Below are 57,671 nucleotides of genomic sequence, written 5' to 3' on the forward strand. Positions count from 1 at the left end.
AAGAACGGCGAACGGAAGAACGGCGAACGGAAGAACGGCGAACGGAAGAACGGCGAACGGAAGAACGGCGAACGGAAGAACGGCGAACGGAAGAGCCTCAGAGGCTCGCCCACACCGTCGTGTCCGGCGGCACCGTTCCGCCCGGCCCGATCGGTCCGCTCGACAGCAGCGGCCATGCCCCGTCCGGTAGCCGCACCGCGTCCGCGCCGGTGTTCGCCATGATCAGTGTCGACCCGTTGCGCGCCACGAGCACCGGCCCCACCAGCGGGTCCACGATGGTCAGGGAACCGAGACCCAGACCCCGGTCGCGGCGCACGTGCAGCGCGGTCCGATAAAGCTCGAGCGTCGAGCCGTCGACGCCGCGTTGGCGGTCGGGTGCCAGGTCGCCGTACTCGGCGGGCTGCGGAAGCCAGCTGGCACCGGTCGGCGAGAAGCCGTACGCGGGCGCGTCGGAGCGCCACGGGACCGGCACCCGGCAGCCGTCCCGGCCGCGCGCCGTGAACGACGACCGGGACCAGGTCGGGTCCTGACGGACGTCGTCGGGCAGGGTCGTGTGCTCGGGCAGGCCCAGCTCCTCGCCCTGGTACAGGTAGGCGGCGCCGGGCAGCGCCAGCATCAGCAGCGTCGCGGCCCGGGCGCGCCGGAGCCCGAGCTCCGCGTCGGGTTGCGGGTCGTCGACCCCGATCCCCGTCCGCGGCTCCTCGCCCGGGGGAAAGGCCAACCGGGACGCGTGGCGCACGACGTCGTGGTTCGACAGCACCCACGTCGTGGGCGCGCCGACCGCGCCGGCAGCGGCGAGCGACCGTTCGATCAGCGGGCGCAGGGCGTCGGCGTTCCACGGCGCCAGGAGGTACTCGAAGTTGAAGGCCTGGTGCATCTCGTCCGGACGCACGTAGCGAGCCAGCCGCTCCGGCGGCTCGACCCATGCCTCAGCCACCAGGATGCGGTCGGGGCCGTACGAGTCGACCACCGAACGCCACTCGCGGTAGATGTCGTGGACGCTCTCCTGGTCCCACATCGGCGGCGCCTCGGCATCCGGCTTGTATACAACCGGTCCACTGCTGCCGTGCGCCCAGTCGACATCGAGCTGCTTCACCAGGCCGTGCGCCACGTCGACGCGGAACCCGTCGACGCCGCGGTCGAGCCAGAACCGCAGGACGTCGTCGAACTCGGCCCGCACCGCCGGGTGATCCCAGTTGAAGTCGGGCTGCCGGACGTCGAACAGATGCAGGTACCACTGGCCGGGGCTGCCGTCGGGCTCGGTGATCCGCGTCCAGGCCGAGCCGCCGAAGACGCTCTCCCACCCGGTGGGCGGCTCGCCGGAGGCGAGGCCGTCGCGGAAAACGTACCGGTCGCGCATGGGATGGCCGGGACCGCCGGCGACGGCCGCACGGAACCACGAGTGCTCGTCGGAGCTGTGGTTCGGCACCAGGTCGACGATGACCCGCAGGCCCAGTTCCTTCGCGCGCGCCACCAGCGTGTCGAAGTCGGCCAGGGTGCCGAAGAGCGGATCGACCGACCGGTAGTCGGCGACGTCGTACCCGGCGTCGGCCTGCGGCGACGGGTAGAACGGCGACAGCCACAGCGCGTCGACGCCGAGGTCGGCCAGGTGGTCGAGGCGCGCGGCGATGCCGGGCAGGTCACCGAACCCGTCACCGTCGGAGTCGGCGAACGACCGCGGATACACCTGGTAGATGACGGCGGTGCGCCACCAGTCGTCGGTTGAGCCCATCCGACCAACTGTAGGCGGCGGCCTGTCGCCGACGAGCGCGCCTCGGTAAATTGAGAGCCCACCCAATCTGCGCTGTCAAGGGATGGTCGACATGGACGTCGACATGAAAGATGACATGGACGACGACCGTCACCTCGAAGTCAGCACCGTGGCCGTGACGGTCTGGACGCCCGAGCCCACCGAGCACGAACCCGTGCCCGAGGTGCCGCCGAAGTCCGACACCGACCGCACCGTGCTGCGGCTGAAGATCGGGCTGGCCGCCGCGATCGCGGTCGCCGTGGCGCTGGCCGGCGCGCTGTTCGTCGTGCGGCACCAGTCCAGCGAGGAGCAACTGGTCACGGAGGCCGTCGCCGCCTACACCAAGGCCTGGAACGCCCACGACGCCAAGGCGGTCCGCGCGGCGATGGCGCTCAACGGCACGTTCTCGGCCAGCGACAGCCTCCAGCAGATGCCGATGTTCACCGCGTACAGCGGTCCGGAACTGGAGCGGGTGCTCAACAAGCTGTTCGACGCGGGCGTCACCTTGGAGACCACCAGCCGGGTGCTCATCGCCGGCGATCACACGTCGCGCGCCACGGTCGCGCAGAAGTTCACGTACACCGTCTACGGCCTACCGGTGGCGGAGGACGGCCTCTCCCAGTTCACGCTCCAGGCCGGCGAGGGTGCCGACCGGGGCAAGCTGGTCATCGCGCAGCACCTGTGGTGGCGCCCCCGCCCACCCAGCTCCCCGTCGATGCTCTGGATCCTCGAGTCCTGATCCGGCGGGCCGCTTCCGGACTCTGAGCGGGGTGGGACGGGGTACCTCGGCGTCGATCTTGCAGTTGTGGTGGGCCGCAAACAGCAGCAAATACCGGCGAACCAGGCACCACAACTGCAAGATCGACGCCTGGGGGCGGTCGAGACGTGGAACGGCGGGCCGGATGATCCGGCCCGCCGTTTGTACTGCGAAATCGGGGGCTAGCCCTTCAGGCCACCGGCCAGCAGGCCGCGGACGAAGTAGCGCTGGAGCGCCAGGAAGACCACGACCGGCACGATGATCGACACGAACGCGCCGGCGGACAGCAGATGCCAGGCGTTACCCCGGGTGCCGCTGAGGTTGGCCAGCGCCACCGTGATGGGTGCGGTGTCGGGACCACCACCGGCGAACGTCAGGGCGACCAGCAGGTCGTTCCACGTCCACAGGAACTGGAAGATGCCGAACGCCGCCAGCGCCGGGGTGAGGAGCGGCAGCAGCACCCGGAAGAAGATCGCCACGTGACCGGCACCGTCGACCCGGGCCGCCTCCAGCAGCCCCGGCGGGATCTCCTTCATGAAGTTGTGCAGCAGGAAGATCGCCAACGGCAGTGCGAACGTCGAGTGTGACAGCCACACCGGCCAGAACGAACCGCTCAGGTCGAGGTCGACGAACAGCGTCAGCAGCGGGAGCAGCGTGACCTGGATCGGCACGATCTGCAGGGCGAAGACCACGACGAAGAGGAAGTCGCGTCCGGGGAACTTGACCCACGCGAACACGTAGGCGGCGAAGGACGCGAGAACCAGCGGGATGAGCGTCGACGGAATGACGATCACGAACGAGTTGACGAAGTAGCTGCCCAGCGCCGACTGGCCCTCGGCGGCGAGCACCGTCTGGTAGTTCTTGAACGAGATCTGCGGATCGGTGAAGAACGTCCACCACCCGGTGGTGAGGATGTCCTTCTCCGGCCGGATCGACGACACCGCCAGGCCGAACGTCGGCAGCGTCCAGAGGATCGCGATGAACAGCGCGATGATCGACGCGATCGGGCTGGTGAGCTTCTTCTTGGCCTTCGTCGAGGCCGCTACGGGGGCCGCCACCGCAGGGGTGGTGGTGGTCGGAAGACTGGCTGTGCTCATCGTGCCTCCGATGCCCGGAGCTGCCGGATGTTGTAGACGACGATCGGGATCACCAGGATGAACAGCAGCACCGCGAGGGCGGCGCCGAGGCCCTGGTTGTCGGCCCGGAAGCTCTGGCTGTAGAACTCGTTCGCCACAACACTGGTGTCGAAGTTGCCACCGGTCATCGTGCGCACGATGTCGAACACCTTCAGCGTGCCGATACCGATCGTGGTGAGCACCACGACCACGGCCGGCCGGATGCTGGGCAGGGTCACGAAGCGGAACATGCCCCACGGGGTGACGCCGTCGAGCCGGGCGGCTTCGATCACGTCGTCCGGAATCGCCTTGATGGCCGCGGAGAGCACGGTCATCGCGAAGCCGGCCTGGATCCAGATCATGACGACGACCAGGAACAGCGTGTTCAGCGGTGTTTCGAGCAGCCACTGGGTGGGCTCGCCGCCCAGCCAGACCACGATCTGGTTGAGCAGACCGATCTGCTTGATGTTGCCCTGGTCGGGCCGGTACTCGTAGACGAACTTCCAGATGATCGACGCGGCGACGAACGAGATCGACATCGGCAGGAAGATGACGGCCTTCGCCAGCGACTCGATCCGCGCCCGGTCGACGAGGATCGCGTACAGGAGACCGATGCCGGTGGCGACGAACGGCGTCACCACCACCCAGATCACGGTGTTCCGGAGAACGGTGAGCTGATCCTTCGACGTGAAGATCGTCTCGTAGTTGTCGATCCCGATGAACGAGGTACCCGGGGCGTCGTAGAACGAGTTGATGATGGTGAGGACGCCCGGATAGATGAGCCCGACAGCGAGCATCACCGCGACCGGAAGCAGGAACACCAGCGCCACTACCCGGTCGCCCCGCCGCCCGCCGAACCGCGACGCGATCAGCAGAATGACCGCAATGACCGCGGCGAAGATCGCCAGCGCGATCCCCATGTCGAGAAATTTCTCAGCGGTGGTCACGCAGACCGTCACCTCCCTTACGTTTCGTTAATCCCCCGCTGGGGAGCGGGACGGCCGGGTGCACCTTCGCCGGCAAGGCCGTCTCGCGAAGCTTCGCGTTGCGACCCGCCCGTGCCGCCGGTGCACCCGGCCGTCCCGTTCTACCCTGAGTTGATCTGCAGCGAAATAGCTAGGAAATACTTTGTTCGCAGATCTCCGGCTGACCTACTTCGGCCAGGACGCCTCGATGTTGTCAACCGTCGCCTGGGTGCTCTGGCCGGTGATCCAGCTCGTGGCCTGCTTCCAGAACGAGTTGGCGCCCACCGCGCCCGGCATCAGGTCGGAACCGTCGAACCGGAACACGGTCTTCGGGTCCTGCAGCAGCTGCAGCGACAGCTTGTCGACCGGGCTGCACTTGCAGTCCTCGATCTTCAGGCCCTTGTTGGCGCTGACCACGGTGCCGCCCAGCTTGGACTTCACGTTCGCCCAGGTGTCGCTGGACATGTAGGTCTGGAACGCCTTGACCTCGGGACGGTCGGCGAACGCCGTGACGAACTCGCCACCACCGAGCACCGGCTTGTCGCCAGCGCTCTTGCCCGGCAGGAAGAACGCGAACACCTGGCCGTCCTCGGACACGTTGGTGCCGGCGGGCCAGTTGGCGGCGTAGAAGCTCGCCATCCGGTACATGGAGCAGTTGCCCGCGAGGATCGCCTGGCCGGCGTCCTGGAACGTGGTGCTGGCGATGCTCTTCACGTCGCCGTAACCGCCGTTGACGAACTTCGGCTCCTTGAGGTACTTACCGGCCTCGTCGAACGCGGCACGCGGGCCGGCCGAGTTGAACGGGATGTCGTGCTTGACCCACTTGTCGTACTCCTCCGGCCCGGACAGGCGGAGCAGCATGTCCTCCACCCAGTCGGTGACCGGCCAACCGGTGGCCTCACCACTGGAGATACCCGCGCACCACGGCTTCTTGTTCTTGCCCGCGATGGTGTTCGACAGGGCGTACAGCTCGTCGAGCGTGGTGGGGATCTTGTAGTTGTTCTGCTTGAACTCCTGCGGGGAGTACCACACGAGCGACTTGACGTTGGCGCTCATGGGGGCGGAGTAGAACTTGCCGTTGACCGTCCCGTAGGCCTTCCAGTCCTTGCTCCAGAACTTGTCGACGTTCGCGACAACCTCGGCCGGTGCCTCCTTGACGGCGCCGGTGGCGACCAGCTGCTGCAGGAGACCGGGCTGCGGGACGATGCCGATGTCGGGCGCGTTTCCGGCGCGGGCGCGCACCAGGATCTGCGTCTCGAAGGACTTGTCGCCCTCGTACTTGATGGTGACGCCGGTGCACTCTTCGAAAGGCTTGAAGGAGGCGATGTAAGCGGCGTCTTCGGGCTGAACGATGCCGGTGTAGAAGCTGACCGACTTGCCCTTCAGGTCACCGAACTTGGTATATGGAGCGCAATCGATACTTCCGGTCTGAGCAGGCTCGTCTTCACCGGTGCTACCGCATGCCGCCATCGTTGCCACAAGGCCGAGCGCGCTGGCCGCCGCTGCGACGCGCAACTTTGCGCGCCCCGGCCGGGTGGAGCGTAGGGACATGTCCCCGTCCTTTCCGTCATTTCCCGGAGCCGCGCTGAACGCGCGCAGAACTCCGGAGAACACTTCGCCATCAGTCAAGGCGGTCACCATGTCTGGGGCAATGGTTATCGTTTGATCGACTCGGTAACGATTTCGTATTGCCCCGGCAACCGCGATTTGACCTCGATCATCCGCACAGTACATGCCTGTACCGCCCCCGTCCCGCTCGTCCGGTGCTGTGTGAACGGATCGGTACGGGGGTGTTATCCGGGTAAGTAGCGGCCGTCAGGCGGCGACCGCGTAAACGACGATGTTGTCCTCATATGACCGGCGACTGCGGTCGAACGTGCCACCGCAGGTGATCACCCGTAGCTCCGGTACCGGGGTGGGGCTGTAGACCCGCTCGGTGGGGAACTGGTTCTTGGGATAGCGCTCGCTGGCCACCACCCGGAACGGGATCCACCGGTCGCCGCGGAGCACCTCCACGACGTCACCCGCCTTCAGATCCCGCAGCCGGTAGAAGACGGCCGGACCGGCGGCCGAGTCGACGTGACCGGCGATCACGGCCGGGCCGATCTCGCCCGGCACCACGCCGCCGGTGTACCAGCCGGCCTTGGCGAAGTCGACCGGACCGGCCAGGGCACCGGTGCCGTCGACCGCCAGCGACTCCAACGGGCTGTCGACCCCGATCGCCGCGATCCGCACCTGGCTGGGCGGCGGCAACGCGGCCGGTTCGGTGGCCGGCGCGGCCTCGATGGCGAGCGGACCCGCCGTCGGCGACCCGGTGCCCGCGGCCGTGGCGGGCCCGCCGCCGTCGTCACCGCCGCGGAACATCACCGCGCCGCCCGCGATCAGGCCGACGACGACCACCACGGCCAGCGCGATGAGGAGATTGCGGGCCCCGGACCGGTGCCGGATGACCCGCCAGTCAGCACCCGTCACAAGTCCTGACGCCCCCCGATGCGCACCGAGGAACGCCGCCGCATCGCCATCAGGGCACCGCCCGCGACCAGGACGCTCACCAGGACGATCGCGGTGGTCGCCGCCCACGGGAACGGTGCGGTACCACCGGCGCCGGTGTCGACCCCGCCCAGCGGGACCTGCGCGCCGGCCCGCGCGTCGACGCGGACCTCCACCGTGAGGCCGCCGTTCTTGCCGTCGAGCACCAGCACAGAGTAGACCCCGCCGGCGGCGCAGTTCGCCGCGACCTCAGTGGCGGTCGTCGATCCGCTCGGCTGCAGTTTGAGCGGCCACTTGCCCGGCTCGACCTCCCGGTAGTCGGTGGTGGTGGCGAACGCCGCGCCGGTGGCGATGGTGGCGCCGGTGGTGGCCACGGAGACGTCGAGCTGGGGTGCCCGCACCGACGCGTTGACCACCCGTACCTTGGCCTTGCCCGCCGACGGCAGGGCCAGGTCGTCGGTGATCACCCGCAGCCCCAGGTCGGCGAACCGGCCGACGCCGGCCACCGTGTACGCGCCGCCGGCGGTGACCGTGACGCTGGTGCTCAGCACCGGCTGGCTGGACTCGGCGGCGCCGACGTTGCGCATCGCGACCGAGTACGTGCCGGTGTCGAGCGGCAGGTACGTCGACACGGTGCCGTACCCGACGGCCGGGAACTTGCGCGGGGCGCCACCGGCGACCGAGCTCAGGTACACGTCGACCGCGGGGGTATCGGGCGAGAGGTGGGCCAACCGCACATATCCCACCGCCGCCGCCCGGGCCGGAGCCCCGAAGAGGACGAGCGGCAGAGCGAGGACGAGCACGGACAGCCAGGACCGGACGGCCTTCGACATGGCGACCCCCAGGGGGAAACGGGTTGCACAGATGACAGCCTTCGGCGATGGGTCTACCGGCGCCGCCACACCCCGTCAAGCGGAGCAGTGCGAGATCACCCGTTGTGGATACAACGATTTGCCCACAGCGGTGGACCAAACCGGTCAACGGTGCAGTTCGAGGATCAGATCGAGGACGAGGGCCGTCCATCCGGTCTGGTGCGAGGCACCCAGACCGGCACCGGTGTCGCCGTGAAAGTACTCGTAGAACAGCACCTGGTCGCGCCACCGCGGGTCGACGAAGGGTGACGACGGCCGGCGGCCGTCCGCGGCGATCGTGAAAAGGCTGATCAGACGCCGGGAAAGATCGTCGGCGACGAGCGCCAGCGGCACCCGCTCCCCCGACCCGACCGGGTACTCCACCCGCAACGTGTCGCCGAAGAAGTCGGCGTACCGGCGCAGCGCGTCGATCAGGATGTAGTTGACCGGCAGCCAGATCGGCCCGCGCCAGTTCGAGTTGCCGCCGAACAGGCCGCTGGTCGACTCCCCCGGCTCGTAGCCGACGGTGAAGTCGCTGCCGGCGAGGTGCACGGTGAACGGCTCGCCCAGATGGTGCCGGGACAGCGTGCGCAGGCCGAAGTCGGAGAGGAACTCGTCGGGCGAGAGCATCCGGGTCAGCACGCGGACCAGTTGCCCCGTGCCCACCATCGACAGCAGCCGCAACTGCCGCCCGCCGTGTGACGAGCGGGCGCCCACGATGTCGGTGTAGGCGGGCCGGTTCGTCAGGAACCACCGCAGGCGGTCGGTGAGGTCGGGCAGCTTGCGCAGCATCCGGACCGGGATGATCGCGGCCGCCGCGAGCGGCAGCAGCCCGACGACCGAGCGCACGCGCAGCGGCACCCGGTGCCCGTCGGAGGTGCGCAGCACGTCGTAGAAGAACGCGTCGTCGTCGTCCCACAGGCCGGACGTCGAGGCGGCCTCGGCGATGTACGCGAAGTGCTCGAAGAACTTGGTGGCCAGGTCCTCGTACACCGGGTCGCGGTCGGCCAGGATCAGCGCGATCTCCAGCATGTTGAGCGCGTACATCGCCATCCAGGCGGTGCCGTCGCTCTGCTCGAGCACCCCGGCGACCGGCAGCGCCGCCGACCGGTCGAACGGACCCACGTTGTCCAGGCCCAGGAAGCCGCCCTCGAACACGTTGTTGCCGCTGGTGTCCTTGCGGTTGACCCACCAGGTGAAGTTCAACAGAAGTTTGTGCAGTGTCCGCGCAAGGAACGCGTGGTCGCGGCCGCCGTCGAGTTCGAAGACGCGCAGCGCCGCCCACGCGTGCACCGGCGGGTTGACGTCGCCGAACGCCCACTCGTAGGCCGGGATCTGCCCGTTGGGGTGCATGTACCAGTCCCGCAGCAGCAGAAGAAGCTGCGACTTGGCGAACCCGGGGTCGACCCGCGCGATCGACACGCAGTGGAACGCCAGGTCCCAGGCCGCGTACCAGGGGTACTCCCACGGGTCCGGCATCGAGATGACCTCGTGGCTGGTCATGTGCCACCAGTGGCTGTTGCGACCGTAGCGGCGCGACGCCGGTGGCGGGTCGCTCGCCGGGTCGCCGGCCAGCCATCGAGCGACGTCGAAGTGGAAAAACTGCTTCCCCCACATCAGGCCGGCCACCGCCTGCCGGAGAACCAGGGCCTCGTCCGTCGAGGCGCCGGCCGGCGTGAGCGTCCGGTAGAAGTCGTCGGCCTCGCGCCGCCGCGCGGCCATGACACCGGCGAAGGCATCGCCCAGATCAGGAGAGCCCAGATCAGGAGAGCCGAGATCGGGAGGCCCGTCGGGCGCGAGTGTCAGGCGCAGGCGGACCCGCGCCGTCCCGCGCGCTTCGACATCGAGGACGTAGTGCAGCGCGGCCTTCGTACCGACGCCGTCCGGGTTCACCGAGTCGGCGCCGTGCACCAGGAAATCGTTGAAGCCGTCCTTGGGGTGGGCCGACCGGCCGGCCTGTCCCCAGAGGCGGCCGGTGTTGGTCTCGTTGTCGCAGAACAGCTGACCCGGCGCGCCGTCGCCGGCGAGCACCAGTCGCCCGAGGTCCTTGTGCTCTCCGACGAGAGCACCGCTCCCGCTACGGATCCGCGGCACGTAGTCGCGACCCGGCAGGCCCCACGCCCAGGTGTTGCGGAACCACAACTGAGGCAGCAGGTGCAGGGTGGCCCTCGCGTCGCCCCGGTTCTCCACGGTGACCGTCATGCACAGGTCGGTGGGACCGGCCTTGGCGTAGTCGACGGTGACCGCCCAGTACCGGTCGTCGTCGAAGACGCCCGTGTCGGCCAGTTCGTACTCGGGGTCGTGCCGGCCCCTCTTCGCGTTGGTGTGCACGAGGTCGGCGTACGGGAACGCGTCCTGTGGATAGTGGTAGCGCCACGTCATCCACGAGTGGGTCGGCGTGGAGTCGAGGTACCACCAGTACTCCTTGGCGTCCTCGCCGTGGTTGCCGCCGTCGCCGTCGAGGCCGAACATCCGCTCCTTGATGATCGGGTCGACGCCGTTCCACAGGGCCAGGCCGAAGCAGAACACCTGCCGCTCGTCGCAGACGCCGGCCATGCCGTCCTCGTTCCAGCGGTACGCGCGGGACCGGGCGTGGTCGTGCGGGAAGTAGTCCCAGACGGTGCCGTACTCGCTGTAGTCCTCGCGGACGGTCGCCCAGGCGCGCTCGCTGAGGTACGGCCCCCAGGCGCGCCAGGCCACCGCGCCCGCGTCGGCGTCACGCAGCCGGCGTCGCTCGGCGTCCTCCCCGCCGGGCCGGCCCGCGTCCCCGATCATGGACCAATTGTGCGATGGGCCTGTTACGAATCAGTGCGAAGATCTCTGGTCTGGACCGGCGGTGTCTTCCGTGGACTTTTCGCACGGTCCGGAAAATCCACCTCACATGGAGCGCGGGTTACTCGAAGGTATGCATTCGAATCTGGCAGAATGGTGCCTCGGCTCGATGAGCGAAACCGCTGATGCGCACCTCTCCGCACGTGGCTGCCGGCTGCCTGTTCCAGGCTCCGGTCGGTCGCGGAAATCAGCCGTGTCCGCAGTCGGGTGAGCCAAGATGTTGGATGAGCTTTACGAAGCGGAAATCTGAATTGCACCCGCGTTAATAGCCGGGCTGCACACTGCGGGAGTAACACCGTCAACTCGCGTACCCACGGGGGGCGCCGTTGATTGCTGTGCGCGTTTGGAAGTAGATCAACTCGGGAAGAGGGCGCCTCGTGCAGATCACCACCAGCAACCAAGGCCGCTCCCGAGCCCGGGTCCTGATGCTCTCCTGGGAGTACCCGCCGGTGGTCGTCGGTGGTCTCGGCCGGCACGTGCACGCGCTGTCCACCGCCCTCGTCCGGGCCGGGCACGAGGTCACCGTGGTCACCCGGCACGCACCCGGCGCGCCCCTCGAGGAGTACGCCGAGGGCGTGCGGATCGTCCGGGCCCCGGAGGACCCGCCGCTGTTCCCGCTCGACCCCGACAACATGCTCGCGTGGACGATGGCGTTCAACCACACGCTCACCCGCTCGGCGCTGCGCGCCGCCGAGAACGGCGAGTACGACGTCATCCACGCCCACGACTGGCTGGTGGCCCACTCCGCGGTCACCCTCAAGGAGCACCTCGACCTGCCGCTGGTCGCCACCATCCACGCCACCGAGGCCGGCCGGCACCAGGGTTGGCTGCCCGAGCCGATGAACCGGTGCATCCACAGCGTCGAGTGGTGGCTGGCGCACGAGGCCTGCCGGGTCATCGTCTGCTCCGAGTACATGCGGTGGGAGGTCAACCGGCTGCTGGAGATCCCCACCGGGCGCATCGAGGCGGTGCCCAACGGCGTCGACGTCGGCGCGTTCCAGGCCTCCTCCCGGGCCGTGGTCGCCGCCCGCGCCCGGTTCGCCGGCACCGGACCGATGATCGGGTTCGCCGGCCGCCTGGTGTACGAGAAGGGCGTCCAGGATCTGCTGGCCGCCGTCCCCCGGCTGGCCTCCGAACACGCCGGCCTCCGGGTGGTTCTCGCCGGCGACGGACCCTACAAGGCCGATCTCGTCGACGAGATCCGCAGGCACCGCCTGCACAACGTCGTCTCGTTCACCGGGTTCCTCGGCGTCGGCCAGTTGCCCGCGGTCATGGCCGCCACCGACACGATGGTCGTCCCGAGCATCTACGAGCCGTTCGGCATGGTGGCGCTGGAGGCCGCGGCCGCCGGCGCGCCGCTCGCCGTCGCCAGCACCGGCGGCCTGGCCGAGATCGTGCACTCCGGCGAGACCGGCATGACGTTCCCGGCCCAGAACCCCGACGCCCTGGCCGACGCGGTCGGCTCCCTGCTCGCCGACGAGCCGTTGGCCCGCCGGGTGGCCACCCGCGCCAAGGCGATGGTGGGCGAGCGCTACGGCTGGGCGACGATCGCGGAGAACACCGCGGCCGTCTACGCCCGCGCCGGCGGCGAGTCACCGGTGTTCGCCGCCGAGCAGACGGCCGCGGAAATGGAGTTCGGCCGCCCCTCGATCGTGGTGCCCGAGGGAAACCTGTTGGCTGTCTGAGTTATTTCCCAGGCTCTTGTGAGCTAAGTATCGGACGGGTTGGTGGCTGAGCCGGTGATCAGCTTGTACCGTTGAGCCCAAGCCGACGTGGGACAGTGTCCCCGGGCCTCAACTGAAATAGCATTCGCGGAATACCGTTCGGCTGGAGCCGCGTCTCGCAACTCGCCGCGAGGCGACCGCCACGTCGGCCTGAACGTGGAAGAACGGCCCGGGACCCACGTCCCGGGCCGTTCTGTCATGCCGCCGGGGAGAGTTCGGGCAGCAGGGTGCCCAGCACGTCGTGGACGTGCTCCATCGCCTCGTCGGCGGTCAGGTTCGAACGCGCGCCCTCCGGGTCTCCCCCGGACACGTAGCTCCACCGGTTGTCGGCCTCGGCCGACACGGTGACCCAGGCGTTCTGCACCTGCGCCGAGTGCGCCGTGAACGAGGCGACGGCCGGCCGGTGCGCGTCCAGGAACGGGCGGGCCAGTTGCAGCAGCGGCTCCCGCCGGTCGATGGCCGGGTCGACGCCGGTCACGTCGAAGCAGCGGTACGCGCGGGGCGCCAGCAGGAATCGCACGATGCCGGACTCGAACAGCAGGGCCCCGTCGGCGGTCTGGTCGGCGACCAGGCCGACCTGCACGCAGATGCGCGGCCGGGCCAGGCCCTCGGTGATCGCGACCAGCTCGGGCGCCAGCTCCACCTGCTGCCCGGTGCCGGGCGCCACCAGGTGACGCAGCAGCAGCGAACCCAGGCCGGCGGCGATCACCGGCTCGGCGCGGTCGGCATCGGTGAAGCCGAGCAGGTCCGGTGCCGGCGAGCCGCTGGTGCCGCTCACCGACAGCAGGAACGCTAGTTCGGCGGCGGTCAGGCTGATCCGGTCGGTCATCTCGCTCCTCAACTCGTCGGGCGCCGCACGCCGGCGCCCCGGTTCGCCAGGCTCAACGCCTCAGCCAGAAACCGGTCGCGGCCCCGGAAACCACCAATCGCGGAGCACACGCCCTCGGGCGTCCTAGGAGGCTAGGTTGATTGCTCGGCCGGCCGAACGTGGCGAACCGGCCGCGCCGGCGGAGCGTCCTTCATATTCTCGAAGCGTGGCCGAGGGAACCGACGAACGCAGCCGCCTCGAAGCGCTCTCCCGCTACGGGCTGCTCGACGCCATCCCGAACCCGGACCTGCAGTCGGTCGTCGACCTGGCCGCGTACCTGTGCGGGGCACCCAACGCCGTCGTCAACATCATCGACGCCGACCACCAGCGCCAGCTCGCCGCCGCCGGGTTCGAGCCCGGCACGGTCGCCCGGTGCGACTCGATGTGCACGGTGACCATCGAGGAGAGCGAGCCGGTGCTCGTACCGGACGCGACGAAGGACGACCGGTTCAACCGCAACCCCTACGTCACCGGTGCGCTCGACAGCGTCCGCTTCTACGCGGCCTCGCAGCTGCGCGAGCCCGGCGGCGAGGTGCTCGGGACGCTGTGCGTCTTCGACAACGAGGTGCGGTCCCTCACCGGCGAACAGCGCGACGGCCTCGACAAGCTCGCCCACATGGTGATGGACGTGCTGGAACTGCGCCGCCACGCCGAACTGCTCCGGGAGGCGCTGCACGAGGTCCGCAGCACCAGCGACGAACTGCTCCGCTCGAACGCCGCCCTCAGCGACTTCGCCGGCCAGGTCAGCCACGACCTGAAGAACCCGCTCACCGGCATCCTCGGCTTCGTCGCGACGGTCGCCGACCTGCCGGCGGTCGCCGCCGACGCGGACGCGCACAAGATGCTGGGACGCGCGCTGAGTTCGGCGACGCGGATGTGGCGGATGATCGAGGACGTGCTCTCGCACGCGTCCGCCGGCAGCCGGCAGGACCTGCAACGGGTGCCGCTGCAGGAGGTCGCCCGCTGGGTCGTCGACGACCTGGAGCCGACGATCAACGCCGCCGGGGCCACGGTCCGGGTGACCGCGCTGCCGACCGTCATCGGCGACGGGACGCAGTTACGCGTGCTGCTGCAGAACCTGGTGAGCAACGCGGTGAAGTTCCGCCGCCCCGACGTGCCCTGCGAGGTGCGCATCTCCGCACAGGAGGACATCCACGGCTGGACGCTGGCCGTCACCGACAACGGGATCGGCATCCCGCCCGCCGACCGGGAACGCGTGCTGGAGCTGTTCACCCGGCTGCGGCCGGACATCGAGGGGTCCGGGATCGGGCTGGCCACCGTCCGTCGCATCGTGGCTGCACACCAGGCGACCCTGCAGATCGACGGGACGCCGGGCGGCGGCACCACGATCCACGTCAACCTGCCCCGGCGCCGGGCGCAGCTCGCACCGGAACTCGCGGCCGCACTCACATAGAGCGATTACGTGAAAAGACCGTGGTGGATCGTCTCCACGAGCCATTCCTGGTACCGCACCCAGCTCCAGCCCCGCCGTTCCACCAGCCGTTCGACCACGTCCGGGCCGGTGAGCGTCCACACGATGTCGGCGCCCTCGTCGACCGTGACCCCCGGACGCAGGCCGAACCGGTCGTCGAGCGCCCGGACGATGTTGTGCGAGCCGATCGCCCGCTCGGTCTCGATGGTTTCGACGAACGCCCGCAGGTCGGGGTCGCCCGCGGCGGCCTGTGCGGTGGCGACCCGCACCAGCGGGCCGACCCGGGTCCACAGCAGTTCGCAGATCCGCGCGTAGGCGACGAGCGACGCCCGGGCCGACGGCGCGTCGAGCACGCGCTCGAACTCCGGCCGGCCGGAGAGCGGGATCGGCTCGTCGTCGCCGGCGAGGGTCACGTCGTAGACGGTCTTGAACACGGTCGCCTTGCTGCCGACCAGGTTGTAGACGGTCTGCTGGCTCACCTCGGCGTGCGCGGCGATCGCGTCGAGGGTGGTGCCGACGTACCCGCCGGCGAGGAACAGCTCACGGGCGGCGTCGAGGATGCGTATCCGGGTGCGGCGGGTCTTCGCCAGCCGCAGGGCGCTGTCGTACCGGCGGGTCTCCGCCACAGCGCCTCCTCAAGACCGTCCGGAAAACTATACCGGGACGACGCAGGACGGCCCCGGCATCGCCAGCGGCGTACCGAACGGCGTCAGCACGCCGTCGTCGAACCGGAACGCGACCACCTCGCCGGCCCGCTCGTTCGCGACGTACACCCGCCGGCCGTCCACGCTGAACACCATGTCGCGCGGGAACTCGCCGCACGGGTAGGTGCCGAGCAGGCGGAGGTCGGTGTCGAAGACGGCGACGCTGTCGTGGAAGCGGTTCGCGACGAGCACGAACCGGCCGTCGGGCGACACCCGGATCGCCGACGGGTGATTGGTCGACGAAACCCCGGGCGGCAGCGTCGACACGGTCTCCCCCAGCGTCACGACGCCGTCCACGAACGTGCCGGCAGTGAGCGTGGAGTGGAGTTCGTTCACCACGTACACGCGCTCGTCATAAGGATGGAACGCGAGGTGCCGGGGGCCGGCGCCGTGCGGCTGGGTGGCGACGTGGTGCTCCACGAGGCGGCCGTCGACGAGCGCGTAGGTCGTCACCGTGCCGAGGCCGAGGTGCACGGCCAGGATCCAGCGCCCGCCGGGGTCGGCGTGGATCCAGTGCGCGGACGGCTTTCCGGTGTCGAGCACGTGCGTCGGCGCGCCCAGCGAACCGTCCGAAGCCAAGGGGTGCACGGTCAGGTGGCCGGATCCCCAGTGCGCGGTGAGAACAAAAGCATCGTGCACCGACACGTGGCACGGCCCCGCGCCGCCGCTCGGCACGGTGCCCAGCAGGGCCGGGCCATTCAACGCGAACACGCTCAGCAGGCCCTCGTCGAGTTCGTGGCACGCCACCAGGAACCGGCCGTCCGGCGAGACGGCGAGATACGTCGGGTCGGCCGGACAGTCCACTGTGGACCCGACCGCCAGCCCCTCGTCCGTCTCATCAGCCACGTACAGGGGTGACGAATAGCCTCCGAGGTAGATCACGGTGCAACAGGGTACGGCAGCACCTGCCGCGGCCCGGGCGGGCCGCCGAGCCGCCGCCACTCGCGCGGGTAACCGACCGACACCTCCTCGAACCGCACCCCGTCGTACCAGGTGGTGCGCGGGATGTGCAGGTGCCCGTACACCACGCAGGCCGCGTTGTAGCGAAGGTGCCAGTCGGCCGTGTGCTCGGTGCCGCACCACTGGGCGAACTCGGGGTAGCGCAGCACCCGCGTCGGCTCCCGCACCAGCGGGTAGTGGTTGACGAACACGACCGGCTCGGTCAGCGCCGCGAGGCGATCGCGGGTCGAGGCGAGCCGCGCCGCGCACCACGCGTCGCGGCTCGGGTAGGGGTCGGGGTGCAGGCGGTACTCGTCGGTGCAGATCACGCCCGCGTTCTGCGCGACCTCCAGCGCCTCCTCCTTGGTGGCGGTCCCCTCCGGCCGGAACGTGTAGTCGTACCCGATGAACAGCGGCACGATCGTGACGCCGTTCCACGAGACGTACGGGTCCTCGGGCGTGATCACGCCCAACGACCGGCACACCTCCACGAGCCGCTCGTACCGTTCCACGCCCCGCAACTGCACCGGATCGTTCTTCGACGTCCACAGCTCGTGGTTCCCCGGTGCCCACACGACCCGGGCGAACCGCTCGGCGAGCAGCGACAGCGTCCACTCCACGTCGTCCACGCGTTCGGCGACGTCGCCGGCGACCAGCAGCCAGTCGTCGTCGGAGGTCGGGCGCAGGGTGGAGGCGTGCGCGCGGTTCTCGGCATAGGCGACGTGCAGGTCGCTGATCGCCAGCAACCTGCCCGTCGCCGATTCCACTGTCAGTTGACGCCGACCAGGTCGACCACGAAGATCAACGTCTCACCGGGCTTGATCACGCCGCCGGCACCCCGGTCGCCGTAGCCCAGGTGCGGAGGAATCGTGAGCTTGCGGCGTCCACCGACCCGCATCCCCTCGACACCCATGTCCCAGCCCTTGATCACCTGGCCGCCGCCGAGCCGGAAGGCGAACGTGTCGTTCCGGCCCCAGGAGGAGTCGAACTCCTGCCCGGTCGAGTGCGACACGCCCACGTAGTGCACCGACACCTGGGCGCCCTTCGTCGCCTCCGGACCATCACCGACGGTGATGTCCTCGATGTCGAGGTTGGCGGGCGGCGGGCCGGCGATGGGCCCCACGTCTGGCTTCTGCATGCGCCCATCCTGCCTTACCCGGCCGCCAGGAACCCCCGGCGGTCGGCCAGGAACGCCTCGACGGCGGCCGTGAACTGGTCACATTCGGTGTCGCCGACGGCGAGCGACAGCGCGACCATGCCGCGCCGGGCCACGTGGATCCCGCGCTCGAGGAGGTCGAGGAAGAAGAGTTCGCGCAGTCGCGGGTCGGCGCCATCGGCCGCCGCGGCGTTTGTCGGTGGTTCAGAAAGAAAGTGGACGGCGAGCATGGACCCGATCCCCGAGAAGTGGGCGGGCAGCCCGGCCGTGAGCGCGTTCAGCCGCTCGCGGAGCGCGTCGCCGCGGGCGTTCAGCGCGACGGCCGCCGCCGGCGTGTAGACCTCGGTGAGCCCCGCCAGCCCGGCCGACATCGTCAGCACGTTGTTGTTGAACGTGCCGGGATGCGCGACGGCATCGGGACGCGACGGGTCGAACCGCTCCATCACGTCGCGCCGGCCGCCGAACGCGCCGAACGACATGCCGCCGCCGATGTACTTGCCGATCGTGGTGAGGTCGGGGGTGATCCCCAGCAGGGCCTGCCGCCCGCCGGCCGACAGCCGCGACGTCATCACCTCGTCGAAGATCAGCAGGGCACCGTGTTCGGTGGCCTTCCGCCGCAGCGCCGTGAGGAACTCGGGCGTGCCCGGGATGCAGCCGCCGGAACCGAGCACGGGTTCCACCAGGACGGCGGCGTACTCATCCGTGATGTCGACATCGGGGTCGTTGTAGGTGGCGATCACGAACTCGTGCGGCAGGTTCAGCGGGTCGCCGTGCCCGCCGTGGAACGACAGGACGCTGCCGTGGTAGCCGCCGTCGAAGACCAGCACCTTCCGGCGTCCCGTATGCAGTGTCGCCGTGGCGAGCGCGAGCGTGTTCGCCTCGGTGCCGGAGTTGGTGAACCGCAGCAGCTCCATCGACGGGATCCGCGCCGAGATCGCCGCCGCGAACGGACCCTCGAGCATGGTGTGACCGCTGAGGTTGATGCCGTCGTCGAGGGCCCTCCTGACCGCGGCCATGATCACCGGGTGCGAGTGGCCGTACAGCCCGGCCGTGTACTCGCCGACGAGGTTGACGTACTCGTGGCCGTCGGCGTCCCAGACCCGGCAGCCCTCGCCCCGCACGATGCCGAGCGGGAACGGCGGGTGGTACAGGACGCTGCGGGTGTTCCCGCCGGGCAGGGCCGCGGCCGCCGCCTCGTACCGCTCCCGACTCTTCGGGTTCTTGCCGGCGTACCGCTCCCGCGCCTCTGCGACCGCCGTGTCGAGCCTGCTCACGATCGCGAGTCTACGATCGCGAACGTGGAATTCGGAGTGGGCTACTTCCCGACGCACGACGGCATCGGCCCGGCCGAGCTGGCCAAACTGGTCGAGGAGCGCGGCCAGGAGTCGCTGTTCTTCGCCGAGCACACGCACATCCCGGCCAGCCGGGACAGCCCGTGGGGTGGTGGTCCGGTGCTGCCGCAGAAGTACTGGCACTGCTACGACCTGTTCGTCGCGGTCACCGCGGCGCTGGTCGCCACCACGCGGCTGCGCGTCGGCAGCGGCGTCTGCCTGGTCGTCGAGCGCGACCCCATCACCACGGCGAAGGAGGTCGCCAGCGTCGACCGCATCTCCGGCGGCCGGTTCGAGTTCGGCATCGGCGCCGGCTGGAACCGCGAGGAGATGCGCAACCACGGCACCGACCCGCGCACCCGGATGGCGCTGCTGGGCGAACGGGTCGAGGCGATGAAGGCGATCTGGACGCAGCACGAGGCGTCCTACCGGGGGACGTACGTGAACTTCGACCGGATCTGGCAGTACCCGAAACCGGCCCAGCGCCCGCACCCCCCGATCCTCGTCGGCGGCGAGGGCCCGACGGTGCTCGACCGCGTGCGGTCGTACGGCTCGGCCTGGTTCCCCAACTTCTCCGGCTCCGACGAGTTCCGCGACCGCATCGTCGAGGCCGCCCGCACCGTCGAGGTCCAGGTGTGCGGCGCGCCCACCGACGTCGCGACGCTCGACCGCTTCCGGCAGGCCGGCGTGACCCGCGTGGTGCGCTGGCTGCCGACCGGCCCGCGCGGCCACGTCGAAGGCGCGCTCGACCGGTGGGAGCAGGCGATCGCCGAGCTCGTCGGTGCCTAGCCTCGACCCCGGGCAGGCTCGCCTGCGGTTCGCGGCGGCCCGGGTGGCCCGGTTGGCGACGGCCGACGCGACCGGCGCGCCGCACGCGGTCCCGATGGTCTTCGCTCTGACGGGAGACACGATCTACAGCGCGGTCGACGCGAAGCCCAAGCGCACGACCGCGCTGCGCCGCCTGGCGAACGTGCGCGCCAACCCCCGGGTCGCCGTCCTGGCCGACCACTACGACGACGACTGGTCGACCCTGTGGTGGGTCCGCGCCGACGGCGAGGCCCGCGTCCTCGACCAGGCACCCGAGGCGCTGACCGTGCTGGCGGCAAAGTACGAGCAGTACCGGAACACCCCACCGCAGGGCCCGTTCCTCGCGATCGAGGTGCGCCACTGGTCCGGCTGGTCGGCCTCCTGACGGGCACCCGATACCGCCAGACAGCGGTACAGTACGCGGTATGAAGGTCAAGACATCGCTCACGTTGGATCAGGACCTCATGCCGGTCGTTCGCCACCATGCCGCTCGGGCCGGGGTCGACCTCTCGACGTGGGTCGAGAAGGCCATCCGTGACCGGGCCGCGCACGAGGATCTTCTGGCGTACGAGGAGTGGCGGGCGTCGTGGTCGCAGGAAGACAAGGACATCGAGGCCGCGTTCGAGGCTGCTGACCGGGCCGAAGAGCTGACCGCGTGAACAAGGGCCTGGTGGTGGAGTACGTCATCGGCAACCAGCAGGCGCGCGTCGTGCTGGTGTCGGCATCCCGGTACAACCCCGGCCGCGGCACCTTCGCCGTGATCCGGCAGGCCACCGGCGCCCCTCCGCCGCCCAGTGTCACCGTGGTCACCGAGCCGGGAGACGCCGTCGCGGGCGTCGTCGACCTCACCCGTCTGCGACCGCTGGATCCGGACTCGGTCCGGCGCCGGGTCGGCGCGCTCACCGCGACGACCATGCGACGGGTGGACACCGCCCTGCGCAACTACCTCGACCTCTGAGGTTCAGGACACCTGGGCGATCGACTCGGCGATGCCGTCGAGGAGTTCGCGGGCCAGGAAGCCGATCCGCCCGTACCGGGGGATCAGGCGCTGGCCGGCCACCGCGTGCACCCAGGTGCCGAAGCACGCCGCCTGCTCCGGGTCGGCGCCGCGCGACAGCAGGCCGGCCACGATGCCGGCGCGCACGTCGCCGCTGCCCGAGGTGCCCAGGCCCGCGTCGCCGCTCTCCTCGCGCCACCGGCGGCCGTCGGGGTGGGCGACCGTGCCGAACAGGGACACCACCGCCCCGTACTTCTCCGCCAGCTCGGTCGCGGCGGCGGAGAGGTCGTCGCCGGGGTCGTGGCCGAGGAGGAAACCGGCCTCGGTGAGGTTCGGGGTCAGCACCACGGGTTGCGCGCCGAGCAGGTCGGGTTGGTGGCTCAGGGCGCCGAGGGCGTAGGCGTCGAGCACCAGGGCGGTGTCCGTGCCGGCCGCGTCGATCAGGTGCCGGAGGAGGTCGCCGGTCAGGTGGACGTCGTCGAGGCCGGGGCCGATCAGGATGACGCGGGCCTCCGCCGCCAGGTCCCGCAGGCGGTCGGGTGGCTCGCCGGCCACCGAACCGCTGTCGGTCTCCGGCAGGCCGATCACCAGCGCCTCGGGCACCTGGATGCTCAGCGCCGCCGCGGTCGACTCGGCCACCGCGAGTTGCAGCACGCCGGCCCCGGCGCGCAGGGCGGCGATGCCGGCGAGCAGCACGGCGCCGGGCGTGAACCGGGAACCGCCGACCACCAGGACGGTGCCGCGGGAGTCCTTGCCGCCGCCGGGCAGCGGCAGCGGCCAGTCGCGCAGCAACTGCGGGGTGACGACCCGCGGCTCAGACCGGTTCGGCACGGACCTCCTCCTCATGCGTCGGTTCGGCGCCCTCGCGGTGCAGGTGGTGGACCCGGGCGAAGTCGACGATCTCCAGCGGGCCGTCGCCGGCGCGCTCCCACGTGGTCACCGAGCAGTTCGCGATCGTGCCGTCGTGGGCCAGTTCCATCAGTTGCTGCTCGGTGAGCCCCTCGATCAGGTAGCGCAGCAGGAACACCACGGCCTCGTGCCCGAACAGCAGGACCCGGCCGCCGTCGTGGTCGCGGCGCAGGTCGCCGAGCAGGCCGCGGAGCCGCAGGGCGACGTCGGCCCAGGACTCGCCACCCGGCGGGCGGTAGTAGAACTTGCCGAGCCGCTTGCGGCGGGCCGCCTCGTCGGGCAGCCGGGTCGTGACGCCGTGGTTGGTGAGCAGGTCGAGGATGCCGAGTTCGCGGTCGCGCAGGCGCTCGTCGCGGTGTACCGGCACGGGGGAGTCGAGGGACGCGAGCGCGATCTCCGCGGTCTGCACGGTGCGCAGGTACGGCGAGACCACGACCAGGTCGGGCGGGCGCTCGGCCAGCCAGGTGCCGACCGCGTCCGCCTGCTCGCGTCCGGTGTCGGACAGCGGGACGTCGGCGTCGCGCTCGGGGATGTCGATCTGCTCCAACCGGCCCGACTCGGCGGCCTCCGCCGCCAGGTTGCCGGTGCTCTCCCCGTGCCGGACGATCCCCAGCCACGTCAGCTCAGCCATATGAAAGACCCCACCCGGTCAAGGTATCCGGGTGGGGTCTCGGTCAAACTCAGGAACGTGCGGGTACCACGGTAGGCAACCCGGGTTCGGAAGCGACTCCCCCGGTCGTGCCACCCCGCCGGGCCAGCCGGCTCGGCCACCAGACCTTCGGACCGATCGACAACGCCAGCGCCGGCACCAGCAGGCTCCGGACCAGGAACGTGTCGAGCAGGACGCCGACGGACACCACCACCGCGTTCTGCACCGACGGCGTCAGCGGCAGCACCGCCAGCGAGGCGAACGTCGCCGCGAGCACCACGCCCGCGCTGGTGATCACGCCGCCGGTGACGGTCACCGCCCGCAGGACGCCGGCGCGGTGACCGTGCACGGCGACCTCCTCCCGGGCCCGGGTCATCAGAAAGATCGAGTAGTCGACGCCGAGCGCCACCAGGAACAGGAACGCCTGCAGCGGCAGCCCGAAGTACAGCTCCGGGTAGCCCATCGCGTCCAGGATGAACCCGGCCGCGCCCATCGCCGCCGCGTACGACAGCACCACGCTGGCCAGCAGCACCAGCGGCGCGACGATCGAGCGGAGCAGCAGCACCAGGATCACGAACACCACGGCGAGGATCAGCGGGATCACCACCCGGTCGTCGCGGGCGGACGTCGTGTGGGTGTCGAGTTCGGCCGCCGTCGGTCCGCCGACCACCGCCTCGCCGCCCGGCACCGCGTGCACCGCCGTCCGCAGCCGCTCGATCACCTTCTTCGCCTCCGCCGTGTCGGGCGCGCCGGCCAGCACCGCGTCGATCCGCACGGCGCTCCCGTCGGCGGACACCTCGGGGTCGCCGACGGACGCCACGCCGTCGACCGTGCGGGCGGCGGCCGCCACCTCGGCGCTCCGGCCGGCCGCGGCGATGATCGTGGCGGGTGCCGACGTGCCACCCGCGAAGTGCGCGTCGATCAACTGCTGCCCGCGGACCGAGCCGACCTCCTTGGTGAACACGTCCGCACCGGGCAGCCCGACGCTCAGGTTCCCGATGCCGAGGCACAGGATCCCCAGCGCCGCCGCGGTGCCGAGCCAGGTCGTCTTCGGGAACCGGCCGACCACGCCGGCCACCCGTCCCCAGCCCTTGTGCTGCGCGGCAACGTCGTCGCTCCCGGTGTAGCGCGGGACGAACGGCCAGAACAGCCAGCGTCCGCACAGCACCAGCAGCGCCGGCAGCAGCGTGGTCATCGCCACGAACGCGGCGGCGACGCCGACGGCCACGACCGGGCCGAGGCCGCGCGTCGCCGGCAGGTCCGCGGCCAGGAGGCAGAGCAGGGCGATCGCGACGGTCGCGGCCGAGGCGAGGATCGCGGGTGACGAGCGACGCAGCGCGACCAGCATGGCCGCGTGCCGGTTCTCGTGGCGCCGTAGCTCCTCGCGGTACCGGGCGATCAGCAGCAGCGCGTAGTCAACGCCAACGCCGAAGACGATCACCGTGAGCACGCTCTGGCTCTGGAAGTCGACCGCGACGCCGGCGTACTTCGCGAGGAAGTAGACGGCGGCGCTGGCGACCTGGCTCGCGATGCCGACGGTGATCAGCGGCAGCAGCCACAGCACCGGGCTGCGGTACGTGAACAGCAGGATCAGCACCACCACGCCGGCCGTCGTGAGCAGCAGCGTCGAGTCCATGCCCGCGAACGCGTCGAAGACGTCCATGTTGGCGCCGGCCGAGCCGGTCAGCCCGGTCCGCAGGCCGGCCGGCACGCCGTCCTCGATCAGGTCGTGGACGTCCTCGGTGGCCGTCTCCTGCGCGTCGGTGTCGCCGGCGAGCGGGAACGACATCAGCAGCGCCCTGCCGTCGTCGCTCGGCACCAGGTCCGGCGGTTGGCCGCCCACGGTGTAGCGGGCGAAGGCGGTGCGGTCGACGTCGACCGCGGCCCGGTCGGCGTCGGTGAGCCCGGTGTCGCGGGCGTAGACGACCACCGCGATCATCCGGTTCGAGCCGGGAAACGCCTCCTCGGCCCGGTCGAGCGCCTTCGTCGTCTCGGCGCTCTCCGGCAGCGCGCCCAGTGCGTCGTTGTTCTGGACCTCGACGAGCTTCGCGGCGAACATCCCGCCGACCGTGGCCAGCACCAGCCACAGGACCAGCACCACGAATTTCGACAGCCGGCCGGACACCAACCCGAACATAATGTCGTCCCCTCCCTGTATATGGATGGGAGGTTCGGCGGCGGCGCTGACCGGGCCCGCACGATCCGCTGACGGCGCCGGTCAGCGGCGGTAGCGTGAACCGACCCCCCGCATCGAGGAGGAGCGATGAAACGCCTGGCTTTGGCCGTGTTCGCCACGGTATCCGTGCTGCTCGTTGCGTCCGGCCCGGTTGTCGCGCGTCCCCTGGAACCGGTCCTGAAAACGCCGACCGCGACCGGAACCGGCGGTGCGGCCGCAACCGTCGATCTCCTCGGCACCCGCGCGGCCATCGACGTGCTCCGGGCCGGCGGCAACGCGGTCGACGCGGCCGTCGCGGCCGCGGCGGTGCTCGGGGTGGTCGAGCCGTTCTCGTGCGGCATCGGCGGTGGCGGGTTCATGACGATCTACCGGGCGAAAGACCGCTCGGTGCACACGATCGACCACCGCGAGGCGGCGCCGGCGACGATGCGGCCCGACTCCTTCTTCGCCAACGGGGCGGTGCTGCCGTTCAACGACGCCCGGTACAGCGGGCTGTCGGTGGGCGTGCCCGGCACCGTGCGGGGCTGGCAGGAGGCGCTGCGGCGGTTCGGCACGAAGCCGCTGGGCACGCTGCTGGTGCCGGCGATCCGCGCGGCCGCGGGCGGGTTCGAGGTCGACCAGACGTTCGCCGACCAGACCACCGCCAACGTCCCCTGGTTCGACGACATCACCTCCACCCGCGCCCTCTACCTCGACCCCGACGGCACCGCGCCCGACGTCGGCACCACGTTCCGCAACCCCGACCTCGCCCGCACCTATGCCACGCTGGCGCTCTTCGGGCCCGACGCGTTCTACCGCGGGCCGATCGCCGACGCGATGGTGCGGGCCGTGGCCGCGCCGCCGGTTGCCGCGGGCGCCGACCACGTGTGGCGGCCCGGGCTGCTCGCGCCCGGCGACCTGCGCGCCTACCGGGCCATCGAGCGCGCGCCGACGCGGTCCGACTACCGGGGGCTGTCGATCTACAGCATGGGGCCGCCGTCGAGCGGCGGCAGCACTGTGGGCGAGGCGCTCAACATCCTCGACGCGCTGCCGTCCGCCAGCTGGCACGAATACCTGGAGGCGTCGCGCTACGCGTTCGCCGACCGGAACGCGTACGTGGCCGACCCGGCGTACTTCGACGTGCCGCTGCGCGGGCTGCTGTCCGACGGGTTCGCCGCCACGCGGGCGGCCCTGGTCACCGACCGCGCCGCCACCTCGCCGGTCGCACCCGGTGACCCGTACCCGTTCGAGGGGCGGGTCGCGCCCGGTCCGGCCGCAGCCGCGCCCACGGCGTCGCCGGTGGGGTCGTCCACGACGCACCTCACCGTGGCCGACAAGTGGGGCAACGTGGTGTCGTACACGTTCACGATCGAGTCCACCGGCGGCAGCGGGATCGTGGTGCCCGGCTACGGGTTCCTGCTCAACAACGAGTTGACCGACTTCAACATCGACTCGACCACCCACCCGAACCGGGCCGACGGCGGCAAGCGTCCGCGCAGTTCGATGTCGCCGACGATCGTGCTGCGCGGCGGCAAGCCGGTGCTGGCGCTCGGGTCACCGGGTGGGGCGACGATCATCACGACGGTCGCCCAGATCCTGTTCGACTGGTACGGGCTCGGCACCCCGCTGCCGGCCGCGCTGGCCGCACCCCGGTTCAGCCAGCGCAACGCGGCCTCGACGGCGGTGGAGCCCGCGGCGTTGACCCTGCCGTTCGCGGCCGACCTGATCGCGCGCGGCCACCGGCTCACCCCGGGCGCCGAGATCGGCGCGGCAACCGCGATCGAGTTCGGTCCGCGCGGGCAGCTCACGGCGGTGGCCGAACCCGTACGACGCGGCGGCGGGTCGGCGGCGGTGGTGCGCCGCTGACCCGCCCGGTCGGGAGGTGGAGGAGCTAGATCAGGTCGTCGATCTGCTTGCGCAGCGACGCCTTGGGCCGGGCGCCGACCATCGAGCCGACGACCTCGCCCTTGCGGAACACCAGCAACGTCGGCATCGACATCACGCCGTAGGTGCGCACGGCCTCGGGGTTCGTGTCGGCGTCGAGCTTGGCGATCACCAGCCGGTCACCGTACTCCTCGGCCAGTTCGACGAGGCTCTTGGAGATCATGACGCAGGGCTTGCACCATTCGGCCCAGAAGTCGACGACGACCGGTCGGTCGTTGCCGAGCACGACGTCGGCGAAAGTGGAATCGGTGACGGTGACGACGGTGCCCATGATTCTCCTCTGATTCTGGACTGGACGGCGCTCTCCAACTGAGCGCGCAGGTGCTCTCGAACGGCGGTGAGGCGGTCGACGCACTCGTCGACCTCGGCCAGCTTGCGCCGCAGCACCGCCACCGAGTCCGGACACACGTCGCCCGAGTCGTTGCCGGCCCGCAGGCACTCCACGAACGGCCGGATGTCGTCGAGGTCGAATCCGACCGCGAGCAGCGCCCGGATCTCGCGGACGACCCGCAGTTCGGCCTCCGCGTAGGTGCGGTACCCGCTGGCGGTGCGGTGCGGACGCAGCAGCCCGTGCGCCTCGTAGTAACGCAACGACCGGGCGCTGACACCGGCGCGCCCGGCCAGCTCACCGATCAGCATCACGTACCTCCTACTTCCTCCCACCGCAAAGCTAAACCTTGTCACCGGCGTCAAGGCAACGCCGCCCATGTGGTGGTCGCGTGTGCTCCGCCACGGTCGGTTGGCTTTCCGACACCGCGGCCGGAGTCCCGGTCCAAAACGACATTTTTCGCGCCCCGGGGTATCGACAACTAGTTGAATTGGCAAGTAACATTGCGACTCGGGCCGACCGCCTTCCCCCGTGGGTGGTCGGCCCTTTTCTATGCCTCATGTACCGTTTCGCCGGTAACCATCCGTTACCTGAATCGATACCTCGATGCGCTTGTCGCCGGTGTTAGCGTTGCGGCGATGTCTGAAACCCCTTCTCGTTCGGGTGACCCCACGCCCGAGTCCGGTGGCCCCCGGGCCAGCGAGTCCCCGTGGGGTACACCCCCGTCCGCTGCGCGCCCCGAGCAGCCGGACCCCGCAGCCGCACCTCCCGCCGGCGCCCAGCCCGCCGGCACTCAGAGTGGTGCCCAGGGCCCGCCACTCCAGTGGCCCCCGGCCGGCGTGCCGGCGCAGCAGGCCCCGCCCCCGGCGCAGTACGGCACCCCCCGCCCGCCCGCCGACCCCGGTGCGGCAACCCCGGGCGCCGTGGGTGGCCCGCCGCCGGTCATGTGGCCCGACCAGTCGTCGGCGCAGCAGGGTGCCCAGCCCGCGCAGCCGCTCGCCCCGCAGCAGGGTGCGCCGCAGCAGGGTGCCTATCCCGCGCAGCCGCCCGCCGGCCAGCCTGGTGCCTACCCGCCCGCCGGCCAGCCCGGTGCCTATCCCGGCGCGCCGCAGCCCGGCGCGTACGCCGCCGGCGCCGAGCAACCGGGCGCTTATCCGCCCGGTACCTACCCGCCCGGTGCCTACCCACCCGGCGCATACCCGCCCGGTGCGCATCCGGCCAGTGCTCCCCCGGCCAGCGCTCCGCCCGCGCAGTACCCCGGAACACCCGCCGCACCGCCGGCGGTTCTCTGGCCGTCGGAGTCGGCGTCGCAGGCCGCCGGGCCGGCCGCCGGGGGGCAGCAGACCTATCCGTACCAGGCGTTCCCGGCCGTTCCGGTGGATTCGGAGGCGCCGGCCCAGCCGCCGGCAGGAGAGGCTCCGCCGCCGCGGCGTCGTCGTCGGGGGAAGAAGACCGCGCTGCTCGCGTTGGCGGTGCTGCTCGTGCTGGCGCTGCTCGGTGGCGGCGGGTTCGTCGGGTGGAAGTTCGTCAACGACGAGCGTAAGGATGACAAATCCGGCGCGGCCGCACCGGACAACTGTGGCAGCGCCACCAAGTTGCGGCTGATCGCGGCGCCCGACCTGGTGCCGGTGCTGGAGAGCGCGGTCCGCGCTACGGCGCCGGCGGCGGAGGGTGCGAAGTGCCCGGTCGTCTCGGTGACGGCGCAGGAGCCGGCGGAGACGGTCGCGAACAAGGACCAGGCGCAGAACTACGACGGATGGGTGCCGTCGTCGACGGTCTGGTTGCGGCGGGGCGCCGCGGACAAGCTCGGCTTCGCGGCGACGGGGCAGACGCTCGCCCGCTCACCGATCGTCGTCGCGATGCCCAAGCCGTACGCGGAGAAGCTCGGGTGGCCCGCCAAGCAGCCCGCGTGGGCAGAGATCACTGCCCTGACGTACAGCCGAACGATCCCGAAGTTCAGCATGCCGGATCCACTGAAGGACACCACCGGCCTGCTCGCCACGCTCGCGGTCTACGGAGCGTTACAGCGGCGGACCCCGGACCCCGGCGTCGCCCAGTTGCAGGCGCTCACCCTGCGCAGCCGGCTGGCGGACCCCGCCGCCGACGTGCAGGACCTCCTCAAGAAGATGGCTGGGCAGAACAACCCGCAGGAGGCGGTCACGGCGATCGGCCTGTTCCCGACCACCGAGCAGAAGCTGTGGGCGTACGCCCGGGAGGCGCACGAGACGGAACTGGTGCCGTCGTACCAGCCCGACGCGCTGGCCGAGGCTGACTACCCGCTGGCCCTCAAGGACGGGACAGACCAGGAGAAGAAGGCGATCGCGGACAAGCTGACGGCCTGGTTCGCCGGCCAGGAGGGCACCACGGCCCTGGCCAACCAGGGCTTCCGCGGCCCGCAGGGACGCGACGCCGGCAGCGCGCCGGCCGGGCCGGGCTTCGTCGCCAAGTACCCGCAGCCGTTCACGCCGCCGCAGGACCCGGCCGTGGTGAAGACGCTCACCGAGCAGTGGGCCCAGTACAAGAACCTGCAGTTCAACGTGCTGGTGCTGGTGGACGCGTCGGGGTCGATGAACGAGCCGATCACCGACCGGTCGGGCAACGTCACCACCAAGGCCGGGCTGCTGCAGAAGGCGGGCGTGCTCGCCACGGCGCTGTTCGGCGAGAACACCAGCGTCGGCATGTGGATGTTCGGGACGCCCAGCGCACAGAGCCCGCCGTACGTCGACGTGCTGCCGTTCGGTCCGCTCGACGAGCCGCTCGGCGGCACGACGCGCCGCAAGCGGATGGGCGAGGTGGCCGGCGCCTACACGGCACCGGCCGCCGCGGGCACGCCGCTGTTCGAGACGATCCTGCGGGCGAACGCCGACATGCAGAAGCGGTGGACCGCCGAGTCCGTCAACCTGATCGTGGTGCTCACCGACGGCCACGACCGCGACACCCCGTACGCCATGCCCAAGGCAGACTTCTTCTCGAAGCTGCAGGCCGGCCGCGACCCGAAGAAGCCGCTGCCGATCCACAGCATCGCCTACGGCGGCGACGCCGACCTGCCGACGCTCACCGAGCTCGCGAAGCTCACCGGTGGCGTGGCCGCCCCGTCGACGGACCCCGCCGACCTGGCCAGCGCCATGGCGAAGATCTTCCTCGCGGCACGGCAGGCCAAGAAATAAGAGCAGAAAAGCGATAGGGGACGCGCACCGCGTCCCCTATCGCTTTCAGCATTTCAGCCGTGCAGGCGGGGCACGTCCTCCAGCAGTTGCCGCGTGTACTCGTGCTCCGGGCGGAAGATGACGTCCTCGGTCGGGCCGCTCTCCACCAGCTTGCCGTGCTTCATCACCAGGATCCGGTCGCTGACGTAGCACGCCTGGCCGATGTCGTGCGTGATGAACAGGATCGTCAGGCCGGTGTCGGTGCGCAGGTCGGTGAGGACGTTCAGGATGTTCGCGCGCAGGGACGCGTCGAGCATCGAGGTCGCCTCGTCGGCGATGAGCAGCACGGGACGCATCATCAGCGCCCGCGCGATCATCACCCGCTGCCGCTGCCCGCCCGACATCTGGTGCGGGTACTTGTCCAGCGAGTCCTTCTTCAGGCCCACCTGCTCGAGCGAGGCGAGCATCCGGTCCTCCAGGCTCTCGCCCTTCAGATCGAGCATCCCCTTGGAGCGGCTGAGCAGCCGCCGCACCGTGAAGAACTGGTTGAACGCGCTGAACGGGTCCTGGAACACCGCCTGCACGTCGCGCCAGTAGGTGTGCAGGGCCTTGCCCTTGATCGTGGTGACGTCGGTGCCGTTGAGCTCGATCCGGCCGGACGTCGGCGGCATCAGCCGCAGGATCAGGCGGGCCAGCGTCGACTTGCCGCTGCCGCTCTCACCCACCACCGTGGTGATTTCGCCGGACCGGATCGCGAACGACACGTCGTCGACCGCCTTGACGCCGCCCTTACCGAAGTACTTGTGCAGGCGGTCGACCTTGAGGATCTCCTTCCCCGGTTCGACGCCGTCCGGTTCGGCCTTGTCCGCCGGGGAGTCGGCCGGTTTCTCCAATGAGGTCACAGCTTCGCCTCCACCGGCTCACCTGGGTGGTCCTTCGCCCACCAGCACGTCGCGTAGTGCCGCTCGTCGCCCACGATCGGCGGCTGCTCCGTGGTGCAGACGTCCATCGCCAGGCTGCACCGCGGGTGGAACCGGCACCCGGCCGGCGGGTCGGAGAGATCCGGCGGCGACCCCTTGATGCCGCTGATCCGCCGGGTGCGGATCTGCGGCTCCGGGACGAGCACCGACCCGATCAGGGCGCCCGTGTACGGGTGCCGCGCCCGGTTGATGATCTCCTCGGTGGGACCGGTCTCGTGGATCTGCCCGGCGTACATGATCGCCACCCGGTCGGCGACCCGCCGGAGCACCGGCAGGTCGTGGGTGACGAAGATGATGCCGCTGACCAGCTGCTTCTGCAGCATCTCCCGCATCAGGTCGGTGACGATCCGCTGGCTCGACACGTCGAGCGCCGAGGTCGGTTCGTCGGCGATGAGCAGCTTCGGGTTCAGCAGCGTCGACAGCACGGTGACCACCCGCTGCTTCATGCCGCCGGAGAGCTGGTGCGGGTAGGCGTCGAGCACCCGCGCCGGCAGGTCGAGCTGGGCGAACCGCTCGGCCGCCCGGCCCTTCGCGTCGGACGCGCTGACCTTGCGGCCCTCGTGCGCCCGCACGATCTGCACGGCGAAGTCGCCGACCCGCGCGGTGGGCGACAGCGAGTTCATCGCACCCTGCGGCAGCAGCGAGACGACCGTGCCCCGCCACTCCCGCGGCGGCGCCTTGTCGGGCTCGAAACTCAGCCGCTTGCCGGCGACGTCGAGCTCGCCGGCGAGCACGTGCAACGGCGGCACCGCGGTGAGCGACAGCACCGCCGCGAGCGTCGACTTGCCGCAGCCGGACTCGCCGGCGATGCCCAGCACCTCGCCCTCGTTGACGTACAGCGAGACGTCGTCGACGGCGATCGTGTCGGTGGTGCGGCCCGCGTACCCGGCCCGCAGTCCCCGTGCCGACAGAAGATGGTTCGTCGTGACGACTTCGTCGATCGATTTGACCTCTACGCTCACGCTTCCGCCGTCCGATCGCTTCTGACACCGCTGACGACCGGCGCGGCCGGCGCGGCCGGGCCGACCGGCGCGGACGCCGGCTGGTCGGCGTCGGCGACCGAGCCGCTGCCGGAGGCCGGCGTGGTCGTGCGCCGCCTGCGCAGCTTCGCGGAACCGCGCCGCAGCCGCGGATTGAAGACCTCGTCGAGGCTGGACTGCATCATCAGCAGCGAGAACGCGATCAGTGTGAGCAGCAGCGTCGGCGGGACGAACGCCCACCAGGCGCCGGTGCGCACCGCTTCCCAGGCCAACGACCAGTACAGCATCATGCCCAGCGACACCCCGTTGCTGGGCCCGAGGCCGAGCAGCGACAGCGCCGACTCGGCGAGCACCGCGCTGGCGACCTGGAGCACGAACGCCATCACGATGTAGCTGAGCATGTACGGAACGACGTCGAAGACGATGAGGCTGACAGTGCGGGCGCCGGACAACCGGGCGATGTCCAGATGCTCCCGGGCCCGCACGCTCGACGCCTGTGCCCGTACCGCGCGGGCCAGCCAGGTCCAGCTCGTCGCCGCGATGACCAGCGCGACCCCGGTGGCCGAGCGGCTCTGCAACGCGATCGCGATGAGGATCAGCACGACGATCGGCGGGATCGTCAGCACCACGTTGGTGATGCCCATCAGCAGCTCGTCGAGCCACCCGCCGCGGTATCCGGCCAGAGTGCCGATGACCAGGCCGACGACGGTCGCGACGAACCCGGCGATCAGGCCCACGTACAGCGACGTCCGGGTGCCGAAGATCAGGTTGGTCCACACGTCGTGACCGAGGTTGTCGGTGCCGAGCCACGCCTTGCTCGACGGCTCGTCGTACAGACCGCCGACGACGTCGGTGGGCACCTTGTCGGTGAGGACGTACGGGCCCAGCACGCCGAACAGCGTGATGGTCGCCGCGATGCCGAACGCCACCCAGAACCTGGGGCCGAACCGGATGAGTCCCACGGCTACCGCTCCCCTCTACTGGCGGCACGGATGCGTGGGTCGATGAACCCGTACGCGACGTCGACCAGGAAGTTCGCCACCAGTACCCCGACGGTAATCAGCAAAGCGATCGCAAAGAAGACCGGATAGTCGTTCTGGCGGATCGAACTGAAGAGAAGTGTGCCAAGTCCGGGGTACGAGAACACGATCTCCGTGATCAACGCGCCGCCGGCGAGCGTACCGACCGACAGGGCCAGGCCGGTGACCTGCGGCAGCATGCCGTTGCGGAAGATCTGCCGGACGATCTGCCGGTCTCTGAGGCCGAGCCCGCGACTGTAGTTGACGTAGTCGGAGTTCAGCTCGTAGATCACCATCGAGCGCATGCCGACGGCCTGGCCGCCGATGAACACCAGCACCAGCGACAGGAACGGTAACCAGTAATGTTCCAGCGCGTCGCTAATGAACGCGGCGCTGAACGACGGCGTGGTCCCGAACGAGTAGCCGCCGCTCGGCGGCAGCCACTGGAGCTCCACCGCGAACACGTACAGCAGGATGATCGCCAGGCAGTAGTACGGCATGCTCGAGATGAACAGCGAGCTGAGGAACGCGCCGCGGTCGATGTTGCCGCCCTTGTAGCCGGCGACCGCACCGAGCACGTTGCCGACGATCCACCCGATCAGGATCGCCGGAAGCTGCAGCGCGATCGTCCACGGCAGCGCGTCGCTGATCAGTTGCGACACCGGGGTGGGGTACAGCGTGAACGACACCCCGAAGTCGCCCTTGGCCATGTTCTGGATGTAGAGGGTGAACTGCTCCCACAGCGGCTTGTCCAGGCCGAACTCCGCCGTGTAGGCCTCGTACACACGGCGGAGCGATTCCCCTTCCGCCCCGCCCCGTCCCAGGGTGGCCACGATCGCGTCGATCGGGTTGCCGGGGATGAGGCGGGGCAGGAAGAAGTTCAGCACGATAGCGACGATGAACGCGCCGACGAACCATGCCGTCTTGCGGAGCAGGTAGCGACCGAGAGTCACTACTTCGGGCTGATCTCGTAGAGCCAGGCGATACCGGCACCGCGGAACGTGGGTGGTGCCTTGGGGTTCTTCGCCGTCGGGAAGCCGGTCCAGACCGTCTGGTTGAACTCGTAGAAGTCCAGCGGCCGGTACATCAGGGCGATCATCGGCGGCCCCTCGCGGTAGATCTTGTCGAGCTCCTTGAGCGGCGCCACCTGGGCGTCACCCGTGGCCTTGGCGGCCGTGTCGAGCAGCGGCGCGACCCGGCTGTCGTTGAACCGGCCGTAGTTGTAGAACGACGACTGGCCGATGGCGTTGGTACCGCGGATGTCGAGCACGTCGCGGAACCGGGCCCACGGGGTGCTCGAGTCGGTGGAGGCACCGATGTAGAACAGCGCCAGGTCGTAGTTGCCGTTCTGCACGGCCGGGGTCACCGTGTTGGCCTCGGGGAAGTTGACCTTCACGTCGACGCCGGCGGCCTTGAAGTTCTCGACGACGATGTTGACCGCGGCCTGCCAGTCGGTCCAGCCGTTCGGGGTCTGCACCGTCCACGGGCCCAGCTTGGTGCCGTCACCCAGCGTGTAGATGCCGTCGGAGCCCTTCTTGGCGCCCAGCTCCTTCTCGAGGATCTCGGCGGCCTTCGCGGGGTCGTACTTCCAGCCGTTGCTGCCCTTGATCTCCGACTCGTCCCAGAACTTCTTCTCGGAGTCGGACGGGAGGATGAGGCTGGCGTTGGCCGGCACCGAGTAGCGCGACATGGCCGTCTCGGCGATGCGCGAGTAGTCGATCATGTGGGCCAGCGCGCGCCGAACCTTCGGGTTGTTCAGGCCCGGCTTGGTGGTGTTCAGGGTGAGCATCGGCATGCTGCCGGGCAGGTGGAACGGGGTCTCCGGGAACCAGGTGCCGACGGGCAGCTTCTTCTCCTGCCACATCTTCCAGATCTCGGGCGTGAACTGCTGCATGATGTCGACCTCGCCGCGCTCGAAGGCGAGGTTGCCGGCCGCGTTGTCCTTGAAGATCGGGTGGACGATCTTCTTCGGTGCGGGCAGCTTGCCGCGTACGCCCTTGCCCCAGTAGTCGTCGTACCGCACGAACACGAGCTGCTGGGCGTTGTAGCTGTCGAGCTTGTACGGACCGGAGCCGACCGGCTTGTCGTTGAGGAACTCGATGATGTTCGGGTTCTTCGACTCGTAGTCCTTCCAGAGGTGCGACGGAAGGACGTACGTCTTGCAGAGGTTGGTCTTGGTCATGCCCGGGTTGGGCCGCGTCGCGCTGAGCTTGAACGTCACCGTCTTGTCGTCGGTCTTGGTGACCGAGTCGAGGTACTCCCACGCCGACGACCAGTGCACGGTCTTGATCCGCTTGGCGAGCTCGAACGTGTAGACCACGTCGTCGGCGGTGACCGGCTTGCCGTCGTGCCACTTGGCGTCGGGCTGGAGCGCCACGACGAACGAGTCGGGGTTCTCGGTGAGCTTGGTGGCGAGCTGCGGCTTGAGGCTGCTGTCGAGGAGGTCGAAGCCGAACAGCGTCTCGTAGACCAGCTGCATCTGGTCGCCGGCGGTCGTCCACGCGGCGGTGGGGCTCAACGGGTTCCAGTTGGGCGGTGGGCCCCACTGGAAACCGGCGATGAACAGCGTCTGCTGCCGCTCGGTGAGGGTGTCGCCGCTGTCGTCGCCGCACGCGGCCAGCGCGCTGGCACCGGCGACGGCGGCGCCGACTGCGGCGGCGCCCTTGATGACCTGACGCCGTGTCGGGTGGTCGGACATGTCGTCTCCAGGGGTTTTCGGGGGTTGCGGGATGAGGCGGTGCGGGATTTAGGCGGTGCGGGGTTTTTCCGGGTGACGGAAGCTGGCCGAAGCGGCCGGTTTGTCGCCGATTGAAGCGGCCTGAGCAGCGCCGTGGGAGGCACGGCGTCTCGCGACTGCGGGGGCTCGCATCGGGCTCCTACGGGGTCCTGGAGATCGACTCGTGAACGTTCGCGCGTCAGGCGTGTTACGGATCACAGCACTGAACCGTTTAAGTGTCAAGCACGGTCAGGTCACGAAGAGAGCGCTCTCTCCGCCTCGGTTCACGGGCCCGGGAGGTCGTTGGCGCACCGGAGGACGGGCGGTCTTCCGGGTGCGTCCCGGTCGATGGGACGGGGGCAGCGGACCTCGAACACGGCCCGCTCCCCGGGCAGCAGGGTGATCAGCGCGTCATCGGCCGCGCCGCCGAGGGTCGCGGTCGGGTCGAGCCGGTCCGGGAACAGGGTGAGGTCGCGCAGCAGCGTCGCCGCGGTGACCTCCACGCGGAGACCGCCATCGGTCTCCACCACGGTCGTTGCGTACTCGGGAACCGGATACGCCAGGTCGACGTCCTCGGCGAAGTACCAGGTCGCGCGCCCTTCGTCGGCGTCGGCCAGGAGCAGTTCGGCCGCCGGGTCCGCCGGCGTCCGCACGTCGTCGGGCAGCGGGACGCGGTGCGCACCGCCCGCCGCCACCTCGGCCTCGACGGTGAACCGGGCCAGTGGCTTGCCGTCGAATCCACATCGAAGCACGTCGAAGTGTGCCGACCAGGTTGACGTGCCGTCGTTGACCAGGACGACGGCGAGAGCGTTTTCAGGTTGTGGCTGGAACGTTATGAGCCGGTCGGCATACGAACGGCGCAACGCGTACCAGAGGGGCTTGCGGCGGCCGTCCCCGTCGACGGCCGCCCAGGACGTGACCGGCCAGCAGTCGTTCAGCTGCCAGACGATCGTGCCCATGCACAACGGGCGCAATGACCGGAAATGCTCGATACCGAACGTCAACGCGCGGGCCTGGTTCAGCTGGGTCACCCAGTGCCAGTCGTCGAACGTCGTCGGCTCGGCGAAGTGCCCGGCGAGCCCGCTCAGGAGCTTGCCGTTGCCGTCCTGTGCCTTCTGATGGTGCAGCACACCCGGCGAATCGGACGCCAGCGGCTGGTCCGAGACCGACCGGCGCAGGGTGGCGAACGTGGGCGGACCCTGGAACCCGAACTCGGCCACGAACCGCGGCCGGTACTCCCGGTACTTGCGGTAGTCGTCGGTGTTCCACACGTCCCAGATGTGCATGGTGCCGTGCGCCGGGTCGTTCGGGTGCCGGTCGCGACCGCCCGAGTACGGGCTGCCCGGCCAGTACGGGCGGGTCGGGTCGAGGGCCGCGACCGTCCGGGGCAGCACGTCGAAGTAGTAGCCGGCGCCCCAGGTGCGGTCGCCGAGCTGCTCGGCCCAGTTCCAGTCGTGGTGGCCCCAGAGGTTCTCGTTGTTGCCGCACCACCAGATGAGGCTCGCGTGCGGCATCAGCCGGACCACCTGCTCGGCCGCCTCCGCCGCCACCTCCGACGCGAGCGGCTCCTCCTCGGGGTAGGCGGCGCAGGCGAACAGGAAGTCCTGCTCGACCATGAGCCCGTACTCGTCGGCGAGGTCGTAGAAGTCCTCGCTCTCGTAGCGTCCGCCGCCCCAGACCCGGATCAGGTTGACACCGGCGTCGGTCGCCTGGCGCAGCCGCTCGGCGAGGCGGTCCTTCGTGATCCGGGTGACGAACACGTCGTCCGGGATCCAGTTGACGCCCCGGACGAAGAGCGGCCGACCGTTGATCCTGACGGTGAACGGCGTGCCGTCGGCGTCCGGGACGGTGTCGATGTCGACGGTGCGGAAGCCGACCCGCCGCTCCCAGCGGTCGAGCTCGCGGCCGTCGGCGCTGAGCGAGACGGCGAGCGGGTACAGCGGCTGGGCGCCCTGGCCGACGGGCCACCACAGGTCGACGTTCGGCACGTCGAGCGTGACGGTGCCGTCGGACGCGTCCGGTTCGAGGTCGAGGGCCACGGTGTGGTCGCCGAGGGACGCCCGCAGGGTGAGGTGTGCACCGGCCCGGTGCTGGACGCCGGCCCGCACGGTCACCCGTCCACTGTTGCCGTCGACCACGGTGACCTGCGGACGGACCTCGGCCAGCCGCGCCACCGACCAGGTCTCCAGGCCGATCGGCTGCCAGATCCCGGCGGTGGCCAGGGTGGGACCCCAGTCCCAGCCGAAGTTGCAGGCCATCTTCCGCACGTACGGCACCGGCTCGTCGCCGCTGACGTGCGGCCGTTCCCCCACCGACGCCCGGATCGCGTCGCCGTACCGGTACACCGAATCGAAGCGGATCGCGAGCCGATTTCGGCCCGGCCGCAGGAGCCCGCTGACGTCGAACCGGTAGGACCGGTGCATGTTGGCGGTGGTGCCGACCTCGACGCCGTTGAGCGTGATCGTCGCGACGGTGTCGAGGCCGTGGCAGACGAGGTCGGTCCTGTCCCCGGTGTCGGTGTGCTCGAAAACCGTTTCGTAGACCCAGTCGGTGCGGCCGATCCACTGCAGGCGCTTCTCGTTGTCGTCGAGGTAGGGGTCCGGGATCAGGCCCTGTGCCAGCAGGTCGGTGTGCACGCAGCCGGGCACGGTGGCCGGGATCGTGGCGGGCAGTTCCGGCTCGTCGGGTGACCCGCCGGGCCGGCCGCCGGCGACCGACAGAGTCCAGTCGGCCAGCGGCCGGAACGACACCATGAGCTACAGACCTCCGGCGGGGCGGGTACTTAACCGGGTAAGTTGAGTTCCCGCACGATAGAGCGGCCGTGACGAGAGTGTCAACGGCTCAGTACCGGCAGACGCCGGTCGGGTGGATCTGTTCCAGCCGCGCGCGTTCGGCGGCGTCCGGGTGCCAGGAGCCGTACACGCCGCGCGCGATCGCCGCCGCCACCGGTTGCCGTTCGCAGGCGAACACGCCGCCCTCGATCGGGCCGCCGGCCACCGTGCGGGACGTGCCGTACAGCGGGAACCGCTGCGTGCAGGCGCCCGGCGGGCGGGCGTCCAGGATGCCGTTCCACACCGACGGGCCCGCCGCTATCTCCTGGCCGGCCGTGTCGAAGCAGCGGTCGACGGCCGACGCCGGCTTGTTGTCGACCACGCCGCGGCGCGGGAACGCGCGGATGTTGGCCATCCACCGGTCGATCACCGTCAACGCCAGCGGGGTCGCGTCGGAGGCGACCGCCGGCCGGGCGTCGGTGAACCAGATGACCTGGTTGCCGGCGCGGCCGTCGAAGTTCAGCATCCGCTTGCGGCTGGCGAAGGACTGGTGCGTGTTGTGCATGTTCAACTGGTCCTCCAGGTAGTGGCGCCAGTCGATGATCGGAATGTCGATGTTCCCGGTGAACACCAGCCCGGACCGCAGCGACGCGAGGATCGCCCGGCGGTCGCCCGTGGTCCGCGGCGCCGGATCACCGAGGCGCATGTTCCGGGCGCTCCACGGGTCGAACTGGGCCGGGTCGGCGCACCGGTCGGGGACGAACGGGCAGCCCTCCTGCACCATGTCGCGCGCGGCTTTCCAGCTGCCGACCCGCGCGTTCAGGTCGAGGAACTCGGCGGGCGTCAGCTGGCCGGCGCGCAGCGCCGTCAGGCCGTACTGGACGCCGACGTTGTCCCACGCCGACCGCGCGTACCCGTCGGGGCCGACGCCGTAGATGGTCTTCAGGTCGTCCCAGTGGGTCCAGTGGACGGTGGTCATCACGCCCGGCGGGTCCATGCGGGCCCACAGCGGGTCGGGCTGCTGCCAGGTGGGGTTCAGCGCCAGCGGGGTGAGCCCGCGCCAGCCCGCTACGCACTCGTCGGAGCCCGGTGCGCCGCCCCGGTACGGGTTGGGCACGGTGGCGCTGCCGTTCATGCCGATGAGCAGCGTGCGGTTCTCCCAGTTCTGCCACTTGGGGTTCGCCGCGTCGGTGACGTCCATGTAGTACTCGAGCAGTTCGCAGTCGCCGACGTGGATGGTCTGGGTGACCATGTCGGGGTACGAGTACTGCGGGATGGCGGCGTCGATCACGCGCGTCCCGTAGTTCTGCCCGTACACGTACTGCTGGATGCCGCCGCCGGAGCCGCCGACGCCCACCGTGTACAGCGGCACGCCGTGCCGCTCGATGAACAGCTCCTTCAGCATCAGCGCGGTCTCGCCGCCGAGGATCAGGTTGTAGTGGGTGTCGGTCCGGGTGCCGGTCGAGTACAGCACGGCGTATCCGCGGCTGAGGCCGTCGTGGTACAGGTGGCCGCCGGGCAGCCGGCCCTGGTCGTGTCCGATCGCGACGCCGCCGTCGAAGCGGTAGACCACCTTGCGGTTCCAGGCCGCCTCGTCGGCGAGCATGGTGATCGCGTAGACGAACCGGTTGCTGGTGCCGCGCTCCCGTCGCACGACGTAGTCGACCGTGCGGCCGTCGCTCGTCGTGGTCTGCGTGAGGTCGGCCGGTCGGGTGCCGTCGGCGGGCATCGGCTTGAAGGTGCCGTCGGTCGCGCGGTAGATCAGGTCGACGACGGGACGGGCTTCGCAATCACGGCTCCAGCCGCCGGCGACCCGGTAGCCCTGGCCGTCCTGGTTGTCGACGAGCGGCTCGCCCAGGCCGGCCTGCTCGGTGCGGCACAGGAACGGGTACTGGTGCGGTCCGGAGAAGACCGGGCCGGCCGCCGGGTGGTTGCGCAGCGTCAGGCGGGCGTGCCCGGCCCGGAGCTCGTTGGGTCCGGGGCGCAGGCCGGTGACGAGGGCGGTGCCGTCGGGCCTCAGCGTGTCGCTGATGTCGCGGCCGTTGAGCGTCAGGCGCCTGCCGTGGACGCGTACCAGCGCGTCGCCGCCGGTGACCTGGTCGGGTCGGCTCGACAGCACCTCGATGTCGTCGTTCTTCGCGCCCGCGCTCGCGGGGGCGGCGACGACGGTGGTGGACAGCAGGACGGTGACCAGCAGCGGGGCAATCTTCATTGATCATCTCCGATCCCGGCGGTGGGACGGACGATTCCACGTCGCACCCGCGCTGTAAATGGTCTGCAACCGGGGCGGGTGCCCGGGCGTGAAGGGTGCGGCGGGCACGTGGCACGAAGGCGGGATTACCCGGCTGCCTCTGCCGGGCAGGATTTCATCAACGAAGGAGGCAGTCATGGGTTTCAACGCACGCTCGGCCCGTACGGTGATCGCGGTCGCCGCACTGGTCGGTGGCCTTGGCGCGATGACGGCGTGCGGTTCGAAGCCGGCCTGGAAGAACCCCGGCGACAAGTCGGACACCCCGGCCACCAAGGAGGTCGCGACCACGGTCGCGGCTCCGGCGAACGGCGCCACCGACGTGTCGACGGCCACGGAGATCGGGCTGGCCAACGCCAAGCCCGGTAGCACGGTCACCATCACCGACGCGACCGGCGCGACCGTCGCCGGCTCCATGCGGGCCGACGGGCAGACCTGGGTCCCCGCCACGCAGCTGAAGTACGCGACCGCCTACACCGTGACGGTGAGCGGCAGCGACGACTCCGGCAAGACCACGTTCACCACGATGGCCAAGCCCGGCAAGACCATCAACGTCAGCGTCGCGATGGCCGACGGCAAGACGTACGGCGTCGCGATGCCGGTGGTCGTGCGGTTCGGCAGCGACGTGAGCAAGGACCAGCGGGCCAACATCGAGAAGCGGCTGCTGGTCACCAGCAACCCGCCCCAGCTGGGCGTGTGGTACTGGTTCAGCAACAACGAGGTGCACTACCGGCCGAAGGACTACTGGCAGAGCGGCACGACGCTCTCGGTGCGCCTGGCCACCGGCGGCCTGCAGCTCACGGGTAGCGCCTACGGCGCCAAGGACGTCACGGTCAACGCCACCATCGGCCGCAAGCTGGTGATGGAGACCGACGACGCCAGCCACCAGATGACCGTCGCGCAGGACGGCCAGGTGATCAGGACGATCCCGGTGAGCCTCGGCAAGTCGTCGACCCCGTCGTCGAGCGGCGCCATGGTGGTCATGGACAAGAACAAGTCAGAGGTGTTCAAGGGCGACGCGAGCGACCCGTACGTGGAGACCGTCTACTACGTCCAGCGCGTCACGATCGGCGGCCAGTACATCCACGCGGCCCCGTGGTCCGTGGGTGACCAGGGCAAGCGCAACGTGTCGCACGGCTGCACCAACGTCTCGCAGGACAACGCGATCTGGCTCTACAACCTGACCATTCTCGGCGACCCGTACACGGTGAAGGGAACGCCCCGCAAGCTCGCCTGGGGCGACGGCTGGACCGACTGGGACAAGCCGTGGGAGGAGTACGTGAAGGGCAGCGCGCTGCCGGCACCGGTCGAGCCCGCTCCCGCCGCGTCGAGCCCGGCCCCCTCGGCCTCCGCGTCCACCAACTGACCTACCGGACGAACGCGACTCCCGGACCGCATCCGCGGCCGGGAGTTGTGTCATTTGAAGGTTCTTACCTCTAGGCGTGAAGATTCCACGTGGTTTGGGCGGTTTGACCGAATTGGCGTTACGGTCCCCGCATGTCCTTGAGCAACAGCCGACGGCGCGCGGGGTTGGTAGCCGTCCTTGCGGTGGCGTTCGCCGCCGTCGCGGCACCGGTGGACGCGGCGAGCATCACCCCGATCGCGTCCTGGTCGATGAACGAGAGCCGGGGCGCCCGCACGATGGTCGACGGCACCGGTCACGGCCTGAACGGCTCGATCGGGCGCGAGGTCGGCACCGGCACCACGGTCGGCGGCAGCACCGGCTACCGCTTCGACCGGCTCGAACCGGACCGGCCGCCGACCCACCCGGGGCACATCGTCACGGTCCCCGACCACCGGGCCCTCGACCCGGGGGACCGGAACTTCGTCGTGGCGGTGCGGCTGCGGACGGTCTACCACTTCGGCAACATCGTCCAGAAGGGCCAGGCGACCAGCGCCGGCGGCAACTTCAAGCTGCAGATCCCGAGCGGGCGGGTCGAGTGCCTGTTCCGCGGGTCGCGGGGCAGCCGGGCGGTGTTCGCGAAGAGCCGGATCAACGACGGGCGCTGGCACAGCGTCGAGTGCGAGCGCAGCTCGGAGGGCGTCACGCTGCGGATCGACGGGCGGGTCGAGTCGCGCGCCTACGGGTGGGTCGGCACGATCGACAACTCGTACCCGCTGACGATCGGCGGCAAGATCGACTGCGACCAGCGCAGCGTCGGCTGCGACTACTACGCCGGTGACATCGACCGGATCGACCTCGGGGTCCGCTGATCAGGTAAAGAGATGGTGCGGGCGCCCCCGTGACGCCCGCACCACCTCCGGTGCCTCCCCGACGGAGCCCCTCCCTAGCGGGTGATCCAGGTGGTGAGGACGTCGATCGTCTCTCCCGCCCGGCACCGCAGCCGGAACGGCTCTTGTGGGATGACACGGATGGTGAAACACCCGAGTTCATCCGTGGTCACGGACGAGGTCACCCCGGCCGCCGTCTGCACGTCGATCTCCGCCGTGGACGGTGGCACGAGCTGACCGATCAGGCCCACGCCGGTGAGCTCCAGCTCGATGGTGACGTGCGCCGACGCGAACGTCAGGGCACGCAGGTCGGCCGTGGTCTGGGTACGCGTCAGCGCCGGCTCCCGGTCGGAGTCGTAGACCAGGGCCGCCAGTTCCGCGTCGATGGTCCGCCAGGCGAACGCCGCCTTGCCGGCGGCGATGAAGTCCGGCGGTACGTCGCCCTCCGCGTCGAGGGCCTCTTCGAGTAGTGCCAACAGATCGTTGTCGTCTTCCCAGCGGATTCCCGCCATTGATGTCACCGTCGCCTCGCTTCCCGGGTCGCGCCGGCCCCTTCGCCCTCGATCAGTACGGCGAGGGCGGGGCAGCGCCGCAGTTCCGAGAGGCAGCGTTCCCGACTCGGTCCGATCGAACCGATCTTCATCCCCAGCGTGGCGCTGATGTCGCGGTACGCCGGCCGCTGCTCCTTGAACAGTTGCGACAGCAGTTCCTGACAGCGCGGACGCAGCTCCCGGAACGCCGACCGCAACGCCGCCTGCCGCTGCACCCGTTCGAGCTCCTGCTCGATCTCGGCGAAGCCGCCCTCGGCGTACGGCTCGGGGTCGGCCCTGTGCTCGGCCTGTTCCCGGGACCTGCTGGTGCGCAAAACCCGCAGACACTCGTTGCGGGTGGTCGTCGCGATCCACCCCGGCAGTGCGGCCGGGTCACGGATGTCGGCCAGGTGCTCGACCAACTTGAGCCAGACGCTCTGGCCCACGTCGTCGATGTCGGGCCGGCCCAGATCGTGCCGGCGACCGATGGCCCAGACCAGGGGCGCGTAACGGTCGACGATCGCGTTCCACGCGAGCTGGCTCCCGTCACGCGCCTCGATCACCAGCGCGACGACCGATGGGTCGTCAGCCATGCACGCCTCCCCTTCAGTGCGCCAGCGTGATCGGGTCGCTCCCACCGGCCTGGCGCAGGGTCCGCCGGAGTTCGCGCAGTGCGGCGTGCGGGTCGCCACCGTTCTTGGCGGTCAGCCGGGCCAGCCGCCCGGTGACGGTGGCCGCGGCGAACGACGTCCCCGACCACGACGCCCATCCCTCCGGAAACTCGGTGGGAAGGGTGCCGTGCTCACGCGTCTGCACGTTGACCGTACCGGTCAGGAACGGACCCACGACGTTCTGGCCCGGCGCCATGAACGTCGTCCACCGCACGTCCGGGCTGAAGCCCGCCCGGTCACCCGCCTCGGTGTCTCCACCGACGGCCTCGACCTGCGACAACGCCGCGGGCCAGCAGGCCGCCCGCTCGTCGGTGCCCGAGTCGCCGTTGAGCTTGGGGTCGCCGTGGTTGCCGGCGGCGGCGACGATCACCATCTGCGGGGTGAGCAACTCGACCGCCCGCGCGATGATCAGCGGGGCGTCGCCGTCGGCGGTGATGCAGCCCAGCGACAGGTTGAGGATCTTCACCCCGGAGTCGCGGAACTTCATCATCGCCAGCGCCGTGTCCCACGCGGTCGCGACGGCGTGCTCGTCGTCGAGGACCGCGCCCACCACGAGGCGGGCCTCCGGCGCCTCGTCCAGGATCCGCCCGGCCACGAACGTGGCGTGCCCGGCCCAGTGCGGGTGCGGACCCGGACCGTCGAGCACCGCACCCTCGTCGGCGTGCAGCTTGCCGACCAGCAGGGGATGCGCGGTGATGCGGGTGTCGAGGAGGCCGACCAGGCAGGTCTCGCGGGCCGGTTCGCCGGGCCGGGGCGCGGGCGCCGACGCCGCCACGGGGTAGAGCACCCCGCCGCCGCTCAGGTGCGGCAGCCCGATCACACTACGGACGTGCCGGTTCTTGCCCATCTCGAACGTCCAGCCCGCGTTGTCGCGAGCGGTGCGGAACCGGATGCAGTAGAGCAGCAGGTCGAGCGGGGACGACTGGTCGGTCGGGCGGGGAAAGGCGACGCGCCACGGTTCGGTACCGGGCGAGCCGGCCAGTTCGTCGGCTTCCTGCCGCAGCCGCGCCGCGGCATCGGCCAGCCCCGTGACGCCGATGCGGCTCAGGTCGAGCACCTTGCTGCTGGCCTTCACCTCCCGGCGCAACCCCAGGTCGCGGAGCAGGGTCAGCACCACATCCTCGTACGGGCGATCGACGACGATCTCGTCGGGTACCGAGGTGGTGGGCTGGGTTTCGCCATCCGCTATTGCCATTACGCGGTCCTCTCTGCTGAAGTCCTCGCGGTAAGCTCCATCCCTACGGAGCGGGTTGGAGTGTCGTTGATACGACGTGCCTGGGCGGGATTCTTCTCCTGGTCACAGTCATGAGTTCCGACCTGGCCGAACAGGCACGCGCGGCACTCCGATCGGCGGAGTCCGATCCCCGGCAGGCCACCCGGTCGGCGTCCGGAATTCTCGATCAGGCCCGTGCCGTCGGCGATCTCGCGGTCGCATGCGTCGCCGAGCGGGCTCTAGGGCTCGCCGCGTTGCACGCGCGCGATCTCGACGTCGCGATGCGCCACCTGAGGTCGGCGATCCGGCACGGCGAGCGGGCCGCCGCTCCCGAGCTCGCGGCGCAGGCCCGCATGACGTTGGCGTTCGCGATGAGCTCGCGGGGCTGGTCAGGTAAGGCGCTCCGGGAAATCGAGCGCGCTCTCCGTGACCTGCGTGGCTCCGATCGGGCCCGGTGCGTCGCGCAACGCGGTGTGATCGCGCATCAGCTCGGCCGCCTCGACGCCGCGCTCGCCGACTACAACGCGGCGCTGCCGGCCCTGCGTCGCGCCGACGACCCGGTGTGGATCTGGCGGGTGCTGTCGAACCGGGGCGTGCTGTACGGGCACCGGCTCCAGCTCGGTAGCGCGCTGGCCGACCTGACCGAGGCCGCTCGCCTCAGCGACGAGCTGAGGCTGGGCACCTCGGCCGCGTTCACTCAGCAGAACCTGGGCTGGGTCAACACGCTGGCCGGTGACCTGCCGCAGGCGCTCCGCGATCTCGATGAGGCCGAGCAGCGGCTGCGCGGCCTCAATGCCCAGTTGGGCCAGGTGCTCCGCGACCGCACCGAGTTGCTGCTGTCGATGTACCTGGCCGCCGAGGCGCGGACGGCGGCCGAGAACGCCGCCACCGAACTGCGCCGGGAGCGTCGGCTCGGCGCCGTGCCGGAGGTGCGGCTGCTGCACAGCCGGGCGGCCCTGCTCGACGACGACCCGGCTGTCGCTCTGGCGCAGGCGAAGCAGGCGGTGCGCGAGTTCGAGCGGCAGAGCCGTCCCGAATGGGCCGCGCAGGCGCGGTTCGCGGTGCTGGCGGCCCGGATGGCCGGGCCGAACTGCAACCGCGTGACCATCGCGGAGGCCGCCCGGGTGGCCGACGCGCTCGACCGGACGCCCTGGACGGCCTCGGCGGCCGAGGCACGGGTGGCCGCCGCCCAACTCGCGCTGGAGCGGGGCCGGGGCGCCGAGGCGCGGGCGCACCTCGAGCAGGTCGATCCGGCGCGCCGGCGGGGGCCGGCCGCGCTGCGGGCCCGGGCCTGGTACGCCACGGCGCTCCTGCGGTTGTCGGGCGGCAATCCGCGCGGGGCGGTCCGGGCCGTCCGCACCGGCCTGCGGATCGTGGACGAGCACCGCGCGACGCTCGGCGCCACCGACCTGCTCGCGCACACCGCCGCCCAGCGGACCGAGCTGGCCCAGCTCGGCCTCCGGATCGCGATGACCCGCGGCAACCCGCGGGCCGTGTTCGAGTGGGCCGAGCGGGGCCGGGCCAGCCTGTTCCTGATCCGGCCGGTGCGTCCGCCGGAGGACCCGCCGCTCGCCGCGGCCCTGGCGGAGCTGCGGCTGGCGGTGAACGAGGCGGCCGAGCAGCGCGGCGCCGGCCGGAACCCGGCGCGGGCGCTGGCCCGGCAGATCGCGCTGGAGCGCCAGATCCGCGACTACTGCCGGCGGCAGCCCGGCCAGGCGGAGCTGTCCGACCCCACGCCGCTCGACGCGTTGATCGACCGGCTGGGCCGGGCGGCGCTGCTGGAGTTCGTCGAGCTCGACGGCGTGCTGTCGATGGTCGCGCTGATCGACGGGCGGGCGCGGCTGCACCGGCTGGGGCCGGCGGAGCCGGTGCACGACCTGCTCGACCGGGTCGCGTTCGGGCTGCACCGGCTGGCCCGGCAGCGGTCGGGCGCGGCGGGTCGGGCGGCCGCGGTGGCGATGCTGCGCGACGCCGCGAACCGCCTCGACCACCTGCTGCTGCAACCGGTGCGCGACGCGCTGGGCGACGCCGTCACCGGCGCACCGGTGGTGCTCGTGCCCACCGGACGGCTGCAGTCGCTGCCGTGGTCGATCCTGCCGACGTGTGCCGGCCGCCCGGTGACCGTGGCCCCGTCGGCGACCTCGTGGTTCCTGGCCCGAACCCGCTCCTACCAGGCCACCGGCTCGGTGGCGGTGGTGGCGGGCCCGCAACTGCCGGGCGCGCGCCGCGAGGCCGAGTCGGTGGCCGCGATCTACTCGACCGTCGCGCTGGTGGACGCGTCCGCGACCGCGGAGGCCACGGCGGCCGCCCTCACCAAGGCCGACCTGGCCCATCTCGCCATGCACGGCCGCCTGTCGCCGGACAACCCGCTGTTCTCGTCGTTGCAGCTGGCCGACGGTCCCCTCATGGTCTACGACCTGGAACAGCTCCCCCGCGTCCCGCCGACGGTGGTGCTGGCCGCCTGCGACAGCGGCCGGCACGTCGTCTACGCCGGCGACGAACTCCTCGGCCTGGCGGCGACGTTCCTGGCCAAGGGCGCCCAGCAACTCGTGGCGTCGGTGGTGCCGGTTCCGGACGCGGCCACGGCCCCGCTGATGGTGGAGTTCCACCGGCGGCTGGCGGCCGGCCTGGCCCCGGCGACCGCACTGGCACAGGCCCAGCAGTCGGTCGGCCTCTCCACCGACGAGGCCGGCGGCGCCGAACTGGCCGCCGCCGCCGGTTTCGTCTGCGTCGGAGCCGGCCTCCCCCGCTGAGGCCGCGCTCATAGCACACCCGGGGCGGCCGTGGGGTTTGTCCACAGGCGGCCGGGCGGGCGCGGGCGGGCGTTGTCCACAGGGGCAGCGCGGGGGACGTGTGCCGGCACAGGCTGGTCCGTGCTCACGACCGCCTCCGGCCCGTTCCTCGGATCCGCCGCGATCACCGCCGGCCTGGTGACGCCCGCCCGCCTGCGCGGACCGCATTTTCGCCGGCTGTTCCGGGGTGTGTACCTGGACCGGTCGGAAACCGTCGACCACATGACGCTGTGCCGGGCGGCGGCACTGCTGCTTCCGCCTGGCGCGGCGCTGAGTCATCGGTCGGCCGCGCACCTCTACAACGCGCAGGTGCTGGCCCGTGACCAGCCGGTGGAGGTAACGGCACCGGGCGGATTGCGCCCGCAACCCGGGCTACGGGTGGTGCGATCACCACTCGCTCCCGGCGATCGGGCCCGACGGAGCGGCCTTCCGGTCACCGCGCCGCTGCGCACGGCGTTCGATCTGGCGCGAGGGCGAGACCTGGTGGCGGCCGTGGTGGGGGTGGACGCGCTGCTCCACCAGCGGGTGGTGCGCCTGGACCGTCTGCACGCCTACGTGGCCGAGCACGCGGCGTGGAACGGGGCAAACGCCGCGGTGCGGGCGATCGGGTTGGCCCGCCCGTTCGTCGAGTCGCCCATGGAGACGCGGTTGCGGCTGATCGCCGTGCTCGGCGAGCTGCCCGAACCCGTGGTGCAGTACGACGTCTTCGACCGCGACGACAGGCTGGTGGCCCGGGTGGACCTCGCGTACCCGGAGAAGCGGGTGGCGCTGGAGTACGACGGCGACCACCACCGCGAACGCGACACGTTCCGGCGCGACGCCGTCCGCCTGAACCGCCTGCACCTCCTGGGCTGGACGGTCCTCCGCTTCACCGCCGATGACGTACTCCGCAACCCCGCCAGAACCCTCGCCGTGGTGCGGGCAGCCTTTCATGATCGTTAGCGGTGTGACGTTCTTGCTGTTTCGGGCGCTGGAAACAGCAAAACCGTCGCACCGCTAACGATCTTGGCTGGGCTAGAAGCGTTCGCGTCTTACCGTGGCGCGCTTGCCTTTGAAGGTGGCGTCGCGGAGGGCGGCGATCACGTCCTCGGCTGCGCTGTCGGGGACCTCCACCAGCGAGAAGCGGTCGGCGATCTCGATGGCACCGACGTCGCGGCCGCCCAGGCGGGACTCGCCCGTGATCGCGCCGACCAGGTCGCCCGGCCGGATGCCGGCGCGGCGGCCGAGGCCGATGAACAGGCGGGTCATGCCGGTGGTGCCGGGCCGCCCGCGGCCACCGCCGTCGCGGAAGTCACGGCCACCGCCGTCGCGGAAGTCGCGGCCGTCGCGCGGGCGGCGGGGGTCGCGGGAGTCGCGGGGGCCCTCGGCGCGGGGACCGCGCAACGGGACGTCGGGGATCTCCTCGTCGTCGTCGGTCATGCCGTTGGACTCGTGGACGAGTTTCACGGCGGCGAGCGCGACCTCCATGATGTCGAACTCGTCGGTGAGCGTCTCGACGACCGACCGGTACCGGTCGAGGCCACCGTTCTCGGCGTCCTGCAGCAGGGTCTCGCGGACGGCGGCCCGCGTCAGCTCCAGCTGACGGGCGCGCAGGTCGGCGACCGTCGGCACCTTCTCCACCGCGATCCGCTGCCGGGTGACCCGCTCGATCGTCTTGAGCATGCGGTGCTCGCGCGGCTCGGCGAGGGTGATCGCCACGCCCTCGCGGCCGGCCCGGCCGACCCGGCCGATGCGGTGCACGTACGCCTCGGGCGCCGACGGCACGTCGTAGTTGACCACGTGGGTGAGCTGCTCGATGTCGAGCCCGCGGGCGGCGACGTCGGTGGCGACGATCAGGTCGGCGGTGCCGGCCCGAAGGCGGGCCATCACCCGGTCGCGGGCCTCCTGGCCCATGCCGCCGTGCAGCGCCTCGGCCCGGTAGCCGCGCCCGTTCAGCGTCTCGGTGAGGTGGTCGACCTCGTCGCGCGTGCGGCAGAACACGATCGCCGCCGCCGGTGCCTCGATGTCGAGGATGCGGCCCAGCGCGGCCGGCTTGTGCGAGCGCGGCACCACGTACGCGCTCTGCCGCACCAGCGGCGCCTCGCCGGGTTCGGTGGCGGCCCGGCCCATCCGGATGCGCACCGGCTCGCGCAGGTGCGCGCCGGCGATCGACTCGATGCGCGGCGGCATCGTCGCCGAGAACAGCACGGTCTGCCGCTCGGCCGGCGCCTGTTCGAGGATCGCCTCGATGTCTTCGGCGAAGCCCATGTCGAGCATCTCGTCGGCCTCGTCGAGCACCACGATCTTGACGTCGGCGAGGTCGAGCGTCTGGCGGCCGATGTGGTCGAGCGCCCGGCCCGGTGTGGCGACCACCACGTCGACGCCGTACTCCAGCGCCCGCAGCTGCCGGCCGATCGGCTGGCCGCCGTAGATCGGGACCACCCGCGCGCCCAGGTCACGCCCGTACTTGTGGATGGCCTCGGAGACCTGCACGGCCAGTTCCCGGGTGGGCACCAGGACGAGCGACATGGGCTTGCGGGACTCGGTGGCGCCGCGCTCGGCGGCCAGCCGTTCGAGGATCGGCAGCGCGAACGCCGCGGTCTTGCCGGTGCCGGTGGCGGCCTGGCCGAGCAGGTCGCTGCCGGCCATCATGGGCGGGATGGCCTCACGTTGGATGGGCGTGGGCTCCTCGTACCCGAGCCCGGTGAGCGCCTTGAGCAGCTCCGGCCGGAGATTGAGGTCGGCGAAGCTGAAGGCGTCGTCGTGTTCGGGGATCGGGGACATGCGGGTTGGCTCCTCGGTTCGCGGAATGCCCTACAACCTTTCCACAACGGCTCGGCGCGCGTTTACGTGGTAGGCAGGCACGGTGATCACTGCGGATCAACTCGCCGCCGAACTGCGGCGCGCCGGCGTCGGTCAGGTCGACACGACTACCCGCCGCCGGGCCGAATACTCCACCGACGCGTCGCTGTACCGGGTGGTGCCGACCGCGGTCGTCCACCCGCGCGACGCCGACGAGGTGGCCGCCGCGATCGCGGTGTGCCGGGCCACCGGAGTGCCGTTCACCGCGCGGGGCGCCGGAACGTCGATCGCCGGCAACGCCGTCGGGCCCGGGGTGGTCGCGGACCTGCGGCGCCATCTCCACAAGATCATTGAAATCGACCCGGACGCGCGGACCGCGCGGGTGCAGCCGGGTGTGGTGCTCGACACGCTGCAGGCGGCGGCGCGACCGCACGGGCTGCGGTTCGGGCCGGACCCGTCGAGCCACAACCGGTGCACGATCGGCGGCATGGTCGGCAACAACGCCTGCGGCACCCATGCCATGGCGTGGGGCCGGACGGCCGACAACGTGCGGGAGCTCGACGCGGTCACCGGGCGGGGCGAGCGGATCAGAGCCACAAAAGGCACAGAACACCACGGACTTCCCGAGATCGTCGCCGCGAACCTGGCCACCATCCGCACCGAGCTGGGCCGGTTCAGCCGGCAGGTGTCCGGCTACGCCCTCGACCACCTGCTGCCGGAGAACGGCGCCGACCTGGCCAAAGCCCTGGTGGGCACCGAGGGCACCTGCGCGGTGGCGGTCGAGGCCACGCTGAACCTGGTGCCGCTGCCGCGGGCGACCGCGCTCGTCGTCCTGGGCTATCCCGACATGGCACAGGCGGCCGACGCCGTCCCCGGCCTGCTGGCGCTGAAACCGATCGCGATCGAGGGCCTCGACCACCGGATCGTCGACGTGGTCCGCCGGCGCAAGGGCGCGGTGCCGCCGCTGCCGCCGGGCCGCGGGTGGCTGTTCGTCGAGGTCACGGGCGACGACCCGGACCAGGCCCGCCGGGCGGCGGAGACCATCGGCGGGACCGTGATCACCGACGCCGCGCAGGCGGCCACGCTGTGGCGGATCCGGGAGGACGGCGCGGGGCTCAGCGGCACCTCGCCCGCCGGCCGCCCGGCGCACGCCGGCTGGGAGGACGCCGCCGTCCCGCCGCACCGCCTCGGCGCCTACCTGCGCGAGTTCGACGCGCTGCTCGACGAGCACGGGCTCACCGGGATGCCGTACGGCCACTTCGGCGACGGCTGCGTGCACGTGCGGATCGACTTCCCGCTCGACGCCGACACCAGGACCTTCGAAACGTTCGTCACCCGAGCCGCCCGGCTGGTGGCCGCGCACGGCGGGTCGATGTCGGGCGAGCACGGCGACGGCCGGGCCCGCGGCGCGCTGCTGCCGCTGATGTACTCCGAACGGGTGATCGCCGCGTTCGAAGCGGTCAAGGACGTCTTCGACCCGGACGACGTCCTCAACCCCGGCGTCATCGTGCGCCCGCGGCCGTTCACAAAAGATCTCCGCCGCCCAGCGGCAAGGGACGGCGATTTCAGCACCGCCGTCCACCGGTGCACCGGCGTCGGCAAGTGCACCGCCGACACCGGCGGCGTCATGTGCCCCAGCTACCTCGCCACCCGCGACGAGAAGGACTCCACCCGGGGCCGGGCGCGGGTGCTGCAGGAGATGGTCAACGGCACGCTGGTCACCGGCGGCTGGCGGGCGCCGGAGGTCGAGGAGTCGCTCGACCTGTGCCTGGCCTGCAAGGGTTGCGCGTCGGACTGCCCGACCGGCGTCGACGTGGCCACCTGGAAGGCCGAGGTGCTGCACCGGCGGTACCGGCGCCGGCTCCGTCCGCGCACCCACTACAGCCTCGGCTGGTTGCCGCGCTGGGCCCGGCTCGCGGCGATCGCGCCGGCGGCGGCGAACCGGCTGGCGGGCACCTGGATCGCGAAGCGCGTCGCGGGGATCGACCCGCGCCGGCCGCTGCCGAGGTTCACCCGCCGCGCGCGGGTCCGTCCGTCGGCGGGCACCGGTGATCCCGTGGTGCTGTGGACCGACACGTTCACCGAGTACTTCGCACCGGAGGTCGCGGCGGCGGCCGTCCGCGTGCTGGAGGCGGCCGGATTCGCCGTGCTCACGCCGTCTCAAAGGGTTTGTTGCGGATTGACCTTCACCTCCACCGGGCAGTTCGGCGCCGCGCGGCGCCGGCTGCGCCGCGGCCTCGCGGCGCTGGAGAAAGCTGTGTCACAAGCAGGGCCCGGCGGGGTTGCGGTGGTCGGTCTGGAGCCGAGCTGCGTCGCCAGTTTGAGAGATGACGCGCGCACGGTCCTCGGTCCCGACGACCCCGTGCTGGAGGTGGTGGGTCGCGTGCGGACGCTCGCGGAACTGCTCACCGCGCGCGGCTTCGAGCCCGGCCGGACCGACCGGCACCTGCTCGCCCAGCCGCACTGCCACCACCACGCCGTGCTCGGCTGGGACGCCGACCGCGCGCTACTCGAACGCACCGGCGCCACCGTCACCCGGGTGCCCGGGTGCTGCGGCCTGGCCGGCAACTTCGGGATGGACCACTACGACGTGTCGGTGGCGGTCGCGGAGACGCACCTGCTGCCGGCCGTCGCCGGTGCTCCCGACGCCGACCTGCTCGCCGACGGCTTCTCCTGCCGCACCCAGCTCGACCACCTCACCGGCCGGCGCGCCCGGCACCTCGCGGAGCTGCTCGCCGATCTCCTCTAAGGACGGGGTGCGGCGGACCGATGGTGGTAGTGCCCCTCCCCCGGACGAATTGGCACCCATGAGCACTGTCGCGACCTGGTGGTCCCGCGATCGCGGGCTGGTCGGCATCGTCGTCGCCGCCCTGGTCACGGTGCTCGTGTACGGGCCCGACCTGATCCCGATGCCGGCGCTGGGCCAGGTGGCCTGGTCGACGGTCTGCGTCGTCGAGGTCATGGTGGTCCGGCAGTGCTTCCGGATCGCCCGCCTGCCCGGGATCGGGTCGAGCGTGCGGCGGTTCCACCGGCTGGTCGGGTGGGCCTGCGTGTCGTTCACCACCAGCTGTTTCGTGCAGCTCGGGATCGCGCTGCTGTGGCCGGACGACCCGCGGGTGATCGCCGGCAGCCCGCTCCAGGTGGTGTTCCAGGCCGGCGGCGCGGCGATCCTCACCACCGCGATGGCGACGTCGCCGCTGGGTCTCGCGGGCCGGCGGGAACGGATCCGCTTCTGGTTGGACGCGGCCGTGGTGCTGGTCGGCGTCGGCCTGTTCGCCTGGCAGCTCGGCGGGTACTCCGCGGCGGACACCCGGCCGGCCGAGCTGGTGCGGGCGCTGATCGGGCCGGCGGGGTTCATGGTGATCGCGTTCGGGCTGGTCAAGCTGTCGCTCGGCGGCAACGTCCTGTTCTCCCGGACGGCCGGTGTGCTCGCGGCGGTCACCGCCGTGCTGATCAGCGTCGACGCGGTGCTGACCCAGCGGATGGTCGACGCCGGGCACCCGTCGTGGCCGAACGGCCTGGGGATGCTCGCCAACCTGCTCCTGCTGGCCGCCCTGCGGATCCAGCACCGGCAGTTGCGGATGGGCGGCCTCGGCACCCGCCGCGACAACCGGGACCCCTACAGCCGGCTGCCGTACCTGGCCGTCGGCGCCAGCTACGGCCTGCTGATCTGGGCCCTGGCCGGCGAGGGCCTGACGCTGCGCGCCTGGGTGGTGCTCGGCGGCGCCATCGTCGGGTCGGCGCTGGTGGTGGCCCGCCAGCTGGCGGCGTTCGCCGACAACGACGACCTGCTCGCCCGGCTCAACGCCAAGGTCGAGGAGCTCGCCGAGGCGCGCGACGTGCTGCAACGCGCGGTGCTGCAACGCGACGGCCTGGCCGAGCGGCTGCGGCACCTCGCCTACCACGACAGCCTCACCGGTCTCGCCAACCGCACCATGTTCCGGGAGAAGCTGCAGGCCGCGCTGACGTCCGGCGAGACGCCCACCGTGCTGATCATCGACCTCAACGACTTCAAGCCGGTGAACGACCAGCACGGCCACAACGCCGGTGACCAGGTGCTGCAGGCGGCGGCGCTGCGGCTGTCGCGGTGCGTGCGCGACAGCGGCACCGTGGCCCGCCTCGGCGGCGACGAGTTCGGCGCGGTGCTGACCGACCCGGCGGTGGACATCGCGGACCTGGTCGAGCGGATGGAGCTCATGATCGTCCAGCCGGTGCGGGTCGGTACGGGAGCCGCGCGGGCCGAGGTGCGGGTGCGGGCCAGTTTCGGCTGGGCGACGGCCGAGCCGGGCGAACGCATGAGTGACCTGCTGCACCGGGCCGACCTGGCGATGTACGCCGACAAGGCGTTCAGCAAACGGTGACCGGCTCAGGACCGGTGTCCGGGTGCCGATGGGACGCGTGAGTCCCGGCCCCGAACGAAGGTGATCATGAGCAGTGACGGTCGACCCCGCGATCGCGGCATGATCGCGGTCCTCGCGACGACGGTCGCCGTGCTGGTCGTCTTCGGGTTCGACCTGCTGCCGTACCGCGCGCTCGGTGCCGCCGGCGCCATGGTCTCCCTGGCCCTGCAGGTCTGGGCCGCCGTGCTGAGCCGGCAGATCGCGGCGCTGCCGACGACGACCCGGGCCGCCCGCCGGTTCTGGCGGGTGATGGCGGCGTCGGCCATGTGCTTCGGCGCCGGCAGCGTGGCCGCCCTGGTCGTCTCGGTGCGCGACCCCGGCAGCGTCGCGCGCTCCGAATCCCCGGCGCAGGCGGCGCTCATCGGGGTGGCCTCGCTGATCCTGATCGTGGCGATCTTCACGACGCCGTCCGGTGTCGTGTCCGGGCGGGAGCGGGTGCGGTTCTGGCTCGACGTCACCACGGTGATGGTCGGGGTCGCGGTGCTCGTGTGGCAGTTCAGCGGGCCGACCACCGACCAGCCCGAGACCGGCGACCTGGTGCGGACGCTGATCGGTCCGGCGGCGCTGGTCGTGGTGGCGTTCGGCGTGGTGCGGCTCGCGCTGGGGCATTCCGCCCCGATGACCCGGCTGGCCGGGGGCGTCGGGACGATCCCGGCCGTGCTCTACGCCATCAACGAGGCCGCCAAGCCCTGGATGGTCGACTCCGGCCACGTGTCCTGGCGGGCCGGCATCGTCGTGCTGACGAACGTGGGGTTCGCCGCCGGGCTCCGGATCCAGTGGCTGCAGTCGTCGTCGGGGTCCGCGGCGGGGCACGCCCCCGAGAAGTCGTACAACCGGATGCCGTACGTCGCCGTGCTGGCGAACTACGCGGCGGCGGTGTGGGTGCTGCACGACACCGGGCTGGGGCTGACGGCGTGGGTGGTGCTCGTCGGGGCGCTGGTGGGGTCGGCGCTGGTGGTGGCCCGCCAGCTCGCGGCGTTCGCCGACAACGACGACCTGGTGACGCGCCTCAACGCCAAGGTCGACGAGTTGGCCGAGGCGCGCGACGTGCTGCAACGCGCGGTGCAGGAGCGCGACGCGCTGGCCGAGCGCCTCCGTCACCTCGCCTACCACGACGCGCTCACCGGTCTCGCCAACCGCACCCTGTTCCTCGACCGGCTGCAGGCCGAACTGGCCGGCGGCGGCACGCCGACCGTGCTCATGCTGGACCTGGACGGGTTCAAGCCGGTCAACGACCGGTACGGCCACAACGCCGGTGACCAGTTGTTGCAGACGGTGGCCCTGCGGTTGTCGAGGTGCCTGCGCGACCACGGCACGGTGGCCCGCCTGGGCGGCGACGAGTTCGCGATCCTGCTCCCGTCCGACCAGCCGACCGACGTCCCCGGCCTGGTTCGGCGGCTGACCGGCGTGGTGGCGGAGCCGGTCGCGCTGGGCCCGACTCGCGACGCCGCGACGGCGAGCGTGCGGGTGAGCATCGGCACGGCCACCGCCCGCCCGGGCACCGACCTGACGACGCTGCTGCACGAGGCCGACCTCGAGATGTACGCCGCCAAGCGGCTGAAGGTCGATCAGCCCGTGTAGTGCGCCCGCAGGCGCAGCCGGGTGGGCCGGTCGTACTCCTCGATCGCGTGCGCCAACCAGCCGACGGTGCGGGCGATCGCGAAGATCGCCTCCCCACCGCCGGTGACCATGCCGGCCGCGCGGGAGAACGTACCGAGGGCGAGGTCGATGTTCGCCGCCGGCAGCCCCCGCCGCTCCGCCTCGGCGAGAACGGCGTCGGTGAGCGCGAGCGCCGGGGTTTCCGGCGCCGCCTCCCGCAGGGCGGTCAGCAGGGTGGTGGCCCGGCCGTCGCCGTCCTTGTAGACGGCGTGGCCGAAGCCCGGTATCCGCTCGCCCCGGCGCTGGCGCTGGCCGATCACGCGGCCCGCGTCGGCCGGGTCGCCGATCTCCGCCAGCAACGACTCGACGGCCAGCGAGGCACCGCCGTGCAGCGACCCGCCCATGGCGCCGACCCCGGCCAGCACGACCGCGTACGGGTCGGCCCGCACGGACGCCGCCACCCGGGCGGCGAGCGTCGAGGCGGCGAGTTCGTGGTCGGCGAGCAGCGCCAGGGCGGTGCCGAGCACGCCGAGCAGGGCGTCGTCGGCCGGGTGAGCGGTGATCCGCGGCCAGAGCCGGCCGGCGATCGACCCGGTTTGCGTATACGACGCTCGATCCGGTGCGCTTTCGGCGCCGGAACCCGCACCGGATCGAGCATCGTATATGGAAGACGCGGCCGGCAGGCACTCCACCAGCGCGGCGACCAGCGAGCGGCCGATCGCGGCGATCGTGTCGGTGTCGCGGTGGTGCCGCAACGGGTCCAGGACGGCGAGGATCGGCACCGCGATCTGCAGCCGCTCGATCGGCAGGACGTCGGCGGGCAGGCCGTTCTGCGCGGCCCGGGCGAGCGCGGTCGCCGCGGCCGGCGCACCCCACGCCGCGCCGCCGGC

At 71.1% G+C, this 57,671-nt stretch carries 46 protein-coding genes (1 of these 46 running past the window's edge); 16 read left to right on the top strand and 30 right to left on the bottom strand.

Annotation, left to right across the window (positions count from 1 at the left end):
* Positions 1–97: 97 nt before the first annotated feature.
* A complete protein-coding gene (locus Vau01_RS13755; protein ID WP_203991828.1) occupies positions 98–1,732 on the bottom strand; it encodes a glycoside hydrolase family 13 protein in 1,635 nt (544 codons plus the stop codon).
* Positions 1,733–1,835: 103 nt separating this feature from the next.
* Between Vau01_RS13755 and Vau01_RS13760 the strand changes: the two genes are divergently transcribed.
* A complete protein-coding gene (locus tag Vau01_RS13760) occupies positions 1,836–2,489 on the top strand; it encodes a hypothetical protein (protein WP_203991830.1) in 654 nt (217 codons plus the stop codon).
* Positions 2,490–2,689: 200 nt separating this feature from the next.
* On the opposite strand, the gene Vau01_RS13765 is transcribed toward Vau01_RS13760, so the two are convergent.
* The 6 genes from Vau01_RS13765 to Vau01_RS13790 all read right to left on the bottom strand — a co-directional run bounded on the left by Vau01_RS13765 (position 2,690) and on the right by Vau01_RS13790 (position 10,703).
* Positions 2,690–3,604 carry a carbohydrate ABC transporter permease gene (locus Vau01_RS13765; RefSeq protein WP_203991831.1) on the bottom strand — a complete coding sequence of 305 codons (915 nt, stop codon included), beginning with the start codon at positions 3,602–3,604 and terminating at the stop codon, positions 2,690–2,692.
* On the bottom strand, positions 3,601–4,542 hold the full coding sequence (locus Vau01_RS13770) for a carbohydrate ABC transporter permease (protein ID WP_203991927.1): 942 nt from the start codon (positions 4,540–4,542) through the stop codon (positions 3,601–3,603). The genes Vau01_RS13765 and Vau01_RS13770 overlap by 4 nt, the downstream gene beginning before the upstream one ends.
* A gap of 231 nt (positions 4,543–4,773) precedes the next feature.
* A complete protein-coding gene (locus Vau01_RS13775; RefSeq protein ID WP_373320238.1) occupies positions 4,774–6,057 on the bottom strand; it encodes an ABC transporter substrate-binding protein in 1,284 nt (427 codons plus the stop codon).
* Positions 6,058–6,402: 345 nt separating this feature from the next.
* Complete coding sequence (locus tag Vau01_RS13780; RefSeq protein ID WP_203991833.1) at positions 6,403–7,059, bottom strand: class F sortase; 657 nt, start codon at positions 7,057–7,059, stop codon at positions 6,403–6,405.
* Positions 7,056–7,910, bottom strand: a complete 855-nt coding sequence (locus tag Vau01_RS13785) for a DUF4397 domain-containing protein (protein ID WP_203991836.1) — start codon at positions 7,908–7,910, stop codon at positions 7,056–7,058. The genes Vau01_RS13780 and Vau01_RS13785 overlap by 4 nt, the downstream gene beginning before the upstream one ends.
* Positions 7,911–8,054: 144 nt before the next feature.
* Complete coding sequence (locus Vau01_RS13790) at positions 8,055–10,703, bottom strand: MGH1-like glycoside hydrolase domain-containing protein (RefSeq protein ID WP_203991839.1); 2,649 nt, start codon at positions 10,701–10,703, stop codon at positions 8,055–8,057.
* A gap of 482 nt (positions 10,704–11,185) precedes the next feature.
* On the opposite strand from Vau01_RS13790, the gene Vau01_RS13795 reads away from it, so the two are divergent.
* Positions 11,186–12,445, top strand: a complete 1,260-nt coding sequence (locus tag Vau01_RS13795; protein ID WP_203991933.1) for a glycosyltransferase family 4 protein — start codon at positions 11,186–11,188, stop codon at positions 12,443–12,445.
* A gap of 235 nt (positions 12,446–12,680) precedes the next feature.
* Here the strand turns inward: Vau01_RS13795 and Vau01_RS13800 are convergent, their stop codons facing one another.
* On the bottom strand, positions 12,681–13,313 hold the full coding sequence (locus Vau01_RS13800) for a hypothetical protein (protein WP_203991842.1): 633 nt from the start codon (positions 13,311–13,313) through the stop codon (positions 12,681–12,683).
* A gap of 205 nt (positions 13,314–13,518) precedes the next feature.
* Here Vau01_RS13800 and Vau01_RS13805 point away from each other — a divergent pair, with 205 nt between their 5' ends.
* Complete coding sequence (locus Vau01_RS13805) at positions 13,519–14,766, top strand: ATP-binding protein (protein ID WP_203991846.1); 1,248 nt, start codon at positions 13,519–13,521, stop codon at positions 14,764–14,766.
* A gap of 5 nt (positions 14,767–14,771) precedes the next feature.
* On the opposite strand, the gene Vau01_RS13810 is transcribed toward Vau01_RS13805, so the two are convergent.
* From Vau01_RS13810 to Vau01_RS13830, 5 genes are read right to left on the bottom strand one after another with little or no spacing between them, the layout of a single operon-like run.
* On the bottom strand, positions 14,772–15,410 hold the full coding sequence (locus Vau01_RS13810; RefSeq protein WP_203991848.1) for a TetR/AcrR family transcriptional regulator: 639 nt from the start codon (positions 15,408–15,410) through the stop codon (positions 14,772–14,774).
* Positions 15,411–15,437: 27 nt separating this feature from the next.
* Positions 15,438–16,370, bottom strand: coding sequence for a lactonase family protein (locus tag Vau01_RS13815; RefSeq protein WP_203991850.1), 933 nt, complete (start codon positions 16,368–16,370; stop codon positions 15,438–15,440).
* On the bottom strand, positions 16,367–17,194 hold the full coding sequence (locus Vau01_RS13820; RefSeq protein WP_373320237.1) for a metallophosphoesterase family protein: 828 nt from the start codon (positions 17,192–17,194) through the stop codon (positions 16,367–16,369). The genes Vau01_RS13815 and Vau01_RS13820 overlap by 4 nt, the downstream gene beginning before the upstream one ends.
* 2 nt (positions 17,195–17,196) lie before the next feature.
* Complete coding sequence (locus Vau01_RS13825; RefSeq protein WP_203991852.1) at positions 17,197–17,565, bottom strand: FKBP-type peptidyl-prolyl cis-trans isomerase; 369 nt, start codon at positions 17,563–17,565, stop codon at positions 17,197–17,199.
* Between the two features lie 14 nt (positions 17,566–17,579).
* The gene (locus Vau01_RS13830; protein ID WP_203991854.1) at positions 17,580–18,857 is read right to left on the bottom strand and encodes an aspartate aminotransferase family protein; all 1,278 of its coding nucleotides are present in this window, start codon (positions 18,855–18,857) and stop codon (positions 17,580–17,582) included.
* Positions 18,858–18,881: 24 nt separating this feature from the next.
* On the opposite strand from Vau01_RS13830, the gene Vau01_RS13835 reads away from it, so the two are divergent.
* The 4 genes from Vau01_RS13835 to Vau01_RS13850 are packed head-to-tail and all read left to right on the top strand — an operon-like array spanning position 18,882 to position 20,679.
* Positions 18,882–19,703, top strand: coding sequence for an LLM class F420-dependent oxidoreductase (locus Vau01_RS13835; protein ID WP_203991856.1), 822 nt, complete (start codon positions 18,882–18,884; stop codon positions 19,701–19,703).
* Positions 19,696–20,106, top strand: coding sequence for a TIGR03668 family PPOX class F420-dependent oxidoreductase (locus Vau01_RS13840; RefSeq protein ID WP_203991858.1), 411 nt, complete (start codon positions 19,696–19,698; stop codon positions 20,104–20,106). The genes Vau01_RS13835 and Vau01_RS13840 overlap by 8 nt, the downstream gene beginning before the upstream one ends.
* Positions 20,107–20,146: 40 nt before the next feature.
* Positions 20,147–20,380 carry a hypothetical protein gene (locus Vau01_RS13845; RefSeq protein WP_203991860.1) on the top strand — a complete coding sequence of 78 codons (234 nt, stop codon included), beginning with the start codon at positions 20,147–20,149 and terminating at the stop codon, positions 20,378–20,380.
* A complete protein-coding gene (locus Vau01_RS13850; protein WP_203991862.1) occupies positions 20,377–20,679 on the top strand; it encodes a type II toxin-antitoxin system PemK/MazF family toxin in 303 nt (100 codons plus the stop codon). Before Vau01_RS13845 ends, Vau01_RS13850 begins: the two co-directional genes overlap by 4 nt.
* Before the next feature lie 3 nt (positions 20,680–20,682).
* On the opposite strand, the gene Vau01_RS13855 is transcribed toward Vau01_RS13850, so the two are convergent.
* The 3 genes from Vau01_RS13855 to Vau01_RS13865 are packed head-to-tail and all read right to left on the bottom strand — an operon-like array spanning position 20,683 to position 24,413.
* A complete protein-coding gene (locus Vau01_RS13855) occupies positions 20,683–21,549 on the bottom strand; it encodes an NAD(P)H-hydrate dehydratase (protein WP_203991865.1) in 867 nt (288 codons plus the stop codon).
* Entirely contained in the window at positions 21,533–22,258 is a 726-nt protein-coding gene (locus tag Vau01_RS13860) for a histidine phosphatase family protein (protein WP_203991868.1), read from the bottom strand. The genes Vau01_RS13855 and Vau01_RS13860 overlap by 17 nt, the downstream gene beginning before the upstream one ends.
* Positions 22,259–22,307: 49 nt before the next feature.
* Positions 22,308–24,413 (bottom strand): MMPL family transporter, encoded by a 2,106-nt coding sequence (locus Vau01_RS13865; RefSeq protein ID WP_203991870.1) that lies wholly within the window; start codon positions 24,411–24,413, stop codon positions 22,308–22,310.
* 126 nt (positions 24,414–24,539) lie between these two features.
* Between Vau01_RS13865 and ggt the strand changes: the two genes are divergently transcribed.
* Positions 24,540–26,297, top strand: coding sequence for a gamma-glutamyltransferase (gene ggt / locus Vau01_RS13870; RefSeq protein ID WP_203991872.1), 1,758 nt, complete (start codon positions 24,540–24,542; stop codon positions 26,295–26,297).
* Between the two features lie 25 nt (positions 26,298–26,322).
* Here ggt and trxA read toward each other — a convergent pair whose 3' ends face one another.
* Together trxA and Vau01_RS13880 are read right to left on the bottom strand one after the other, a co-directional pair.
* Positions 26,323–26,646 carry a thioredoxin gene (gene trxA, locus Vau01_RS13875; RefSeq protein ID WP_203991874.1) on the bottom strand — a complete coding sequence of 108 codons (324 nt, stop codon included), beginning with the start codon at positions 26,644–26,646 and terminating at the stop codon, positions 26,323–26,325.
* Positions 26,535–27,014, bottom strand: coding sequence for a MerR family transcriptional regulator (locus Vau01_RS13880; RefSeq protein ID WP_203991876.1), 480 nt, complete (start codon positions 27,012–27,014; stop codon positions 26,535–26,537). Before Vau01_RS13880 ends, trxA begins: the two co-directional genes overlap by 112 nt.
* A 528-nt stretch (positions 27,015–27,542) precedes the next feature.
* On the opposite strand from Vau01_RS13880, the gene Vau01_RS13885 reads away from it, so the two are divergent.
* The gene (locus Vau01_RS13885) at positions 27,543–29,870 is read left to right on the top strand and encodes a substrate-binding domain-containing protein (RefSeq protein ID WP_203991878.1); all 2,328 of its coding nucleotides are present in this window, start codon (positions 27,543–27,545) and stop codon (positions 29,868–29,870) included.
* Between the two features lie 53 nt (positions 29,871–29,923).
* Here the strand turns inward: Vau01_RS13885 and Vau01_RS13890 are convergent, their stop codons facing one another.
* The 7 genes from Vau01_RS13890 to Vau01_RS13920 all read right to left on the bottom strand — a co-directional run bounded on the left by Vau01_RS13890 (position 29,924) and on the right by Vau01_RS13920 (position 40,527).
* Complete coding sequence (locus Vau01_RS13890) at positions 29,924–30,751, bottom strand: ABC transporter ATP-binding protein (protein WP_203991880.1); 828 nt, start codon at positions 30,749–30,751, stop codon at positions 29,924–29,926.
* Positions 30,748–31,791 (bottom strand): ABC transporter ATP-binding protein, encoded by a 1,044-nt coding sequence (locus Vau01_RS13895; protein ID WP_203991882.1) that lies wholly within the window; start codon positions 31,789–31,791, stop codon positions 30,748–30,750. The genes Vau01_RS13890 and Vau01_RS13895 overlap by 4 nt, the downstream gene beginning before the upstream one ends.
* On the bottom strand, positions 31,788–32,771 hold the full coding sequence (locus Vau01_RS13900) for an ABC transporter permease (RefSeq protein ID WP_203991884.1): 984 nt from the start codon (positions 32,769–32,771) through the stop codon (positions 31,788–31,790). The genes Vau01_RS13895 and Vau01_RS13900 overlap by 4 nt, the downstream gene beginning before the upstream one ends.
* A 2-nt stretch (positions 32,772–32,773) precedes the next feature.
* Positions 32,774–33,781: an ABC transporter permease gene (locus Vau01_RS13905; RefSeq protein WP_203991887.1), complete on the bottom strand. Its 1,008-nt coding sequence runs from the start codon at positions 33,779–33,781 to the stop codon at positions 32,774–32,776.
* On the bottom strand, positions 33,781–35,526 hold the full coding sequence (locus Vau01_RS13910) for an ABC transporter substrate-binding protein (protein WP_203991890.1): 1,746 nt from the start codon (positions 35,524–35,526) through the stop codon (positions 33,781–33,783). Before Vau01_RS13910 ends, Vau01_RS13905 begins: the two co-directional genes overlap by 1 nt.
* Positions 35,527–35,828: 302 nt before the next feature.
* The gene (locus Vau01_RS13915) at positions 35,829–38,297 is read right to left on the bottom strand and encodes a glycoside hydrolase family 2 protein (RefSeq protein ID WP_203991892.1); all 2,469 of its coding nucleotides are present in this window, start codon (positions 38,295–38,297) and stop codon (positions 35,829–35,831) included.
* A gap of 88 nt (positions 38,298–38,385) precedes the next feature.
* Complete coding sequence (locus Vau01_RS13920; protein WP_203991895.1) at positions 38,386–40,527, bottom strand: DUF6351 family protein; 2,142 nt, start codon at positions 40,525–40,527, stop codon at positions 38,386–38,388.
* 175 nt (positions 40,528–40,702) lie between these two features.
* Here Vau01_RS13920 and Vau01_RS13925 point away from each other — a divergent pair, with 175 nt between their 5' ends.
* Both Vau01_RS13925 and Vau01_RS13930 read left to right on the top strand, forming a co-directional pair.
* Positions 40,703–41,929, top strand: coding sequence for a L,D-transpeptidase (locus Vau01_RS13925; RefSeq protein WP_203991898.1), 1,227 nt, complete (start codon positions 40,703–40,705; stop codon positions 41,927–41,929).
* 131 nt (positions 41,930–42,060) lie between these two features.
* On the top strand, positions 42,061–42,777 hold the full coding sequence (locus Vau01_RS13930) for a laminin G domain-containing protein (protein ID WP_203991901.1): 717 nt from the start codon (positions 42,061–42,063) through the stop codon (positions 42,775–42,777).
* 74 nt (positions 42,778–42,851) lie between these two features.
* Here the strand turns inward: Vau01_RS13930 and Vau01_RS13935 are convergent, their stop codons facing one another.
* The 3 genes from Vau01_RS13935 to Vau01_RS13945 are packed head-to-tail and all read right to left on the bottom strand — an operon-like array spanning position 42,852 to position 45,191.
* The gene (locus Vau01_RS13935) at positions 42,852–43,307 is read right to left on the bottom strand and encodes a hypothetical protein (protein ID WP_203991903.1); all 456 of its coding nucleotides are present in this window, start codon (positions 43,305–43,307) and stop codon (positions 42,852–42,854) included.
* A gap of 5 nt (positions 43,308–43,312) precedes the next feature.
* Positions 43,313–43,918 (bottom strand): RNA polymerase sigma factor, encoded by a 606-nt coding sequence (locus tag Vau01_RS13940; RefSeq protein ID WP_203991906.1) that lies wholly within the window; start codon positions 43,916–43,918, stop codon positions 43,313–43,315.
* Positions 43,919–43,931: 13 nt separating this feature from the next.
* Positions 43,932–45,191, bottom strand: coding sequence for a S8 family peptidase (locus Vau01_RS13945; protein WP_203991908.1), 1,260 nt, complete (start codon positions 45,189–45,191; stop codon positions 43,932–43,934).
* 110 nt (positions 45,192–45,301) lie between these two features.
* Here Vau01_RS13945 and Vau01_RS13950 point away from each other — a divergent pair, with 110 nt between their 5' ends.
* Both Vau01_RS13950 and Vau01_RS13955 read left to right on the top strand, forming a co-directional pair.
* Complete coding sequence (locus Vau01_RS13950) at positions 45,302–47,962, top strand: CHAT domain-containing protein (protein ID WP_203991910.1); 2,661 nt, start codon at positions 45,302–45,304, stop codon at positions 47,960–47,962.
* 120 nt (positions 47,963–48,082) lie between these two features.
* Positions 48,083–48,943 carry a DUF559 domain-containing protein gene (locus Vau01_RS13955; protein ID WP_203991912.1) on the top strand — a complete coding sequence of 287 codons (861 nt, stop codon included), beginning with the start codon at positions 48,083–48,085 and terminating at the stop codon, positions 48,941–48,943.
* Positions 48,944–49,015: 72 nt separating this feature from the next.
* Here the strand turns inward: Vau01_RS13955 and Vau01_RS13960 are convergent, their stop codons facing one another.
* Positions 49,016–50,764 (bottom strand): DEAD/DEAH box helicase, encoded by a 1,749-nt coding sequence (locus Vau01_RS13960; RefSeq protein WP_203991915.1) that lies wholly within the window; start codon positions 50,762–50,764, stop codon positions 49,016–49,018.
* A gap of 82 nt (positions 50,765–50,846) precedes the next feature.
* On the opposite strand from Vau01_RS13960, the gene Vau01_RS13965 reads away from it, so the two are divergent.
* From Vau01_RS13965 to Vau01_RS64610, 3 genes are all read left to right on the top strand, one after another.
* A complete protein-coding gene (locus tag Vau01_RS13965) occupies positions 50,847–53,531 on the top strand; it encodes an FAD-binding and (Fe-S)-binding domain-containing protein (protein ID WP_203991917.1) in 2,685 nt (894 codons plus the stop codon).
* A 58-nt stretch (positions 53,532–53,589) separates the two neighbouring features.
* Positions 53,590–55,143, top strand: coding sequence for a GGDEF domain-containing protein (locus Vau01_RS13970; RefSeq protein ID WP_203991919.1), 1,554 nt, complete (start codon positions 53,590–53,592; stop codon positions 55,141–55,143).
* A 66-nt stretch (positions 55,144–55,209) separates the two neighbouring features.
* A complete protein-coding gene (locus Vau01_RS64610; RefSeq protein ID WP_275423939.1) occupies positions 55,210–56,763 on the top strand; it encodes a GGDEF domain-containing protein in 1,554 nt (517 codons plus the stop codon).
* Here the strand turns inward: Vau01_RS64610 and Vau01_RS13980 are convergent.
* On the bottom strand, positions 56,751–57,671 hold the 3' portion of the coding sequence (locus Vau01_RS13980) for a citrate/2-methylcitrate synthase (RefSeq protein ID WP_203991922.1). The gene runs 342 nt beyond the window's last position; 921 of the gene's 1,263 nt are visible here — the last part of the coding sequence; the start codon falls outside the window, past its right edge; it ends in the stop codon at positions 56,751–56,753. The two genes, Vau01_RS64610 and Vau01_RS13980, sit on opposite strands and share 13 nt — an antisense overlap.

The sequence above is a fragment of the Virgisporangium aurantiacum genome, assembly GCF_016863635.1.
Taxonomy (GTDB): domain Bacteria; phylum Actinomycetota; class Actinomycetes; order Mycobacteriales; family Micromonosporaceae; genus Virgisporangium; species Virgisporangium aurantiacum.

What these genes read in the sequence shown, in the direction of transcription:
- ggt (WP_203991872.1), top strand. Translation starts at nt 24,540, where the DNA reads ATGAAACGCCTGGCTTTGGCCGTGTTCGCCACGGTATCCGTGCTGCTC.
- Vau01_RS13960 (WP_203991915.1), bottom strand. Translation starts at nt 50,764, where the DNA reads ATGTCCCCGATCCCCGAACACGACGACGCCTTCAGCTTCGCCGACCTC.
- Vau01_RS13930 (WP_203991901.1), top strand. Translation starts at nt 42,061, where the DNA reads ATGTCCTTGAGCAACAGCCGACGGCGCGCGGGGTTGGTAGCCGTCCTT.
- Vau01_RS13920 (WP_203991895.1), bottom strand. Translation starts at nt 40,527, where the DNA reads ATGAAGATTGCCCCGCTGCTGGTCACCGTCCTGCTGTCCACCACCGTC.
- Vau01_RS13785 (WP_203991836.1), bottom strand. Translation starts at nt 7,910, where the DNA reads ATGTCGAAGGCCGTCCGGTCCTGGCTGTCCGTGCTCGTCCTCGCTCTG.
- Vau01_RS13880 (WP_203991876.1), bottom strand. Translation starts at nt 27,014, where the DNA reads ATGCTGATCGGTGAGCTGGCCGGGCGCGCCGGTGTCAGCGCCCGGTCG.
- Vau01_RS13770 (WP_203991927.1), bottom strand. Translation starts at nt 4,542, where the DNA reads ATGGGGATCGCGCTGGCGATCTTCGCCGCGGTCATTGCGGTCATTCTG.
- Vau01_RS13865 (WP_203991870.1), bottom strand. Translation starts at nt 24,413, where the DNA reads ATGTTCGGGTTGGTGTCCGGCCGGCTGTCGAAATTCGTGGTGCTGGTC.
- Vau01_RS13915 (WP_203991892.1), bottom strand. Translation starts at nt 38,297, where the DNA reads ATGGTGTCGTTCCGGCCGCTGGCCGACTGGACTCTGTCGGTCGCCGGC.
- Vau01_RS13795 (WP_203991933.1), top strand. Translation starts at nt 11,186, where the DNA reads ATGCTCTCCTGGGAGTACCCGCCGGTGGTCGTCGGTGGTCTCGGCCGG.
- Vau01_RS13825 (WP_203991852.1), bottom strand. Translation starts at nt 17,565, where the DNA reads ATGCAGAAGCCAGACGTGGGGCCCATCGCCGGCCCGCCGCCCGCCAAC.
- Vau01_RS13945 (WP_203991908.1), bottom strand. Translation starts at nt 45,191, where the DNA reads ATGGCAATAGCGGATGGCGAAACCCAGCCCACCACCTCGGTACCCGAC.
- Vau01_RS13950 (WP_203991910.1), top strand. Translation starts at nt 45,302, where the DNA reads ATGAGTTCCGACCTGGCCGAACAGGCACGCGCGGCACTCCGATCGGCG.
- Vau01_RS13755 (WP_203991828.1), bottom strand. Translation starts at nt 1,732, where the DNA reads ATGGGCTCAACCGACGACTGGTGGCGCACCGCCGTCATCTACCAGGTG.
- Vau01_RS13775 (WP_373320238.1), bottom strand. Translation starts at nt 6,057, where the DNA reads ATGGCGGCATGCGGTAGCACCGGTGAAGACGAGCCTGCTCAGACCGGA.
- Vau01_RS13800 (WP_203991842.1), bottom strand. Translation starts at nt 13,313, where the DNA reads ATGACCGACCGGATCAGCCTGACCGCCGCCGAACTAGCGTTCCTGCTG.
- Vau01_RS13925 (WP_203991898.1), top strand. Translation starts at nt 40,703, where the DNA reads ATGGGTTTCAACGCACGCTCGGCCCGTACGGTGATCGCGGTCGCCGCA.
- Vau01_RS13910 (WP_203991890.1), bottom strand. Translation starts at nt 35,526, where the DNA reads ATGTCCGACCACCCGACACGGCGTCAGGTCATCAAGGGCGCCGCCGCA.
- Vau01_RS13940 (WP_203991906.1), bottom strand. Translation starts at nt 43,918, where the DNA reads ATGGCTGACGACCCATCGGTCGTCGCGCTGGTGATCGAGGCGCGTGAC.
- Vau01_RS13970 (WP_203991919.1), top strand. Translation starts at nt 53,590, where the DNA reads ATGAGCACTGTCGCGACCTGGTGGTCCCGCGATCGCGGGCTGGTCGGC.
- Vau01_RS13760 (WP_203991830.1), top strand. Translation starts at nt 1,836, where the DNA reads ATGAAAGATGACATGGACGACGACCGTCACCTCGAAGTCAGCACCGTG.
- Vau01_RS13860 (WP_203991868.1), bottom strand. Translation starts at nt 22,258, where the DNA reads ATGGCTGAGCTGACGTGGCTGGGGATCGTCCGGCACGGGGAGAGCACC.
- Vau01_RS13790 (WP_203991839.1), bottom strand. Translation starts at nt 10,703, where the DNA reads ATGATCGGGGACGCGGGCCGGCCCGGCGGGGAGGACGCCGAGCGACGC.
- Vau01_RS13845 (WP_203991860.1), top strand. Translation starts at nt 20,147, where the DNA reads ATGAAGGTCAAGACATCGCTCACGTTGGATCAGGACCTCATGCCGGTC.
- Vau01_RS13765 (WP_203991831.1), bottom strand. Translation starts at nt 3,604, where the DNA reads ATGAGCACAGCCAGTCTTCCGACCACCACCACCCCTGCGGTGGCGGCC.
- Vau01_RS64610 (WP_275423939.1), top strand. Translation starts at nt 55,210, where the DNA reads ATGAGCAGTGACGGTCGACCCCGCGATCGCGGCATGATCGCGGTCCTC.
- trxA (WP_203991874.1), bottom strand. Translation starts at nt 26,646, where the DNA reads ATGGGCACCGTCGTCACCGTCACCGATTCCACTTTCGCCGACGTCGTG.
- Vau01_RS13935 (WP_203991903.1), bottom strand. Translation starts at nt 43,307, where the DNA reads ATGGCGGGAATCCGCTGGGAAGACGACAACGATCTGTTGGCACTACTC.